41 protein-coding genes and 2 pseudogenes (2 of these 43 cut by a window edge) are annotated in these 57,671 nt (G+C 63.4%); 23 read left to right on the forward strand and 20 right to left on the reverse strand.

What is annotated here, in order from left to right; translation table 11 throughout:
- The 7 genes from ACVJGD_RS02285 to ACVJGD_RS02315 all read left to right on the forward strand — a co-directional run.
- On the forward strand, positions 1-806 hold the 3' portion of the coding sequence (locus ACVJGD_RS02285; RefSeq protein ID WP_456632835.1) for a methyl-accepting chemotaxis protein. Its footprint begins 538 nt before the window's first position; 806 of the gene's 1,344 nt are visible here — the last part of the coding sequence; its start codon lies off the left edge, out of view; its stop codon occupies positions 804-806.
- A gap of 231 nt (positions 807-1,037) precedes the next feature.
- A complete protein-coding gene (locus tag ACVJGD_RS02290) occupies positions 1,038-2,624 on the forward strand; it encodes a Do family serine endopeptidase (RefSeq protein WP_456632836.1) in 1,587 nt (528 codons plus the stop codon).
- Between the two features lie 324 nt (positions 2,625-2,948).
- A complete protein-coding gene (locus tag ACVJGD_RS02295) occupies positions 2,949-3,629 on the forward strand; it encodes a winged helix-turn-helix domain-containing protein (protein ID WP_456640140.1) in 681 nt (226 codons plus the stop codon).
- A 91-nt stretch (positions 3,630-3,720) separates the two neighbouring features.
- Positions 3,721-4,005, forward strand: a complete 285-nt coding sequence (locus ACVJGD_RS02300) for a type II toxin-antitoxin system RelE/ParE family toxin (RefSeq protein WP_456632837.1) — start codon at positions 3,721-3,723, stop codon at positions 4,003-4,005.
- Between the two features lie 42 nt (positions 4,006-4,047).
- Positions 4,048-4,347: a HigA family addiction module antitoxin gene (locus ACVJGD_RS02305; protein WP_456632838.1), complete on the forward strand. Its 300-nt coding sequence runs from the start codon at positions 4,048-4,050 to the stop codon at positions 4,345-4,347.
- A gap of 154 nt (positions 4,348-4,501) precedes the next feature.
- Positions 4,502-5,962, forward strand: a complete 1,461-nt coding sequence (locus tag ACVJGD_RS02310; RefSeq protein ID WP_456632839.1) for a sensor histidine kinase — start codon at positions 4,502-4,504, stop codon at positions 5,960-5,962.
- Entirely contained in the window at positions 5,959-8,919 is a 2,961-nt protein-coding gene (locus ACVJGD_RS02315; RefSeq protein ID WP_456632840.1) for a bifunctional [glutamine synthetase] adenylyltransferase/[glutamine synthetase]-adenylyl-L-tyrosine phosphorylase, read from the forward strand. The genes ACVJGD_RS02310 and ACVJGD_RS02315 overlap by 4 nt, the downstream gene beginning before the upstream one ends.
- Positions 8,920-9,160: 241 nt before the next feature.
- On the opposite strand, the gene ACVJGD_RS02320 is transcribed toward ACVJGD_RS02315, so the two are convergent.
- The 5 genes from ACVJGD_RS02320 to ACVJGD_RS02340 are packed head-to-tail and all read right to left on the reverse strand — an operon-like array spanning position 9,161 to position 15,112.
- Positions 9,161-9,373, reverse strand: coding sequence for a formate dehydrogenase subunit delta (locus ACVJGD_RS02320; RefSeq protein ID WP_456632841.1), 213 nt, complete (start codon positions 9,371-9,373; stop codon positions 9,161-9,163).
- Positions 9,363-10,193, reverse strand: coding sequence for a formate dehydrogenase accessory sulfurtransferase FdhD (gene fdhD, locus ACVJGD_RS02325; RefSeq protein WP_456632842.1), 831 nt, complete (start codon positions 10,191-10,193; stop codon positions 9,363-9,365). The genes ACVJGD_RS02320 and fdhD overlap by 11 nt, the downstream gene beginning before the upstream one ends.
- 2 nt (positions 10,194-10,195) lie before the next feature.
- Positions 10,196-13,072: a formate dehydrogenase subunit alpha gene (gene fdhF, locus ACVJGD_RS02330; protein WP_456632843.1), complete on the reverse strand. Its 2,877-nt coding sequence runs from the start codon at positions 13,070-13,072 to the stop codon at positions 10,196-10,198.
- A gap of 10 nt (positions 13,073-13,082) precedes the next feature.
- On the reverse strand, positions 13,083-14,639 hold the full coding sequence (locus tag ACVJGD_RS02335) for a formate dehydrogenase beta subunit (protein ID WP_456632844.1): 1,557 nt from the start codon (positions 14,637-14,639) through the stop codon (positions 13,083-13,085).
- Positions 14,636-15,112, reverse strand: a complete 477-nt coding sequence (locus ACVJGD_RS02340; RefSeq protein WP_456632845.1) for a formate dehydrogenase subunit gamma — start codon at positions 15,110-15,112, stop codon at positions 14,636-14,638. Before ACVJGD_RS02340 ends, ACVJGD_RS02335 begins: the two co-directional genes overlap by 4 nt.
- Before the next feature lie 237 nt (positions 15,113-15,349).
- On the opposite strand from ACVJGD_RS02340, the gene ACVJGD_RS02345 reads away from it, so the two are divergent.
- From ACVJGD_RS02345 to mdoH, 3 genes are all read left to right on the forward strand, one after another.
- Entirely contained in the window at positions 15,350-16,246 is an 897-nt protein-coding gene (locus ACVJGD_RS02345) for a LysR family transcriptional regulator (RefSeq protein ID WP_456632846.1), read from the forward strand.
- A gap of 285 nt (positions 16,247-16,531) precedes the next feature.
- The gene (locus ACVJGD_RS02350) at positions 16,532-18,034 is read left to right on the forward strand and encodes a glucan biosynthesis protein G (RefSeq protein ID WP_456632847.1); all 1,503 of its coding nucleotides are present in this window, start codon (positions 16,532-16,534) and stop codon (positions 18,032-18,034) included.
- Entirely contained in the window at positions 18,022-20,145 is a 2,124-nt protein-coding gene (gene mdoH, locus ACVJGD_RS02355) for a glucans biosynthesis glucosyltransferase MdoH (protein WP_456632848.1), read from the forward strand. The genes ACVJGD_RS02350 and mdoH overlap by 13 nt, the downstream gene beginning before the upstream one ends.
- Before the next feature lie 16 nt (positions 20,146-20,161).
- Here mdoH and ACVJGD_RS02360 read toward each other — a convergent pair.
- Together ACVJGD_RS02360 and ACVJGD_RS02365 are read right to left on the reverse strand one after the other, a co-directional pair.
- Positions 20,162-22,479, reverse strand: a pseudogene (locus ACVJGD_RS02360) (ATP-binding protein).
- 192 nt (positions 22,480-22,671) lie between these two features.
- Complete coding sequence (locus ACVJGD_RS02365; protein WP_456632849.1) at positions 22,672-24,045, reverse strand: cation diffusion facilitator family transporter; 1,374 nt, start codon at positions 24,043-24,045, stop codon at positions 22,672-22,674.
- Positions 24,046-25,754: 1,709 nt separating this feature from the next.
- Here ACVJGD_RS02365 and ACVJGD_RS02370 point away from each other — a divergent pair.
- The 6 genes and pseudogenes from ACVJGD_RS02370 to ACVJGD_RS02395 all read left to right on the forward strand — a co-directional run.
- A pseudogene (locus ACVJGD_RS02370) lies at positions 25,755-26,780 on the forward strand (DUF1254 domain-containing protein); the annotation flags it as partial.
- Between the two features lie 118 nt (positions 26,781-26,898).
- A complete protein-coding gene (locus ACVJGD_RS02375; protein WP_456640141.1) occupies positions 26,899-27,057 on the forward strand; it encodes a DUF1214 domain-containing protein in 159 nt (52 codons plus the stop codon).
- A 43-nt stretch (positions 27,058-27,100) separates the two neighbouring features.
- Positions 27,101-28,711 (forward strand): DUF1254 domain-containing protein, encoded by a 1,611-nt coding sequence (locus ACVJGD_RS02380; protein ID WP_456632850.1) that lies wholly within the window; start codon positions 27,101-27,103, stop codon positions 28,709-28,711.
- Between the two features lie 532 nt (positions 28,712-29,243).
- On the forward strand, positions 29,244-30,086 hold the full coding sequence (locus ACVJGD_RS02385; RefSeq protein WP_456632851.1) for a hypothetical protein: 843 nt from the start codon (positions 29,244-29,246) through the stop codon (positions 30,084-30,086).
- 178 nt (positions 30,087-30,264) lie between these two features.
- Positions 30,265-31,710, forward strand: coding sequence for an amidohydrolase (locus ACVJGD_RS02390; RefSeq protein ID WP_456632852.1), 1,446 nt, complete (start codon positions 30,265-30,267; stop codon positions 31,708-31,710).
- Between the two features lie 49 nt (positions 31,711-31,759).
- Positions 31,760-32,758: an aldo/keto reductase gene (locus ACVJGD_RS02395; RefSeq protein WP_456632853.1), complete on the forward strand. Its 999-nt coding sequence runs from the start codon at positions 31,760-31,762 to the stop codon at positions 32,756-32,758.
- 131 nt (positions 32,759-32,889) lie between these two features.
- On the opposite strand, the gene ACVJGD_RS02400 is transcribed toward ACVJGD_RS02395, so the two are convergent.
- From ACVJGD_RS02400 to ACVJGD_RS02460, 13 genes are all read right to left on the reverse strand, one after another.
- Complete coding sequence (locus ACVJGD_RS02400; RefSeq protein WP_456632854.1) at positions 32,890-33,858, reverse strand: zinc-binding dehydrogenase; 969 nt, start codon at positions 33,856-33,858, stop codon at positions 32,890-32,892.
- A gap of 34 nt (positions 33,859-33,892) precedes the next feature.
- Positions 33,893-34,888 carry an NAD(P)H-dependent flavin oxidoreductase gene (locus tag ACVJGD_RS02405; protein WP_456632855.1) on the reverse strand — a complete coding sequence of 332 codons (996 nt, stop codon included), beginning with the start codon at positions 34,886-34,888 and terminating at the stop codon, positions 33,893-33,895.
- 122 nt (positions 34,889-35,010) lie between these two features.
- Positions 35,011-36,036 (reverse strand): 2-dehydropantoate 2-reductase, encoded by a 1,026-nt coding sequence (locus ACVJGD_RS02410; RefSeq protein ID WP_456632856.1) that lies wholly within the window; start codon positions 36,034-36,036, stop codon positions 35,011-35,013.
- 96 nt (positions 36,037-36,132) lie between these two features.
- On the reverse strand, positions 36,133-36,564 hold the full coding sequence (locus ACVJGD_RS02415) for a CBS domain-containing protein (protein ID WP_456632857.1): 432 nt from the start codon (positions 36,562-36,564) through the stop codon (positions 36,133-36,135).
- Positions 36,565-36,805: 241 nt separating this feature from the next.
- Positions 36,806-38,122 (reverse strand): oxalate/formate MFS antiporter, encoded by a 1,317-nt coding sequence (gene oxlT / locus ACVJGD_RS02420; RefSeq protein ID WP_456632858.1) that lies wholly within the window; start codon positions 38,120-38,122, stop codon positions 36,806-36,808.
- Positions 38,123-38,365: 243 nt separating this feature from the next.
- Entirely contained in the window at positions 38,366-39,655 is a 1,290-nt protein-coding gene (oxlT, locus tag ACVJGD_RS02425) for an oxalate/formate MFS antiporter (protein WP_456632859.1), read from the reverse strand.
- Between the two features lie 467 nt (positions 39,656-40,122).
- The gene (locus tag ACVJGD_RS02430) at positions 40,123-41,622 is read right to left on the reverse strand and encodes a tripartite tricarboxylate transporter permease (RefSeq protein WP_456632860.1); all 1,500 of its coding nucleotides are present in this window, start codon (positions 41,620-41,622) and stop codon (positions 40,123-40,125) included.
- A gap of 42 nt (positions 41,623-41,664) precedes the next feature.
- Complete coding sequence (locus tag ACVJGD_RS02435; RefSeq protein WP_456632861.1) at positions 41,665-42,162, reverse strand: tripartite tricarboxylate transporter TctB family protein; 498 nt, start codon at positions 42,160-42,162, stop codon at positions 41,665-41,667.
- Positions 42,163-42,235: 73 nt separating this feature from the next.
- Entirely contained in the window at positions 42,236-43,243 is a 1,008-nt protein-coding gene (locus ACVJGD_RS02440) for a Bug family tripartite tricarboxylate transporter substrate binding protein (RefSeq protein WP_456632862.1), read from the reverse strand.
- A gap of 497 nt (positions 43,244-43,740) precedes the next feature.
- The gene (locus ACVJGD_RS02445; protein ID WP_456640588.1) at positions 43,741-43,881 is read right to left on the reverse strand and encodes a hypothetical protein; all 141 of its coding nucleotides are present in this window, start codon (positions 43,879-43,881) and stop codon (positions 43,741-43,743) included.
- Between the two features lie 204 nt (positions 43,882-44,085).
- Entirely contained in the window at positions 44,086-45,363 is a 1,278-nt protein-coding gene (gene frc / locus ACVJGD_RS02450; protein ID WP_456632863.1) for a formyl-CoA transferase, read from the reverse strand.
- A gap of 158 nt (positions 45,364-45,521) precedes the next feature.
- Positions 45,522-47,252 carry an oxalyl-CoA decarboxylase gene (oxc, locus tag ACVJGD_RS02455; protein WP_456632864.1) on the reverse strand — a complete coding sequence of 577 codons (1,731 nt, stop codon included), beginning with the start codon at positions 47,250-47,252 and terminating at the stop codon, positions 45,522-45,524.
- 61 nt (positions 47,253-47,313) lie between these two features.
- Positions 47,314-48,009 (reverse strand): GntR family transcriptional regulator, encoded by a 696-nt coding sequence (locus tag ACVJGD_RS02460; RefSeq protein ID WP_456640142.1) that lies wholly within the window; start codon positions 48,007-48,009, stop codon positions 47,314-47,316.
- A gap of 217 nt (positions 48,010-48,226) precedes the next feature.
- On the opposite strand from ACVJGD_RS02460, the gene ACVJGD_RS02465 reads away from it, so the two are divergent.
- The 7 genes from ACVJGD_RS02465 to ACVJGD_RS02495 form a co-directional block, all read left to right on the forward strand.
- Positions 48,227-50,356: an acetate--CoA ligase family protein gene (locus ACVJGD_RS02465; RefSeq protein ID WP_456632865.1), complete on the forward strand. Its 2,130-nt coding sequence runs from the start codon at positions 48,227-48,229 to the stop codon at positions 50,354-50,356.
- 116 nt (positions 50,357-50,472) lie between these two features.
- Positions 50,473-51,318, forward strand: a complete 846-nt coding sequence (locus ACVJGD_RS02470) for an IclR family transcriptional regulator (protein ID WP_456632866.1) — start codon at positions 50,473-50,475, stop codon at positions 51,316-51,318.
- 263 nt (positions 51,319-51,581) lie between these two features.
- A complete protein-coding gene (locus ACVJGD_RS02475) occupies positions 51,582-52,643 on the forward strand; it encodes a ketopantoate reductase family protein (protein ID WP_456632867.1) in 1,062 nt (353 codons plus the stop codon).
- Positions 52,644-52,963: 320 nt separating this feature from the next.
- Positions 52,964-55,267 carry a TonB-dependent receptor gene (locus ACVJGD_RS02480; protein WP_456632868.1) on the forward strand — a complete coding sequence of 768 codons (2,304 nt, stop codon included), beginning with the start codon at positions 52,964-52,966 and terminating at the stop codon, positions 55,265-55,267.
- 4 nt (positions 55,268-55,271) lie between these two features.
- Positions 55,272-56,048, forward strand: coding sequence for a cobalt ABC transporter substrate-binding protein (locus ACVJGD_RS02485; protein ID WP_456632869.1), 777 nt, complete (start codon positions 55,272-55,274; stop codon positions 56,046-56,048).
- On the forward strand, positions 56,045-56,326 hold the full coding sequence (locus ACVJGD_RS02490; protein WP_456632870.1) for a DUF3649 domain-containing protein: 282 nt from the start codon (positions 56,045-56,047) through the stop codon (positions 56,324-56,326). Before ACVJGD_RS02485 ends, ACVJGD_RS02490 begins: the two co-directional genes overlap by 4 nt.
- Positions 56,327-56,340: 14 nt before the next feature.
- On the forward strand, positions 56,341-57,671 hold the 5' portion of the coding sequence (locus ACVJGD_RS02495) for a PepSY-associated TM helix domain-containing protein (protein ID WP_456632871.1). It continues 289 nt past the right edge of the window; the window shows 1,331 of its 1,620 coding nt (coding positions 1-1,331); it begins with the start codon at positions 56,341-56,343; its stop codon lies beyond the right edge, outside the window.

Here is a 57,671-nt window from a genome sequence, read left to right on the forward strand (position 1 = left end):
TCGTCGCCAATGTCGTTGGCAGCGTGGCCGCATCGGCGGTTCGCCTGAGGGGCAACGCCGAGACGCTGTCGCGCGCCGCCAATGAGACCAGCGAGAAAGCGAGTGCGGTTGCCAGCGCAGCCGGCCAGGCCAGCACCAGCGTCCAGACGGTGGCGACTTCGGCGGAGCAGATGACGACCTCGATCGCGGCCATCAGCCAGCGCGTCACCGACGCCACCCAGCGCGCCGAGGGCGCGGTGGCGCAGGCACGCCAGAGCGCCGACACCATCCATGCGCTCTCGGACGCGGCCGAGAAGATCGGGGCTGTCGTGCAATTGATCCAGACCGTTGCCTCGCAGACCAACCTCTTGGCGCTCAACGCCACGATCGAGGCCGCACGCGCCGGCGAGGCCGGCAAGGGATTTGCGGTGGTCGCCTCCGAGGTGAAGAACCTCGCGAGCCAAACCAGCAAGGCGACCGAAGAGATCTCGCAGCAGGTCGCGAGCATCCAGGCGATCACGGCGGAAACGCGTGGCGCCATCGACGGGATCTCGAACACGATCGCGGAGATCAGCTCGATCATGTCGGGCATCGACGTCGACACCGCACGCCAGCGCAACGCCACCCAGGACATCTCCAGGAACGTCCAGGACGCGGCGAGGGGAACCATGGACGTCACCAACCACATCGTCCAGATCACCACCACCTCGTCCGACACCGGCCGCATGGCCGGCGAGGCCAAGGATTCCGCAGTCGACCTGTCGCAGCAGGCGGACATCCTCAAGCGCGAGGTCGAAGGCTTTATTGCCAGCGTCAGAGCGGGCTGACCTCTCGCTTTTTTGCGAGCCCGAAACCTCCTGGCGGAACTTGCCGCGAGCCTGCAGCGCTCGCGGCTAACTCATTGGCGAAGCTGCGATATTCTGCCGCACCCGGTTTCATCTCTATTACGAAAGTTTAATTCCGCATCCAGCGCGTCGTAAGGCTGACATCCCCATGTTTAGCCAAGTCCGGTGCTCGCCCTCGCACCCTTCGAATTCTGGCTCTTGGAGATTTTTAGAATGACCGAACGACCCACCGATCTTTCGTCTCTGCCGTCTTACCGCGCGCCACGCCGCTCGCTGTTCTCGGCCCGCAGATTTGCGTTGATGGCTTCGGTCGTCGCCGGGCTTGGCGTCGCCGCTTATGGCTTGAGTCCGCAGCACACGCCGAGCGATCTGTTCGCCAGCCCCGCGCAGGCGCAGGTCAACAACGAGGTCCGCAAGGTTCAGCAGCCGGTCGGCTTCGCCGACATCGTCGAGCGCGTGAAGCCGTCGGTGATTTCGGTGAAGGTCAATATCGGCGAGAAGCTCGCCAAGGACGACAGCAATGACGACTCGCCGTTCCCGCCGGGTTCGCCGATGGAGCGCTTCTTCCGCCGCTTCGGCGGACAGGATGGGTTGCCCCCGGGCATGCGCGGCGGACCGCGTGGCCGTGGCATCGTGACCGGCCAGGGTTCGGGTTTCTTCATTTCGGCTGACGGCTATGCCGTCACCAACAACCACGTGGTCGACGGTGCTGACAAGGTCGAGGTCACGACCGACGACGGCAAGACCCATTCCGCCAAGGTGATCGGCACCGATCCCCGCACCGACCTCGCGCTGATCAAGGTCGAGGGCGGTTCCAACTTCCCGTTCGCCAAGCTGTCCGACACCAAGCCGCGGATCGGCGACTGGGTGCTGGCCGTCGGCAACCCGTTCGGCCTCGGCGGCACAGTTACCGCCGGTATCGTCTCGGCCTCCGGCCGCGACATCGGCAACGGCCCATATGACGATTTCATCCAGATCGACGCGCCCGTGAACAAGGGCAACTCCGGTGGCCCGGCGTTCGACGTGTCCGGTGAGGTGATGGGCGTCAACACTGCGATCTACTCGCCCTCCGGCGGCAGCGTCGGCATCGCCTTCTCGATCCCGGCTGCGACGGTGAAGAACGTGGTCGCCCAACTCAAGGACAAGGGCTCGGTCAGCCGCGGCTGGATCGGCGTCCAGATCCAGCCGGTGACCTCTGATATCGCCGACAGCCTCGGCATGAAGAAGGCCGAAGGCGCGCTGGTGGCGGAGCCCCAGGCCAACGGCCCGGCGGCCAAGGCCGGCATCGAGTCCGGTGACGTCATCACTGCCGTCAACGGCGAGCCGGTGAAGGACGCGCGCGAACTCGCCCGCACCATCGGCGGCCTGCCTCCCGGCAACGCGGTGAAGCTCAACGTCCTGCACAAGGGCACGGAGAAGACCGTCAACCTCACGCTCGGCCAGTTGCCGAACACGGTGGAGGCCAAGGCTGATAACGACAACAGCGATCGCGGCGGCTCTTCCTCCCGCGGCACCGATGTGCCGAAGCTCGGCCTGACGGTGGCCCCCGCCAACAGCGTGGCCGGCGCCGGCAAGGATGGCGTCGTGGTGACCGAGGTCGACCCGAAGAGCGCCGCGGCCGAGCGCGGCTTCAAGGAGGGCGACGTCATTCTCGAAGTCGCCGGCAAGAACGTCACCAGCGCCGGTGATGTGCGCGATGCGATCACCTCCGCACGGAACGACAACAAGAACAGCGTTTTGATGCGCATAAAGAGCGGCGGTTCGTCGCGCTTCGTGGCAGTGCCGCTGGCGAAGGGTTAATTACGAGATGGAAGGCGTCGCCGGCAATCGTCGCCCCCGCCGACGGCCCTTCCTGGGGAGCGAGCCCCAATGCTCGCCCCCTGTTGCTACCTTCCGGTGGAATGCGCCCCCCTCCGTCGGAAGGCCTAGGGCGGTGAAGTCCCCCAGCTTCACCGCCCACTCTTTCCCCTCCAGCATGATCCGGAAAAGCCGAAGCCAGCCTTCCGGAAGGATCATGCAAAACAACGCGAGCGCGCGCGGCCGTCTTGCATGTGCAGGGCGGCCGCGCCATGGTGAGAGGAAGCCAATCCCGTGACCGCCACCGCACCTGCAACCGCACCCCAGATGCGCCTCCTGATTGTCGAAGACGACCGCGAATCCGCCGACTATCTCGTCAAGGCGTTCCGCGAGGTCGGCTATATCGCCGATCTCGCCGACGACGGCGAGGAGGGCCTGTCGATGGCCGAGAGCGGCGACTATGACGTCCTCGTCGTCGACCGCATGCTGCCGAAGCGGGATGGCCTGTCTCTGATCGGCACGCTGCGCGAGAAGGGGAACCGCACGCCGGTCCTGATCCTCTCCGCGCTCGGCCAGGTCGACGACCGCATCAAGGGTCTGCGCGCCGGCGGCGACGACTACCTGCCAAAACCCTATTCATTCGCCGAGCTTTTGGCGCGCGTCGAAGTGCTGTCGCGCCGCAATGTCGGCCCGGCGGAAGAGACGGTCTATCGGGTCGGCGATCTCGAGCTCGACCGCCTGTCGCACCGCGTCGCCCGCGGCAAGGACGAACTGACGCTGCAGCCGCGCGAGTTCCGCCTGCTCGAATATCTGATGAAGCATGCAGGCCAGGTGGTGACCCGCACCATGCTGCTCGAGAACGTCTGGGATTATCACTTCGATCCGCAGACCAACGTCATCGACGTTCACATCTCGCGTCTGCGCTCCAAGATCGACAAGGGCTTTGAGCGGCCGTTGCTGCACACGATCCGCGGTGCCGGGTACATGATCCGCGACGGGATCCGGTAACGGCGGCGCGGTCTAGCATCACTGGGCGATTTGTATCATGGAGTGATACAAATGTCTTCCGTTTTGTATCTCGACGTGATACAAATGTTGGATGATCAGGCGCTTCAAGGACGACCGGACGAGGGCCGCCTTTGAAGGTGAGGCTTCCAAGGGCTTTCCGGCTGATTTGTTGAAGGTCGCACGCCGCAAGCTTCAGTACCTCGATGCTGCGGTTTCGCTCCAAGACCTTCGCTCGCCGCCTGGCAATCGTCTCGAGGCCCTCAAGGGTGACAGGGTCGGGCAGCATTCGATCCGAGTTAACGATCAATTCCGCATCTGCTTTGTCTGGACCGACGAAGGTCCGACCGAGGTCGAGTTTACGGATTACCATCATTAGCCAACCCGGGCGGGGCTCTCCGCCCAGACCAGGAGGTCGCAAATGGCAAAGAAGCTACCGCCGATGCACCCCGGGGAAGTGCTCCGGGAGGAGTTCCTTGTTCCGCTTTCGCTGTCGGCCGGCGCGCTCGCGAAAGTTTGCGGTGTCCCGCGCACCAGAATCGAGCGGATCGCGAATGAGGAAACTGCAATCACGGCGGACACTGCACTCCGGTTGTCGAGGGCATTAAACACCTCTGCTCAGCTCTGGCTCAACCTGCAGAACGCGTATGACGTTCGAGTGGCCGAGCTTGGCATTGGCCGAGAGTTGGACAAGATCAAGTCGATTGTTACAGCAGCTTGAATGCAGGCATCCGCTCCATGGGATTTTCTGGAGCTGCAGATGTCGATGCGCACTTGCTGTATGAACGCATTGTCACTTCTGGCTGTCGGATCGCCCATGTTAAGTTGGGCGCATCAGACAGCAACGCGCAGCAGCAACATCTTGGGCACGATCCGTGACGGCATTCGGTAAACTGATCCGCACCACGGCCTTCCGGCTGACGCTGGTCTATCTGTTTTTGTTCGCGCTGTTTGCCGCCTCGCTGCTCGGCTATTTCGCGTGGAATACGCGCCGCCTGATCACCGAACAGATCACCTCCACGGTCAATGCGGAGGTCGGCGAGGTCACCGAGATCTACAACCGGCGCGGTCTGCGCGGCCTCGTCTTCACCATCGGCAACCGCGCGCTGCGGCCGGGTGCCAACCTCTATCTCGTGACCGCACCGAACGGGCAGGCGATCGCCGGCAATGTCGGCTCGCTGGCGCCGGGGGTGATGGGAATCCAGGGTTGGACCGAGACCGCCTATCGTCGGCTCGACGACAATGACAACACCGATCATCGCGCACTGGTCCGCGTCACCGAGATGACCAACGGCTTTCGATTGCTGATCGGGCGCGACCTGGAGGAGCGGCGGCGGCTGTTCGGCATTGTCGCCAAGGCCGCGCAATGGTCGATCCTGGTTGTGGTCGTGCTCGGCATCGGCGGCGGCATCTTTGTCGCGCGGCGGGTGCTGCAGCGGATCGACGCCATGACCGGCACCACCCAGCGCATCATGGCCGGCGATCTCTCCGGCCGCCTGCCGGTCGGCCGCAGCGGCGACGAGCTCGACCGTCTCGCCGAGAACCTCAACGCCATGCTGGAGCGCATCGAGGCGCTGATGACGGGGCTGAAGGAAGTCTCCGACAACATCGCCCACGACCTCAAGACGCCGCTGACGCGCTTGCGCAACCGCGCCGAGGAGGCATTGGCGCGCGCCCGCCGCGAGGCCGATTACCGCGCCGCGCTGGAGCGCACCATCGAGGAATCCGACGGCCTGATCCGCACCTTCAACGCGCTGTTGATGATTGCGCGCGCGGAGTCCGGGCAGGCGCGCGGCAATATGGACGATTTCGACGCGGCCGAGGTCGCCGCCGGCATCCACGAGCTCTACGAGCCGCTCGCCGAGGATGACGGCATGAGTCTGCACGTGAAGACCGCACCCAGCCCGATCCATGGCAACCGTGAATTGATCAGTCAGGCGCTCGCCAACCTCGTCGAGAACGCGATCAAATATGGCAAGCCGGTGGTGCAGCCGATCGACCCGGAGGCGGCCGCCGCGACCAAGGAAATCCTGATCGAGGCGCGGCGCGAGGGCGACGCTGTGCTGCTCAGCGTCACCGACCATGGTCCCGGCATTCCCGAGGCCGACCGCAAGCATGCGGTGGAACGATTCGTCCGGCTCGAAGCGAGCCGCACGCTGCCCGGTTCCGGCCTCGGGCTGAGCCTCGCCGCGGCGGTCGCGACACTGCACGGTGGCGAGCTCAGGCTCGGCGACGCGCAGCCCGGCCTGGTCGCGACGCTGGTGATCCCGGCGCGCACCGGCGCGGCCGACAGGCTTGCGGCCCAAACGCAGGATGTGCCACAGAAGGCGGCATGAATGCTTCCGCGCCGGGCTCCGCGGGACATCGTCTGGCCGCGCGGTTCGCGGACGGACCGGATGTGTCCGCGCCCATCCAAGCCGAACAGCGTCTGACAGACTGGCTCGCCGAACTCGAGCCGGCGCAATCGGCCGCGCTCAACGAACTGCTTGGCTATCCCTTCGCCAGGCGCATCCTGCTCGGGATTGCGGAATTCTCACCGTATCTGTTCGAACTCGTGCGCGCCGATCCGGCGCGGCTGATCCGGCTGCTCTCCTGCGACCCGGAACCGCATCTCACCTCCCTGATCGAAAAAACCTCGCACGACGTGTTTGCCGCCTCAGGCGAGCCCGAGGTGATGCATCTGCTGCGCCGGATGAAGGCGGAGGCAGCGCTCCTGATCGCGCTCTGCGACATAGGCGGCGTCTGGCCGGTCACGCGGGTCACCGCCGCCCTGACCGACCTTGCGGTCGCCGCCGTGCAGTCGGCGCTGCGCTATCTGCTGCGCCAGGAGATGGCGCGCGGCCGTCTCCATGCGCCTGACCCCGACCATCCCGAAGTGGGCAGCGGGCTGATCGTGCTCGCGATGGGCAAGATGGGGGCAGGCGAACTGAACTATTCCAGCGATATCGACCTCATCGTCTTCTACGATCCCGCTGCGACCTCGCTGGCCGACGACATCGAGCCGCAACCGTTCTTCGTCCGCGTCACCCAGTCGATGGCGCGCATGCTGCAGCAGCGCTCCGGCGAGGGCTATGTGTTCCGCGTCGATCTGCGGCTGCGGCCCGATCCGGCCTCGACGCAGGTCGCGATCTCGACCGATTCGGCGCTGAATTATTACGAGCGGGAAGGGCGGACCTGGGAACGCGCCGCGATGATCAAGGCGCGCCCTTGCGCCGGCGACGGCAAAGCGGGCGAAGTGCTGCTTGCGGAAATCGCGCCGTTCGTCTGGCGCAAGCATCTGGATTTCGCCGCGCTCGCCGATGTCCACGACATGAAGCGGCAGATGCAGACCTATCGCGGCCAGAGCGAGATCTCGGTCGAGGGCCACAACGTCAAGGTCGGCCGCGGCGGCATCCGCGAGATCGAGTTCTTTGCCCAGACCCAGCAGTTGATCGCGGGCGGGCGACATCCGGAATTGCGGGTGCGGCCGACGCTCGAGGCGCTCATGGTACTCGCCTCCAGCAACTGGATCACCTTTGAGGCGCGCGACGAACTCACCGCGGCCTATCAGTTCCTGCGCCGTGTCGAGCACCGCTTGCAGATGATCGCCGACGAGCAGACGCATACCTTGCCGGAGGATCCCGCCGCGATCGAGCGCTTCGCTCATTTCCTCGGCTATACGAGCAGGGCCACGTTTGCGATGGAATTGCTCGCGCATCTCAACATTGTGCAGGGCCACTACGCCAAGCTGTTCGAGGGCGACGAGCCGACCGGCACGGCAAAGCTGCCGAAGCTGGATTACGGCGCCGGTCCCGCAGATCCGAGACTGCTCGCGCATCTCGCCGGTATCGGTTTCAAAAAGCCGATCGCGGTCGCTCAAACCGTGCAGCAATGGATCGAGGGCGACTATCGCGCGCTGCGCGTGGAGGCCACGCGCAACGCCTTCGTCGAGTTCATTCCCGGCCTGATCGACGGCCTCGCGCATGCGGAGGAGCCCGACGCGGCCGTCGTGGCCTTTGATCGCTTCCTGCAGGCGCTGCAGCGGGGCGGGCGGTTGATCACGCTGCTCAGCCAGAACCGCGATCTGGTCGCGCTGGTGGCGCTGATCCTGGGCGCTGCGCCACGGCTCGGCGACATGCTGGCGCGCAAGCCGCAGATCATGGACGGGTTGATCGATCCGCGTTTCTTCGGTGCGATGCCGGACCAGCGCGAATTGTCGGAGCGGCTCGCGACCACGCTCAAGGACGCGGATTCCTACGAGGACTTCCTCGACCGCCTGCGGCTGTTCGGCCAGGAAAGCCTGTTCCTGATCGGCACGCGGATCCTCTCCGGCACGGTGTCGGCGCAGCAGGCGAGCGTCGCCTTTGCCGATGTGGCGGAAGGCATCGTGCACACCGTGCATGGCCTCGTCACCGACCAGTTCGCCGCGCAATACGGCCGCATCAACGACCAGGAGACCGCGATCCTCGCCATGGGCCGGCTCGGCAGCCGCGAGATGACGGCGTCCTCCGACCTCGACCTGATCCTGCTCTATGACTACGACCACGAGCATCCGGACTCCGACGGCGCCCGCGCGCTGCACGGCGCGCAGTATTTTGCCCGCTTCACCCAGCGCCTGATCTCTGCCTTCACGACACGGACCAATTACGGCGTGCTCTACGAGGTCGACATGCGGCTGCGCCCGTCGGGCCGCGCCGGACCGTTGGCGTCGCGGCTCGATTCCTTCGCCGAATACCAGGAGCGCGAGGCCTGGACCTGGGAGCACATGGCGCTGACACGCGCGCGCGTGATCTCGTCGTCGCCTGCGTTCCGCGAGAAGATCGAAGATATCATCCGCCGCGTGCTGACGCGGAAGCGCGATGCGGGCAAGACCGCCAACGACGTCGTCGAAATGCGGCGCGCGATCGCGCTCGAGAAGGGCGAGGACGACGTCTGGGACCTGAAGCTCGCGGCCGGCGGCCTCGTCGATATCGACTTCATCGCGCAGTATCTGCAGCTCGTGCACGCCGCCGAGAAGCCCGACATCCTCAGCGTTTCCACATTGCAGGTGCTGGAGAACGCCGCCAAGCTTGGCGTGCTCGGCCAGTCGGAGGCCGAAGTGCTGCGCTCTGCCGCGCGGCTCTATCATGATCTCACGCAGATCCTGCGGCTTTGCGTCACCGGCAAATTCAACCCTGAGACCGCGGGTGAGGATCTGCTGCGCGTGATGGCGCGGGCAGGGGACACGCCGGATTTCTCCGCCCTCGAAGCCCGCGTGCGCGAGACCCAAAGCGAGGTCCGGCGCGTGTTCAACGCGATCGTGGGTGGACGTTAGGCGCGGCCCCGATCACCGCAAACTCGCTGTCTTCCCGGGCTTGACCCGGGACCCATAACCAGAAGCGCTTGTGGCGTACTCCGCCGTAACCGCTTGCTCACGTTACAACGGAATCCTGTGGTTATGGGTCCCTGCTTTCGCAGCGACGACAGAAACGTAGGGTGGGCAAAGCGAAGCGTGCCCACCATCGAGAGCACAGACGTTAATGGTGGGCACGCTACGCTTTGCCCACCCTACAACGCTACGCCTTCTTCAATGTCTCGAGCGCGTCGCGGACATACGGATCGAGCCCCGCGCCGCCGGTGTCGAGATGGGCGAAGATCGCCTTCCGCATTCGCGGGTCCCAGAACTTCTTGATGTGCTCGGCGATGCCCGGCACCGCGCGATCATGCCCCTGGTTCTGGAAGAACTTGCCGATCTGGTTGGCCATGTAGATCAGTCTGTCAGGCGACATGGATGGCTTCCCTGCTATCGGCGTGGGCCGTGATGCGCTCCGCATGCGTGAACACTTCGAATCCGTCGGCGCGCGCGATCGCCGCAAGCGTGATGCCGGCGGCATCGGCCATGCGCACTGCCATTGCCGTCGGCGCCGAAACCGCAACCATCAGTGGCGCGCCGATAGTCGCCGTCTTCTGCACCATCTCGACCGAGATGCGGCTCGTCAACAGCACCATGCCCTCGCTGGTCGGAACGTTCGCCTGCGCCAGCGCGCCGGCGAGCTTGTCGAGCGCGTTGTGGCGGCCGACATCCTCGCGCAGCGCGACGATGCCGCGCGCCGGCGTCCAGAACGCCGCGGCATGCACCGCGCGTGTCTCGATATTGATCCTCTGCAGCGGCGCAATCGCCGCCATCGCCGTCATGATCTCGCGCGGCGAGAAGCTGCGGCCCTTCTGTACGATCGCCGCAGGACGAACCGCTTCCGCGATCGAGTCGATGCCGCAGAGGCCGCAGCCCGTCGGGCCTGCGATATGCCGTCGCCGTTCGCTGATCAGCGCGGCCTTTTCGGGCGCGAGCCACATCCGCAGCTCGATGCCGTCGTCGAGCTCGATGACGTCGAGCGTCTCGATTTCCTCGGGCGATTGTACGACGCCCTCGCTGAGGCTGAAGCCGACGGCAAAGTCGCGTAGGTCCTGCGGCGTGCCCATCATCACGGCGTAGGTGCCGCCATTATAGGTCAGCGCCAGCGGCGTCTCCTCCGGGATCTGGCGCGTGCCCTCGCTCAGGCTGCCGTCGCGCCAGACCTGCCGCTCCGCGCTGGTGACGGGATCGTGCATCGTCACTCCGCGGCTTCCACGACCGGCGCGATCCGGCGCGAATGCTTCGCCTGCGCCTCGTAGGCCTTCTGCCAGTCGGACGGTCCGTTGGACGGCGAGATCTGGACTGCGGTGACCTTGTATTCCGGGCAGTTGGTCGCCCAGTCCGAATAGTCCGTCGTGATCACATTGGCCTGCGTATCCGGGTGGTGGAACGTGGTGTAGACCACGCCCGGCGCGACGCGGTCGGTGATGAGCGCGCGCAGCGTGGTCTCGCCGGCGCGGCTCTTGAGCCGCACCCAATCGCCGTCGCGCACGCCGCGCTGCTCGGCATCGTGCGAATGGATCTCCAGCCGATCCTCGCTATGCCAGACCACATTCTCGGTGCGGCGGGTCTGCGCCCCGACATTGTACTGGCTGAGGATGCGACCGGTGGTGAGCAGCAGCGGAAAGCGCGGGCCGGTGCGTTCATCGGTCGCGACATATTCGGTGACGACGAACTTGCCCTTGCCGCGCACGAAGCCGCCGATATGCATCACCGGCGTGCCCTCGGGCGCCTTCTCGTTGCACGGCCACTGCACCGAGCCGAGCTCATCGAGCTTGGCATAGGAGACGCCGGCGAAGGTCGGGGTCAGCGCCGCGATCTCGTCCATGATCTCGGAGGGATGGTTGTAACGCATCTCGAAGCCCATCGCCTTGGCGAGCCCGATTGTCACTTCCCAATCGGCCAGGCCATTCTTCGGCGTCATCACCTTGCGCACGCGTTGGATACGACGCTCGGCATTGGTGAAGGTGCCGTCCTTTTCCAGGAAGGTCGAGCCGGGCAGGAACACATGCGCGTAATTCGCGGTCTCGTTCAGGAAGAGGTCGTGAACGATGACGCATTCCATCGCCGACAGCGCCGCCACCACGTGGCTGGTGTTGGGATCGGACTGCAGGATGTCCTCGCCCTGCACATAGAGGCCCATGAAGGTGCCTTCGATCGCGGCGTCGAACATGTTGGGGATGCGCAGGCCCGGCTCCGGGTTGAGCTGCACCTTCCACATCGCCTCGAACTGGTCGCGCACCGCGTCCGTCGAGATGTGGCGGTAGCCCGGCAGCTCGTGCGGGAACGAGCCCATGTCGCAGGAGCCCTGCACGTTGTTCTGGCCGCGCAGCGGGTTCACGCCGACGCCGGGGCGGCCGATATTGCCGGTCGCCATCGCCAGGTTGGCGATCGCGATCACCGTCGTGGAGCCCTGGCTGTGCTCGGTGACCCCAAGTCCGTAATAGATCGCGCCGTTGCCGCCGGTGGCGTAGATGCGCGCCGCCTCGCGCAGATCCTTCGGATCGACGCCGGTCAGGATCGCGGTGGCTTCCGGGCTGTTGTTCGGCTGCGCGACGAACGCCGCCCATTCCTCGAACTCGCTCCAGTCGCAGCGCTCGCGCACGAAGGCTTCGTTGACGAGGCCCTCGGTGACGATGACATGCGCAAGCGCGGTCATGACCGCGACGTTGGTGCCCGGCGTCAGCGGCAGATGCAGCGCCTTCAGGTGCGGGGCTTCCACCATCTCGGTGCGCCGCGGATCGATCACGATCAGTTTTGCCCCTTGCCGCAGCCGCTTCTTCAGCCGCGAGGCGAACACCGGATGGGCGGAGGCCGGATTGGCGCCGATCACGACCACGACGTCGGTCTCTTCGACCGAATCGAAATCCTGCGTGCCGGCCGAGGTGCCGAAGGTCTGAGACAGGCCATAGCCGGTCGGCGAGTGGCAGACGCGGGCGCAGGTATCGACATTGTTGTTGCCGAAGCCGGCGCGGATCAGTTTCTGCACCAGATAGGTCTCTTCATTGGTGCAGCGGGAAGAGGTGATGCCGCCGACCGCGTCGCGGCCATACTTCTGCTGGATGCCCTTGAACTTCGCGGCGGCAAACGAGAACGCCTCGTCCCACGACACTTCGCGCCAGGGATCCTCGATCCGCTCGCGGATCATCGGTTTCAGGATGCGTTCTTTGTGGTTGGTATAGCCCCAGGCGAAGCGGCCCTTGACGCAGGAATGGCCGCGATTGGCCTTGCCGTCCTTGTACGGCACCATGCGCACCACTTCCTCGCCGCGCATCTCGGCCTTGAAGGCGCAGCCGACGCCGCAATAGGCGCAGGTCGTCACCACGGAATGTTCGGGCTGGCCGATCTCGATCACCGATTTTTCCGTCAGCGTCGCGGTCGGGCAGGCCTGTACGCAGGCGCCGCAGGAGACGCATTCGGAGCCGAGGAAGCTCTCGCTCATGCCCGGCGAGACGCGGCTGTCGAAGCCGCGGCCAGCGATCGTCAGCGCAAACGTGCCTTGCACCTCCTCGCAGGCGCGGACGCAGCGCGAGCAGACGATGCATTTGGAAGGGTCGTAGGTGAAGTAGGGATTGGACTCGTCCTTCGGCATCCAGGCCGGATTGACCGCGCCATCGGACTTGGCGAACACGTGGTTGTCGCCCTCATAGCCGTAGCGCACGTCGCGCAGGCCGACCGCGCCCGCCATGTCCTGCAATTCGCAATCGCCATTGGCTGCGCAGGTCAGGCAGTCCAGCGGATGGTCGGAGATGTAGAGCTCCATCACGCCCTTGCGCAGCTTCTTCAGCCGTTCGCTCTGGGTGTGGACGACCAGGCCCGGCGCCACCGGCGTGGTGCAGGAAGCCGGCGTGCCCGCGCGTCCCTCGATCTCGACCAGGCACAGGCGGCAGGAGCCGAAGGCGTCGACCATGTCGGTCGCACAGAGTTTTGGGATCTGCGTGCCGGCGTCCATTGCCGCGCGCATGATGGAGGTGCCCTCGGGCACGGTGATGCTCTGGCCGTCGATGGTCAGCGTGACCATGGTCTCCGATTTGGAGCGCGGCGTGCCGAAGTCGATTTCCTGGATCAATGACATGGCGATCTTCCTATTCCGCGGCCTGCAGACGGGCCGGTGCCGGGCCAAAATCTTCCCGGAAATGCTTGAGGGCGCTCAGCACGGGGTAGGGCGTGAAGCCGCCGAGCGCGCAGAGCGAGCCGAACTTCATGGTGTTGCAGAGGTTTTCGACGAGGGCGAGGTTTTCGGCCACGCGCTCGCCGCGGATGACCTTCTCGATGGTCTCCACGCCGCGGGTCGAGCCGATCCGGCATGGCGTGCACTTGCCGCAGGATTCGATCGCGCAGAATTCCATCGCAAAGCGGGCCTGCTTCGCCATATCGACGCTGTCGTCGAACACGACGATGCCGCCATGGCCGATCAATCCATCGCGCGCGGCGAAGGCCTCATAGTCGAACGGCGTATCAAAGAGAGCGCGCGGGAAGTAGGCGCCCAGGGGGCCGCCCACTTGCACCGCGCGCACCGGACGGCCGGTGAAGGAGCCGCCGCCGATCTCGTCAACGAGTTCGCCGAGCGTGATGCCGAACGCGGTCTCGAACAGGCCGCCATGCTTCACGTTGCCGGCAAGCTGGATCGGCATCGTGCCGCGCGAGCGGCCTATGCCGAAATCCGCGTAAGCTTTCGCGCCGTTGTCCAGGATGAACGGGATCGCGGCGAACGACAGCACGTTGTTGATCACCGTTGGCCTTCCGAACAGGCCCTTGTGTGCGGGCAGCGGCGGCTTGGCGCGCACGATGCCGCGGCGGCCTTCGAGGCTTTCGAGCAGCGAGGTCTCCTCGCCGCAGACATAGGCGCCGGCGCCGACCCGCACCTCGAGATCGAAACTGTGTGGGGAGCCGCCGATGCGCGCGCCGAGACAGCCGGCGCGCTTCGCCGCCGCGATCGCGGCATTCATCGCCTCGACCGCATGCGGATATTCGGAGCGGATGTAGATGTAGCCTTTGCTGGCGCCGACCGTGATGCCGGCGATCGTCATACCCTCGATCACGACAAAGGGATCGCCTTCCATGATCATGCGGTCGGCGAAGGTGCCGCTGTCGCCTTCGTCGGCATTGCAGACGATATATTTCCGGTCGGCGCTGGCCTGCGCGACCGTCTTCCACTTGATGCCGGTCGGAAAGCCGGCGCCGCCGCGGCCGCGCAGGCCGGAGGCGGTGACATCGGCAAGGATCTCGTCGGAGGAAAGCGTCAGCGCCCGTTCCAGGCCCTTGTAACCACCATGGGCGCGATAATCCTCGACCGAGCGCGGATCGACCACGCCGCAGCGCGCGAAGGTCAGGCGGGTCTGGCGCTTGAGCCAGGGGATGTCGTCGGCGATGCCGAGCCGCAACGGATGTGGCCCGTTCGCGGCCATCGCATCGAGCAGGGAGGCCGCGTCCGTGGCGCTCACCGGTCCGAACGCGACCCGGCCCGCTGCCGTTACGACCTCGACCATCGGCTCCAGCCAATAGAGCCCGCGCGAGCCAGTCCTGACGATCTCGACCGGCAGGCCGCGCGTCTCAGCGGCGAGTTGCAGCGCCGCCACGACTTCATCGGCGCCAACGGCGACGGCGCCGGCATCGCAGGGGACAAAGAGTCGCATCGTCATCGCTGCGCCTCCTTGACCAGCGCATCGAGGCGAGCTTCATCGAGCCGGCCGACCACGCGGCCATCCAGCATCGCTGATGGCGCGGTCGCGCAGAGGCCGAGGCAGTAGATCGGCTCCAGCGTCACGCGCTCATCGGCCGTGGTGTTGCCGAGCGTAATGCCGAGCCTCGCTTCCGCGCGCGCGGCCAGGGCATCGCCGCCGGCGGCCTGGCAGGCCTCCGCGCGACACAGCTTCAGCACGTGCCGGCCGGCCGGTTCTTTGCGGAAATCATGGTAGAAGGTGAATACGCCGTGCACCTCGGCGCGCGAGAGGTTGAGCGCGGAAGCGACCATCGGGATCGCGGGCTCGGGCACGTAGCCGAAGGCTTCCTGCAGGGCGTGCAGGATGACCAGCGTCGCGCCTTCGAGCTTGGTGTGCTCGGCGATGATCTCGGCGCCGCGCGCTTCGTTCCAGGGTTCGTAGGCTGACGTCATCCATACCTCTCAAATCGGAGGGTTCTTCACTCGCTCCTATGAGAGTTGGAATCGATCTAGATATCAATAAAGCTGTCTCATGCTGCGATCGTGAAAGGCGATTGATTTGGATATGAAATAGATCGATATGGAATTAGAATTGGTAGCGAAACACCTTGTCTCGCACAGCTTTTTGCGTGTTCGTGCGCGTTGTGATCGTTATATTTGCAGTGGCATGCCAGAACTGATGAGGCCTTCTTGATCGACAAGCTTGAACTCCTGTTGGCGCTCGCAAAGGAGCGGCATTTCGGCCGCGCGGCGGAGGCGTGCGGCGTCACCCAGCCGACGATGTCGACCAGCCTCAAGCAGCTTGAGGACCTCCTCGGCGTGATGCTGGTGCAGCGCGGCTCCCGCTTCCAGGGTTTTACGCCCGAAGGCGAGCGCGCGCTGGATTGGGCGCGGCGTATCGTCGGCGATGCCCGCGCGATGCGGGAGGAGATCAACGGGCTGAAGCACAAGCTCTCCGGCGAGATCCGGATCGCGGCGATCCCGACCGTGCTCGGCATGGTCGCTTCGCTGACGACGCCATTTCGCGCCCGTCATCCCGACGTGCGCTTTCGCATTCAGTCCTGCACCTCGTCCGACGTGCTCGGCCTGTTGGAGAACCTCGAGGTCGATGCCGGGCTGACCTATATCGAGAACGAACCGATCGGCAAGGTGCGCACCATCCGCCTCTATGGCGAGAGTTACCGGTTGCTGACCTCGCCCGACGCCATGTTCGGCGATCGCGACAGCGTCACGTGGAAAGAGGTCGGCCAGGTGCCGCTCTGTCTGTTGACGCCCGACATGCAGAACCGCCGCATCATCGATCGCGCGCTTCGCTCGGTCGGCGCGGAAGCAACGCCGACGCTGACCTCGAACTCGCTGCTCGTGCTCTACACCCACGTGAAGACCGGGCGCTGGGCGAGCGTGATGCCGGCAAAACTCGCAGAGACGCTCGGCCTCGCCGACGCCGTGCGCAGCATTCCGATCGTCGACCCCGTCGTCAACTACAGCATCGGCCTTGTGATCCCGCAGCGCGATCCGATGACGCCTTTGATCGCCGCGCTCGTGCAGGTCGCCCGCGAAGTCGCGCCCACGCTGGAGTCGAAGTAACGGGCCGGAGCTCTCTCCTCTCCGTCATTCCGGGGCGCGCGGAGCGCGAGCCCGGAATCCATCGATCCGCATGCGCAAGCGGCGAAATGGATTCCGGGCTCGATGCTTCGCATCGCCCCGGAATGACGGCGTCTCGCGGGATGAGCATAACCATGGATTTGGCGCAGCGCGTGGTGGGAGATTGTCTGAACAAAGATCTTTTCTCGCTCATGCCGCATGTGCGGGAACTTGCCGACATGTTCGCTGTTTCACTGTCGGGTATGTTCGTATTGCAGAGGAGTTCCCGTGAATCGTCGTCAGCTACTGCAAGGCTCGGCAGTGCTGCCGACACTCGTGCTGTTTCCGGGAACCGAAACGGTCGCGGCTGTTCCGTTCGGCCCATCCACTGTTCGGGAGCTCGCGCGCAGCCTCGCGAGCAAGTCGTTCGAGGCGCCCGACGAAAAGCTGCCCGCGGAGCTGAACGATCTGAACTACGACCAATACCGCTCGATCCGCTTTATGCCGGAGCGCGCGCTCTGGCGCGCCGAAAAGTTGCCGTTCCAGGCGCAGTTCTTTCACCGCGGCTTCTTCTACAAGAACAAGGTCAGCATCTTCGAGGTCGTCGACGGCCAGGCCAACGAAATCGCCTATCGCAAGGAAGACTTCTCGTTCGGCGACAAGGTGCCGGCTTTCAAGGAAGCCGATCTCGGCTTTGCCGGCTTTCGCGTCCACACCTCGATCAACAAGCCCGACTATTTCGATGAGGTCTGCGTTTTCCTCGGCGCGAGCTATTTCCGTGCCGTCGCCAAGGGTGAAACCTACGGATTGTCGGCGCGGGGATTATCGATCGATACCGGCGAGCCGAAGGGGGAGGAATTTCCCACCTTCAAGGCGTTCTGGCTGGAGCGTCCCGCAGCCAACGCGACCTCGCTCGTCATCCATGCGCTGCTCGACAGCAAGAGCTGCGCCGCGAGCTACCGCTTCACCGTGCGGCCTGGCGAAACCACCGTGTTCGACGTCGAGATGTCGCTTTATCCGCGGGTCGATCTCGAGCACGCGGGGCTGGCGCCGATGACCAGCATGTTCTTCTTCGGTCCCAATGACCATAACGATGTCGACGATTTTCGCCCCTCGGTGCACGATTCCGACGGGCTCGCAATTTTCAACGGCAAGGGCGAAAGCCTGTGGCGCCCCCTGAGCAACCCGCGGGATCTTCAGGTCAGCACCTTCCAGGACCTCAATCCACACGGCTTCGGTCTGATGCAGCGCGAGAAGCGATTCGCCGCTTATGAGGATATCGAATCGCGTTTCGAAGCCCGCCCGAGCCTCTGGGTCGAACCGATCGGCGATTGGGGCGAGGGCGGCGTCGTGCTGATCGAGATTCCGACCAAGGAAGAGATCCACGACAATATTGCTGCCTTCTGGCGGCCCAAGGCGCCGCTGAAGGCCAAGAGCGAAAACAATTTCACCTATCGCCTGCATTGGGGTCCGGATGCGCCGAAACCTCACTCGCTCGCCCGCTTTGTGCGCACCGGCATCGGAGCGCGTGGCGAGGACAGCAAACTGTTCGTGCTGGACCTGATCGGCGACAATCTGAAAGGCGTCGATCCCAACAGCATCAAGGGCGTCGTCAGCGCCGAAAAGTCCGAGATCACCAACATCGTCACGCAACCGAATCCCGACGCGGGCGGATGGCGGCTCAGCTTCCAATGCGCGGTGAAAAAGGACACGCCCGTGGAGCTTCGGGCCTTGTTGATGCAAGACGATAAGCCTCTTTCCGAAGTGTGGGTCTATCGATGGGCTCCGTAGCGACGTCGTCGCCGCTGACGCCGGACGCGCCGACCGACGGGTTCCTGCCACGCGAAGATCCGCTCGAGATGATGACATCGGACTTCGCCCGCGCGCCGCAGGCGACGCGGCGGCCTGTGCCGGTGGCGTCAAGCATGTGGCTGCGGCGGACATTTGTCTTTGCGGCGACCATCGCGCTCACCGGCGCCGGCGCCTACGAGATGTACAGGGTGCTCGAAGTCGGGGGCGTGACCCTCCTGGAATGGATGGTGCTGGCGCTGTTCGTGGCGCTGCTCGCCTGGATCGGCTTCTCGTTCGCCTCCGCGCTTGCGGGCTTTTTCGTCCTGCTCGGCCGAAGAGGGAACGCACTGCCAGTCGCCACCGGCGGAGCCTTGCCTGAGATCACGAGCCGGACGGCGGTGTTGCTGCCGACCTACAATGAAAACGAAAATCAGTTGATGGCCCGGCTGCGCGCGATCTACGAGTCCGTTGAGGCGACCGGGCATGGTGCGCACTTCGACTGGTTTGTGCTGAGCGACACCACCGATCCCGACATCTGGATCGCCGAGGAGCGCGCTTTCCTGCAACTGCGGCAAGCCTGCGGTTCCGATCGGCTCTACTACCGCCACCGCGCCAACAATGTCGCGCGCAAGTCCGGCAATATCGCCGAGTGGATCTCGCGCTTCGGCAGCGGCTATCAGTTCATGATCGTCCTCGATGCCGACAGCCTGATGACGGGCGAGGCGATGGTGCGGATGGTTCATGCGATGGAGGCGAACCCGGCGGCCGCGTTGCTGCAGACGCTGCCGATCATCGTCAATGCGCGAAGCCTGTTCAGCCGCTTGCAGCAATTTGCAGGCCGGCTTTACGGGCCGATGATCGCCGCGGGGGTGGCCTGGTGGCACGGCTCCGAAGGCAATTACTGGGGGCACAATGCCATCATCAGGGTGCGGGCATTCGCCGAAACTGCCGGGCTGCCGGAGTTGCACGGGCGAAAGCCTTTCGGCGGACATATTCTGAGCCACGACTTTGTCGAGGCCGCGCTGATGCGGCGCTCCGGCTGGGGCATCTATATGGCGCCGACGCTCGGCGGCAGCTTCGAGGAAGTGCCGCCGTCGCTCTTGGATTTCGCGGCGCGCGACCGCCGATGGTGCCAGGGAAACCTGCAGCATCTCGCCGTGTTGCCGACCCGCGGACTGCACTGGATTTCGCGGCTGCATTTCATGACCGGGATCGGCTCGTATATCACGGCGCCGCTCTGGTTCACGTTCCTGCTGCTCGGCATCCTGATCTCGTTGCAGGCGCGCTTTGTCCGCCCGGAATATTTTCCGAAGGGGTTCTCGCTGTTTCCGAACTGGCCGGCGCAGGACCCCGTCCTCGCGGCCTGGGTGTTTGGCGCCACCATGGCGCTTCTGATCGTGCCGAAGCTGCTCGGCTTCCTGTTGCTGTTGACGCAGCGGGAAACGCGACGGCGTTTCGGCGGCGCAATTCGCGCGTTCCTCGGCGTCATCGTCGAAGTGCTGATCTCCGCCATGATCGCGCCTGCGATGATGGTGTTCCAGTCGATCGCGGTGATCGAGATACTGATTGGCCGTGACGCCGGATGGCAGACGCAGCGCCGCGACGACGGCTCGGTCGAGCGCCGCGAGCTCTATCGCAAATACGGCGTGCCCACGGCCTTCGGCGTGCTGATGGCCGCGAGCGCCTATGCCGTCTCTCTGCCGCTGCTGTTGTGGATGTCGCCGGTCATCGTCGGGCTGTTGTTTGCAATTCCGATTGGCGCCTATACGGCGAAGCCGCGGATGAATGCGCTGTTTGCGACACCGGAGGAGGTCGCGCCGCCTTCCGTGCTGGCCCGCGCCAACGAATTGGCAGCATCGCTTCCACCCGGCCGCGGCAGCGCGCTGACCGAACTGCGACGCGATGCGCCATTCCTGACGCAACATCTCCGCTCGCTTCCTCCGCCGAAGCGCCGGCGACCGGAGGATATCGACCCGCATCTGGCAACCGCCCGCGCCCGCGTTGAGGCGAGCGACACCTTCGAGCAGGTGGTCGCCTCCCTCAGTAGCCGCGAGACGCTGGCGGTGTTGAATGACCAGGCCTTGCTGGAAAGCGTCCTGAAGCTGGCGTGAAGCGAGTGCAACATCGCTACGCCGCCGCCCGCATCCTCGCCACGCAGGCGTCGCGCGGGAGGGCGATGCGGACCACGGTGCCGACGCCGAGCTTCGAGCGCAGCCTCATCGAGCCGCCGTGCAGGCTGGTCAGCGAGCGCGCGATCGCAAGGCCGAGGCCCGAGCCCTGATAGGTCTTGGTGAGCTGGCTCTCGACCTGCTCGAACGGGTTGCCGAGGCGCTGCAGCGAGTCCTGTGCGATGCCGATGCCGGTGTCGGCGATCAGCATCACGATGCGATCGTCCAGCACCTGGCTGCGCACGATCACCCGGCCATTGTCGGGCGTGAACTTCACCGCATTGGAGAGCAGGTTGACGATGATCTGCTTGATGGCGCGGCGATCGGCCACCACGGGGATTGTGCTTTCGATGTCGGCATCGAGCGTCAGCTTCTTGACCTGCGCGCGTCCGGATACCACGCGGAGCGATTCCGCGAGCGTCCTCGACAGATCGAGCGGCTCAAGGTCGAGCTTCATGCGTCCGGCCTCGATCTTCGACATGTCGAGGATGTCGTTGATGACGTCGAGCAGATATTTGCCGCTGGTGAGGATGTCGTGACAATATTCCTGGTACTTGTCCGAGCCGAGCGCGCCGAACATGCCGCTGCCCATGATCTCGGAGAAGCCGATGATCGCGTTCAGCGGCGTGTGCGCAGCTCGTGGCTCATATTGGCGAGGAATTTCGATTTGGCGGCGTTGGCCTCCTCGGCGCGGTTCTTCTCCTGCGAATATTTCTCCGCAAGGTCGGCGAGCTCGATCGCCTGCCGCTCGAGCTCGGCCTGCGAGCGCTTCAGGTCGACGACAGTGGCGCGCAGCCGCAAATCGTTGTCGACAAGCTTCTGCTCGTGCGCCTTGATGCGGGTGATGTCGGTGCCGACGGAAACGTAGCCGCCGTCCTTGGTGCGGCGTTCGGAGATGTGCAGCCACTTCCCGTCGTCGAGCTGCGCCTCGAAGGTGCGCGCGCCCGGCATCGGCGCGCCGGCCTCGTGCAGGCGGGTACGCACCTCCGGCATGCTGCCGACCTCGATCACGGTCTCGTAGGAGGTGCCGGGAGCGACCGCCGAGTCCGGCAATTTGTGCAGGCGCTGGAAGTGCGAGTTGCAGAGCACGAGGCGATCCTCGGCGTCCCAGAGCACGAAGGCTTCCGGAATGGTCTCGATGGCGTCGCGCAGCCGCAGGTCCGCTTCGACAGTCTTTTCGGCGAGGCTCTTCTGCTCGGTGATGTCGACCGCGATTCCGATCAGGTGCAAGCCGCCGTCGGCCGACGTGTGGCTGAGCTCGCAGCGCACGCGCAGCCAGATCCAGTGGCCCTCGGTGTGCTGCATGCGGAACGACTGGTCGATGTGGTCGATCTTGCCGGAGATGAGCTGGTCGGCGATGTCGAACAGATTGATGTCGTCGGATTTCACCAGCGCGTTGACCTCGCCGAACGTCAGGAGGTCGTTGCGGGACTCAAGGCCGAGCAGCGTGAACATCGACTGCGACCAGAAGATGCGGCCGCGCGAGAGGTCCCAGTCCCACAGCCCGCAGCGGCCGCGATTGAGCGCGGTATCGATCCGGCCGCGGACCGCGTCATTGATGAGATCGCCCTCGCGGGCGCGGGTCGACTGCCAGTGGAAGGCGAAGCCGAGGATGAGCACGACAAAGCCCGTGGTCGCCGAGAGCGTGACCGAGAGCGCGGCGTCCGATCCCCAGATCGGCTCGTTCATCTCCTGGATCACGATCACCTGGCCGGGCAGCGATTTCACCGGGACCGAGATTGCCAGCGCGCCGTTGCCGTCCGGCAGGATCATGTCGGTGAGGACGCCCTGCTGGCTGGGCGCGGCGAGCAGTTGCGCGGTGGAGACGATGTCGAGCACCCGGTCGTTCTCGCCGAGCCCGTCGATCGGCGCGCGGGCGAGCACGCGATGATCGGCGCCGGTGACGATGACATGGCGGCCCCTGGCAATGCCCCAGGACGGAATGAGATCGGGCAACGAGCTCTGCAACTGCTCGATATTGCCGGGGCGTTCGCGGCGGCTGGAGGTCAGGCGATCGAGCCGCTCGGCGAGGATATCGGAGAGGGCGGCAAGATCGCGCTTCAGGGCGGCGCGCTTCTGCCGGCTCTGGTCGACCACCTGGACGAAGGCGCCGAGGCAGATCGTGATCAGGAAGGCGATGATGAGCGTGGGCACAGCCCGGCGCAGCGCAGGCTCAGCGGTCAAGAGCCTGTGGTAGTCTGGTTTCGCGATCGATTGCGCCAATCCCTTGATCGAATCGGATTGGACGCACGCGTTCGCCGCATGCGCACGCGCCATGCCCTAGACCCCCACCGCAGTCTGATTTGCACACCGTCGGAAGCCACCCCACGTCGCTCCCGAATCAATGTGATTTGAATCCAGTTTTTCCGGCGTGTCGAGAGTCAACGATTCGTTAATGCGAAATAATTCTTGTCCAAGAGAGAATCGAAGCTCTCAAATCGAGTCCGAAACGAGAACGTCGGCGCATTCCTATGTGCGCGCCGGCTCGGCGTGGCTGATGACGCGCTTGATGGTGGGGAAGGCGCGGCGCAGGGCGCGCTCGATCGCGTCTACGCCCTCATGCACCTTGATGACGCTCATCGACGGTGCGGCACGGCAGTGGAAGTTGACGATCTCGCCGGCGTCGGAATCGCGGACGCGCACATTGTGGATGTCATGGATCGGGCCATCAGCGGCAAAGCGCATCAAGGCTTCCCTGATGGCCGCGAGGCGATCCGGCGCGGCGTCGCTGCCCCACGGCAGTTCCGGTTCGAGCGGCTCGATATGGGTGTCGACCTCAACGTCCTCGCCGAAGTCCTCGCGGATCGCGCGTTCGAGATCGTGGGCGACGGCGTGGGCGGCGGTGAGCTCCATCTCGCCGTCGACCTCGAGGTCGATGCTGACGATCAGCTTCTCGCCGAGCGCGTGGACAGTGACGTGATGGATGGCAAGCCCCGAGTTGCGCGCGATCACCATGATGCGCTCGCGCACGCTCTCATTGTCGCGCGCGACCGGCACCGCGGTGAAGGTGAGGTCGGCATCGCCAAGCGCGCCGGCGACCGCGGCCTGGGCCCTGCGCTTGATGTCCTCGACGCGGTCGATGGGATAGGTGCGCGGCACCTTGGCGATCGCGTCGATGAAATAGGTCGGGCCGACCATGCGCACGCGCAGCCGCTCGACGTCGAGGACGCCGGGCAGGTTCCGGATCGCCGCGGTCGCCTTCTCCCGCGCGCCCTCCGGCGCCCGGTCGGTCAGCGTCTCCACGGTCGCGCGGGCCATCCGCAGTCCGAGCAGCGCGATCATGACGGCGACGGCGATGGCGGCCGCCGCGTCGCCCCACCAGAAGCCGAGGCCGGTCAGCACGAGGCCGATGATGACGGCGAAGGAGTCCAACACGTCGGAGGCGAAATGCAGCGCATCGGCGGCGAGCGCCTGGCTCTTGGTGTCGCGCGCCGCGCGATGCAGTGCCCGCGCCCGCCAGAGATTGACGAGGATGTCGATGATGAGGACGACGAAGGGGATCGCCGAGATCGAGGGCGGCGGGGCGCCTTCGGTGAGCCGGCTATAGGCCTCCACCAGGATGCCGCCGGCCAGCACGTAAAGCAGGGCGATGACGCCGAGCGCGGAGATGCTTTCGAGCTTGCCATGGCCGTAGTGATGCTCCCTGTCCGCCGGCCGGTCGGACACCCGCACCACCGCCCAGGTGATGATGGTGGCGATCAAATCGATCGAGGAGTGCAGCGCCTCCGAGATCAGCGCCAGCGAGCCGATCGCGATCCCGACGGCGAATTTCGCCACCGCCAGCGCGCCGCTGGCGAGAACCGAGATCGCCGCGACCGAGGATTTGACGTTGTGAGCGCTCATGGGCTGCGGTGTAGCAGGGCGTTGGTGAACATCAAGTGTCGTTCACGACACGCAATCGCCACTCACTCGCAAGAGCAGGCGTGTTGCGAATTATTCCAAATCCAGAAAATGCTTTGCGTAAGTTCACCAGACACATTTCAGATGCAGCTCCACATTCTCGCGGCGCGTTTCACCCGAGCTTTGCAAAATCATCCGCCCCGGAAGCAAGAGGGCGCAGGGAACGCCGGGCGCGCGCTGCACCCGCGGTCTCGTGTGCATAAGTGCACAAAGAAGCGCACACGAGCATACAGGTTCAGCGGAGGCACTCCGGCATTCCCTGCGCAATGGTTTTGCGGCTTATATCGTGCTCTCCCCGGTGAGACCGGGCTTCTTGCCACCGTCGCCCGCCAGAAGCGTTAGCTTCTCACGGACTTGACGCCAGCGTCGGGGCGTCAGGACCACACGACTTCACCGTCCGCCTCATGCGCACTCGTCCTTTGCGCAATCCGCGTCCACCGCATCCCACCGCAACACTCGTGACGATCGCGAAGCGCCCCTCAATCGGGTGAGACGGGCGAATTAATAGACTGATTTGCATTTCGGAAAAACAGAAATATTTTTTCCGCGACGGCTGGACAGGTTTTTGCTGATTTGCCCGTCGGCAGTTTTGTTGCGCCCAAAGCATCCACACCGTCATTGCGAGCGCAGCGAAGCAATCCATGCCGCCACGCATGGAGGCATGGATTGCTTCGTCGCTACGCTCCTCGCAATGACGGGGGTTGTCATTCCGGGGCGATGCGAAGCATCGAGCCCGGAATCCATCTTGCTAGATCGACACACCCAACTGATGCTTGAAATACATGCGATGATCCGGCACTGATTAGATGCACTGTCACCGTAATTGGAGCGGCTAAAAGGCCGTGCCGACAGGCTTGCACGTCAAGCTTGATTGCGGCCCATTCATAGTCGCGAGTTCGTAGCGCAGGGTTCGACGCCCCAGGTTGTGAACTTGAATCACAACCGTCTGGCCAGACACAATGCGCGGCCCGGCAACCGTTTTTGGAGCAAAGCCGACATCACATGACGGGCAGAGCCGGCGGATTCGGTCGAAAATGACCCTATGCAGCCATTCTGATCTCCGGCTCTTACGCCATTTAAGACAAATTCTCGCGGAACTCGGACGCGCTGCTTTTACTTGCCGCCGCGCGGCGGGCGCGGCATTCTATGAGCTAGGACAACCAGAGCGCGTGCCATTGCCATGTGCGGGCGCGCCGCATTGGATACTACGCAAACTCACCTGGAAAGCGCCTCTTAAGAATAATCGAGACCGTTTTGAAGCAGGATGATGTCACGGCGCCAACCGGGCAATCATCGCGCGTGTTGCGGTATCGAGCATCTCTGTGGAACGGAGGAGGAAGCCAATGCTACGAGCGGTTTTCGCGATGCTCGCGTCAACAGCGATATCATTGTCTGCTTTCGCGCAGGACTACGCGCCGACTCCATCGCAGATCACCACACCGGACAGCGTCGACAGCCGACTTGGACTCCTTAAGTTCCATGACGGCATGCCCAGTGCGGAAACGGCGGAGAAGATCTACGACTATCTCGACTTTTCCCGCGGCGTGGAAACCTACCTCAACTCCCTGCCCGCGGTCTCCATGTATGCGATCCGCAAGGGCTTCCGCGACGCGGGCATCAAGGACAACGACGTCATTCTCTTTTCCGGCCTGATGGATGCAAGGTCGCTCTTCCTCACCGCCAATGCCGACACCGTCTACTTCTGGACTTACCTCGACCTGAGCAAGGGGCCGGTCGTCGTCGAGGCGCCCAGTGATGTTCTCGCGTTAGGCGACGACATGTGGTTTCGGTGGATCATCGACGTTGGCCTAGCCGGGCCCGATCGCGGGCTCGGTGGCAAATACCTGTTCGTGCCTCCGGGCTACACCGGGACCTTGCCCGAGGGCGGCTATTTCATCGCTCGGTCGCGAACGAATTCGGTCGGTCTTCTGGGGCGCGCCTTCCTCGACAACAACGATCCGGCGCCGCCCGCGGCGCGCATCAAGAGCGGCCTGAAGATCTACCCCTACGCGCCGGGCGGCTATGGAACCAGCATCGGTTCGTTCCTGGCGGGCAAGGTGCGGCTCGGGCAACTCGCAACGCCCGAGTCTCCGCGATTCGTCGAAGGCACCGGCCTCGCGATGAATACCATCCCGCCCAACGACTTCTCCTTTTACGAGATGCTCAACGCGCTTGTGCAGGAGGAGCCGGCCGAAGCGCTCAACCCGGAAATCGCCGGGCAGTTTGCAGCGATCGGCATCGTCAAGGGCAAGCCGTTCAATCCCGACCAGCGCATGCGCAAGGTTCTCACCGACGCGATCGCCGTCGGGAACGCCGCCGGACGTGTCGTCAGCTATCGCCCACGCATCTCCGAAGGGTTCCGCTACTACCCGGATTCGAACTCGACATGGTCGAACCAGCTCTTCGTCGGCGGCTACGAATTCACCAACCCGCCGCCGGAGATCACCAGGGAGGGCGTCAAGCCCTATCCGGACACTGGCGCCCGCGCCCTCGATTCGCGCTTGGCGATGTTCTACGTCGCCACCGGAATCACACCCGCAATGGTGATGCGGCTCACCAATATCGGCTCGCAATATCTCGGCAACTACTATGACAGCTCGGGCAATCCCCTCGACGGCGCCAAGACCTACAAGTTAACGCTACCGCCGAACATCCCGGCAGCCAAATTCTGGTCGCTGACGCTCTACGACAACCAGACTCGATCAATGCTGCAGACCGGTCAGCGTTTTCCCACGTGCCGGAAGCCAGAGCTTTCCTTCGCCCGCCGCGGTCGCCAATGCCGATGGCTCGACGACCATCTATTTCGGGCCGACCAAGCCCGCCGCAGTGAAGGAAGGCAACTGGATTCAAACGGACCCGAAGAAAGGCTGGTGGGTTATCTTGCGCCTCTACAGCCCGCTGGAACCGTTTTTTGATAAGAGCTGGCGGCCCGGGGAGATCGAGGAGGTCCACTAGCGCCCACTTCGATACTTCCGTTTTTCAGTCAGGGAGGACTGCCATGAGAAAGACTTGGCCAGCGGGTTTGACGCTTGCGGTCTGTTTGGTAGCACAGGCTTCCGCTACGGAATTCCAGCCCCCGCCGCCGGAGATCACTACGCCCGACCGAGTGGAAACACGGATAGGGACGCTCGAATTCAAGAATGGAGCGCCGACCGCCGACACCATCCAGAAGGCGTATGACAACCTGGACTTCACGCACGCTCTCGACGTGTTCCTCAACAGCTACAAGGGCGCATCGACGCAAGCTGCGGTCGAAGGGATCAAGAGCATCGGTGCGGACACCCAGACGGTCGTCATCTTCTCCAAGCTGATGGACAGCAATTCGCTGTTTCTGACTGCAAACTGCGACACGATCTATGCGCTGAGCTATCTCGACCTGACCAAGGGCCCGATGGTCTACGAGGTGCCGCCGGGGGCGCTCGGGGCGATCGACGACATGTGGTTTCAGTGGGTCATCGACCTCGGCATTCCGGGCCCGGATCGCGGGCAGGGCGGCAAATACCTGGTTCTGCCGCCGGGCTATGATGGGGTGGTGCCGGACAGCGGCTACAGCGTTGCGCGCGCAAAGACCACACGTGTAATGGCCTTCGCTCGTTATTTTCTTGAGAACAATGATCCGACCCCCGTCGTCGAGCGGATCAAGAAGTTCACCAGGATCTATCCCTATGTGCCGGGAGGCTACGGCACGCCGGTTGCCGAAATCCTCGGTGGAAAGGTTCCGCTGTCGGTCCTCGCTGCGCCTTCCGCACCACCCGAGACGAAGTTCATCGATGCGAGCGGCATGTCGTTCAACACGATTCCGGCCAACGACTATCACTTCTTCGAGCAGGTCAATGCGGTCGTCCAGGCCGAGCCGGCGACCTCCTTCGATCCGGAACTCCTGGGTCAGATGGCTGCGATCGGCATTGTCAAGGGCAGGCCCTTCAATCCCGACGAGCGGATGAAGAAGATCCTCACTGAGGCCGCTGCCGTCGGCAACGCGACCGGCCGCGCGCTCGCCTTCCGTCCTCGCGAGCAGTGGATCTACTATCCCGAATCGTCCTGGCAGAACATGCTCTTCGAAGGCGGGTTCACCTTCGAGACGCCGCCTCCAATGGTGACCAAGGAGGGCGTGGAGCCATTTCCGCCGACTGGGGCTCGCACGCTCGATTCACGTACGGCATTCTTCTACGCCTACACGGGCGTCAGCCCGGGCATGATCATGCGCTTGACCGGCCTTGGCTCACAGTACCTGTTCACTTTCACCGACGCCAAGAAGTCTCCTTTCGACGGCAGCAAAACCTACAAGGTCACGCTGCCGCCGAACATTCCCGCAAAGGCGTTCTGGTCCTTGACCCTCTACGACAACCAGACGCGCTCGATGCTGCAGACGCCGCAGAAATTCCCGCGTGCCGGTAGCCAGAGCTATCCATCTCCGGCTGCGGTCGCCGACGCTGACGGCTCAACGGTCGTCTATATCGGACCAAAAAAGCCCGCAGGCGCTGCTGATGGCAATTGGATCGAGACCGATCCGAAAAAGGGCTGGTTCGCAATCCTCCGGCTCTATAGCCCGTTACAATCATTCTTCGACAAGACGTGGCGGGCGAGCGAAATCGAAGTGACCCCGTAAGACCATCCGCCGGTGGCGCTCCGTAGGGGAATCGAACTGTCGACGGATCAATGACGACCTACAAGGTCGGAGAGAGCTTCGCCGCTGACCGGCGACCGCCACTGCGTCAGCGCCAATGCCAGCGAGACCGAGCCGGACAACTCCTCGCGGTGTTCGTGGTGGACACGGACGGCACGGACCTGACGATCCCATTCGAGAACTGAGGTTTAATACCTTCCGTGCCGAGATATTGGCGAGGTAATCCGGCTGCGGTTTTCTGCAAGAAGAGGCGACAGCGCTCGGGAACCGTCGCAGTTACGGGTAGAGCGGAGGTCGCTCGGCGCGACCTTCAACGGCGGAAGAGTAAGGGTTTCTTCCGTAGTTCTCCGGCCGTGAACATAGTTCCGCCCCGTCGGCTGCGTTAAAAACGCAGGGACAGTTCAGGTGAGCTTTCTGCGAAAAGCATCTGCCTCCCGTTGATGTTAGCTCGCCGCAGCGCAGATGTGCGGATCGCTCTCAGGCGGGTGATATTGCGTTTGATAGGGAGCACCAAATGGATTCCACGCTGGGCGACAAACTCGCGGAAGGGCAGTTCGCGAGCTTGAAGGAGCAGATTTCGAACCTGTTGGCGCGCGAAGCGGGAGTCAATCGCTCGGACCCGCCGACCAGCATTAGTCCTCCGGCCCCGCCGACAAGCATGAAGCCGTCGCGCGCGCCCCTGGCAACGATTCATCGCGTGGCGGATTGGCGCTATGTGGCTTTGGTCGGTTCTCTGTCGGCAGCATCCATTGGTGTCGCTACCTGGTGGTGGTCGTCCTCCGTTCATACGGAGACGATGGCGCCCTCAGATCCGGCGCCTCTGACACAGGCAGCGCCGAAAGACGCTGCGCCGACTAATGTCGCGCCGAGTCCGGTCGTCCAGTCGTCCGACTTGGCGCAGCAGCTCCAACCGATGGCGCGCGATCTCGCTGCCTTGAGGCAAGCGGTCGAACAGCTCCAGGTGAGGCAAGAAGAATTGGTCCGCGACCGTGAAAATATCGCGAGCGAACTCAAGGCGAGCCAGGAGGAAATGGCACGTCGCAACAGCATCATCGACGAGATCAAGGCGACCCAGACCCAGATTGCGCGCGAAAGCCAGACGCTCACCGAGCGCCTCAACGCGACCCAGGAACAACTCGCCCGCGTCAACGCCAACGCTTCAGCGCCAAAGGTGATGCCTGAAGAGCCAAAGGTGAGCCCCGAGGAGCCAAAGGTTATGCCCGAAATACCACTGCCGCGTCCGCGGCAGTCGGCCAATGTCGCCCAGGCGGCAAAGCCAAAGCCGGTGCCAACCCCGGCCCAGGCGCAAGCCAAAAAACCGCAACCGTCGTTGGTATGGCCATGGTCAGTGCGCTAGAGCATGATCCGGAAAAGTGTGAAGCGGTCCCTCGCGACAAACGCGAAGCGTTTGCGCGGAGATCATGCTCAAACAATAACCTACCGTCCCGCTAGTTCAGACGTCGAGCTATTGCGAGCGCGTCGTCGCCTTCAATCCCGAGGCATTGCCATCGGCACGTGCGGCATGGGAGTTGTGCTTGCCAAGGTTCGGGCCGCTGCTGCATGATGCTTTCGTGCCGTTCTTCCATTTCTACGGCGGCCGGATGCACCGCGATATCCGGGTGAGGAAAAAAGCCAAGGGAGGTCCGACCATGCGGTTTGCAAAGCCCCTGCTCGCCGCATTTGCCTTGGGCAGCATGGTTGCGCTGCCGGCGCATGCGGAGATCGACGTCGCAAGCCTGAAGCAATCGATCGAGACCTCCTTCGAGAGCGAATATCCAAAACTCGATGCGCTCTACAAGGACATCCACGCCCATCCCGAGATCGCCTTCCAGGAGGAGAAGACCGCCGCAAAGCTCGCCGCCGAGATGCGCGCGATAGGCTTCGAGGTTACAGAGAAGGTCGGCAAGACCGGGCTGGTTGCGCTCTACAAGAATGGCGACGGTCCGACCATCATGGTGCGCACCGAGCTTGATGCGCTGCCGATGGAGGAGAAGACCGGCCTGCCCTATGCAAGCCGCGACAAGACCATCTGGCAGGGGCGCGAAACCTTTGTCGCCCATAGCTGCGGCCACGACATCCACATGGCGAGCTGGGTCGGAACGGCGAAGACGCTGGTCGGGCTGAAGGACCGGTGGAAAGGCACGCTGATGTTCATCGCCCAGCCCGCCGAGGAAGTGGTTGCGGGTGCCAGAGCCATGCTGGCCGACGGCCTGTTCACGCGCTTTCCCAAGCCCGATGCCGGCTTTGCCCTGCATGGCGGGGCCTTTCCCTACGGCTACGTCAGCTACACCGTCGGGGTCCGCTCTTCCAATGCCGACGGCCTCTACATCAAATTCAAAGGCCGCGGCGGCCATGGCGCGGCGCCACAGACGACCATCGATCCCGTGATGATGGCGTCGCGTTTTGTGGTCGATGTGCAGAGCGTCATCAGCCGCGAAAAGGAACCGACCGAATTCGGCGTGGTCTCCATCGGTTCGCTCCATGCCGGCACCACGGGCAACATCATTCCCGACGAGGCCGTCCTGCTCGGCACCATTAGAACCTTCAAACCGGACGTGCGCGCCACGATGCATGATGGAATCGAACGTACCGCCAAAGCGGTCGCCGCCATGGCGAATGCGCCAGCACCGGATATCAGGATCACCGAGGGTACCAAGGCGGTGGTCAACGACGCCGCTGTTGTCGCGACCGCCGAGAAGGTGCTGAACGCGGCCTTCGGCGACAAGTTCAGGACCGCGCCGCCGGTCACCGCGAGCGAGGATTTTTCCGAGTACATCAATGCCGGCGTGCCCTCGATGTTCTTCAATATCGGTGTCTACGATCCCGAGCACGTCGCCGCCGCGCGCAATGGCGGCCCGCCGCTTCCCGGCAACCATTCCCCGCTGTTCGCGCCGGTGCCGAAGCCTACCATTCAGGCGGGCGTCACCGCGATGACGCTGGCAGTCCTGAGCGCTTTCGACCAGAGGGCCAAGGGGCAGTAACGGGGCAGTAACGGCCAGGCATAATCCTCAATCGGCCGGAGGAACGGCGATGCAAATGCGGGTCTTTGGACGCACGGGGATGCGGCTCTCGGTGCTGGGCTTTGGCTGCGGCGCGGTGGGCGGGTTTATGGTGCGCGGCGATCCCGTCGAGCAGGAGCGGACCATCGCGCGGGCGATCGCCGCCGGCGTCAACTACTTCGACACCGCGGTGCAGTACGGCGATGGCGAATCGGAAAAGAACCTTGGCCGCGTCCTGCAAAAGCTGAAACCGGCCGATGTGGCGGTCGGCACCAAGGTCCGGTTGCCGCCCGGCGAGTTCGGGCGGATTGCGGACGCGGTCAGGATATCGCTCGAAGGCAGCCTGGCGCGACTGCGTCTTGAGCGGGTCGACATCTTTCATCTGCACAATGCGATTACCGAGAACGGAGGCGGCTCGGCGCTGAGCGTCCGGCAGGTGCTCGACGACGTGGTGCCGGCGTTCGAGCGGCTGCGTCAGCAGGGGAAGATTCGTTACCTCGGGATGACGGCCGTCGGCGACACGGCGGCGCTGCAGCAAGCGATCGATGCCGGCGTCTTCGACAGCGCTCAAATCGTCTACAACATGCTCAATCCATCTGCCGCCGACGATTTGCCGCCGAGCTATCCGGCGCAAGATTACGGACGATTGTTCGATCACACCAGGGACGCCGGCGTTGGCGTCGTCGGCATTCGCGTGCTGGCCGGCGGTGCGCTGTCGGGTTCGGCCGAGCGTCATCCGATTGCGGGTCCGGCGCCCGAGCCGATCGGTTCGGCGATGAGCTACGATGCCGATATCGATCGCGCTCGCCGTCTCATCGCGCTGGTCACGGAGGGGTTCGCCGCGAGCCTGACCGAAGCCGCCACGCGATTTGCAATATCCCACCCGGCGATGGGCACGATCCTTGTCGGCATGGCGACGCCGCAGCAGTTCGAGGACGCACTCGCCGCGGTCGAGAAAGGCCCGTTGCCGCAAGCTGCGCTGGACAGGCTGACAGCACTGCAGCAGGCATTTTCCGGCGAACCACGATGATCGTTGCGCTCGGACAACGATTTGCGGCGCGTAGGGTCGGCAAAGCGAAGCGTGCCCACCATCAAGCACTCTACTCGGAATGGTGGGCACGCTGCGCTTTGCCCACCCTACGGGTCTACAATCGGAGCGACTTACAGCGTCACCACGATCTTGCCGAGGTGCTTGTTGGCTTCCATGTGCGCGAACGCCTTGCCGATCTCGTCGAACTTGTAGACGCGATCGATCGGCAGTTGCAGCTTGCGCGATTCCACGGCGCCCCAGATGTCCTTGCGGACCTCGTCGAAGATCTCGCGGATCTCCTCGATGGTGCGGGTGCGGAACGTGACACCGACATAGGTGATGCGGCGCGCCGCGTGCAGGTCGAAGTTGAAATCGGCATGGGTGCCGCCGAGCCTGCCGACATTGACGATGCGGCCCTTGACCTTGGTCGCGGCGAGATTCTGGTTGGCGACCTTGCCGGAGACCTGGTCGACAATGAGGTCGACGCCTTCGCCGCCGGTTGCCTTCAGCACCTGCTCGACCCAGCCGGGGTCGCTGGAATCGATTGCGAGATCGGCGCCGAAATCCTTCAGCCGGCCGCGCCGCATCGCATCGGTCGAGGAACCGATCACGAGCTTGGCGCCCTTGAGTTTCGCGATCTGCATCGCCATCAGGCCGACGCCGGAACTGGCGCCCTGGATCAGCACGGTCTGCCCCGCCTGCAGCGCGCCATTGGTGACGACGGCGTTGTGCATGGTCGCGAGCGCGACGGGCAGGGTGGCGGCCTCCTCGAAATTCATGTTGGAGGGCGCGCGGAACAGCCGGCCGTGATCGGCAAGCGTATATTCGGCAAAGGCGGCGCCGCCGGAGCCCATGATCTTGTCGCCGACCTTGACGCCTTTCGCGTCGGGCCCGAGCTCGGCGACCTCGCCGGCCCATTCCATGCCGAGCACGGTGCCGACGCCGCCCGCTGAGCCGTGGGCATGGCCCTTGGTCATGCCGAGGTCGGCGCGATTGAGGCCGCAGGCGTGAACCTTGACCAGCACCTGCGTGCCCTTCGGTGATGGCTTTGCGACGTCGGTAATCTCAGCGCCATTGGCGCCATAGACATAGGCTTTCATCGGCTCTTCTCTTTGGTTGGCGCTAAAGCGCGCTTTATTCGGCGGCCTGGCGCTGCGCCCCCGAAATCATGCCCTCGAGGCGGCCGCGGATGATCGCCTCTGCATCGCGGACGATGCGCGATACCAGTTCGGCGCAGCTCGGGATGTCGTGGATCAGGCCCTGCACCTGGCCGGCCGACCAGATGCCTTCATCGGCATCGCCTGATGCATAGACCATCTTGCCGCGTGCGCCGGCGACGAGCTCGCGGACATCATCGAATTTCGCGCCTTCCTTCTCCATCGCAACCACCTTGGTCGAGATCGCGTTCCTGGCGACGCGGGACGTGTTGCGCATGGTGCGGAAGATCAGCTCGGTCTCGCGTTCGTCATTGGCGACGATGCGTTCCTTGACGAGCTGATGGATCGGGCTCTCTTTCGTGCACATGAAGCGCGTGCCCATGTTGATGCCGTCGGCGCCGAGCGCGAGCGCAGCGGCGAGGCCGCGGCCGTCGCCGAAGCCGCCGGAGGCGATCATCGGGATCTTCACCTTGTCGGCGGCGCAGGGGATCAGAATCAGGCCGGGAGTATCATCCTCGCCCGGATGGCCGGCGCATTCGAAGCCGTCGATCGAGATCGCGTCCACGCCCATGCGCTCCGCCGACAGCGCGTGGCGGACGCTGGTGCATTTATGCACGACCTTGATGCCGTGCTTCTTGAACTCGTCGACATGCTCCTGGGGCTTGTTGCCCGCGGTCTCGACGATCCTGATGCCGCTCTCGATGATGACCTGGCGGTATTCCGCGTAAGGCGGCGGCTTGATCGCCGGCAGGATGGTCAGGTTCACGCCAAACGGCTTGTCGGTCAGCTCGCGGCAGCGCGCGATCTCCTTGCGGAGATCGTCCGGCGTCGGCTGGGTCAGCGCCGTGATCATGCCGAGCGCGCCGGCATTGGCGACGGCCGCGACGAGTTCCGCGCGTCCGACCCATTGCATGCCGCCCTGCACGATCGGGTGCTCGACGCCGAAAAGCTCGGTGAAGCGTGTCTTGATCATTGCTGCCCTCTGTTTCCCCGGCGCAATTGGTGCGCGCGTCGTTATCGAGAATTCGGGCAGCAGGATGCCGTCGCCCCCTGCAAAAGTCCACGGGGCGCGCGGCAGGGCTCAGGGCAAACCGCTTATGCAAAAGCGGGGGCGGCGGCTCTTGTTTCCGCAGGACGGATTATTCCGTCATAGAGGCCGGCGATCTTGGCGCGTTGGGCGACCAGCGCCAGCACGGTGTCGAGGGCAGGGGTCGGGATACCGGTCAAGCGGCCCATCTCCTGCACCACGGTGACCAGGGGATCGATCTCCATCGGCCGGCTGCGCTCGAGGTCCTGCAGCATCGAGGTCTTGTGTGCGCCGACCTTGCGCGCGCCTTCGATGCGGCGTTCGACGTCGACGCGAAACTTGACGCCGAAGGTTTCGGCGATCGTCTGCGCCTCCAGCATGATCGCCTTCGACAGCGCGCGTGTGGCGGGATCTGAGCAGATCACATCCAGCGTCGCATGCGTCAGCGCGCTGATCGGGTTGAGACAGACATTGCCCCACAGCTTCAGCCAGATCTCGTCGCGGATGCGCTCGAGGATCGGGGCCTGCATGCCGGCGCTGGCGAACACGTCGGAGAGGCGCTGCACGTCTGCGGTGATTTCGCCGGAGGGTTCGCCGAGCGGAAAGCGGTCGCCATAGACGTGGCGGATGACGCCGGGCGCCTCGATCTCGGTGGCGGGATAGACGATGCAGCCGATCGCGCGCTCAGGCCCGAGCTCGCGCCACTGCCGGCCGCCGGGATCGATGCTCTCCAGCGTCGAGCCCTGCTGGGCGCCGCCGTGCTTATGGAAATACCAATAGGGGATGCCGTTGACCGCGGTGACGACACGCGTGTGCGGCCCGAGCAGCGGCTGCATCCGGTCGAGCACGCCGGTGATCGAATGCGCCTTCAGGCAGATGATGACGAAATCCTGCGCCCCGAGTTCGGCCGGATCGTCGGTGCAACGGGGATGCACGATGCGCTCCTCATCGCCGATCAGGAGCTTCAGCCCGTTGGCTTTCATGGCCGCAAGATGCGCGCCGCGCGCCACCAGGCTGACGTCCGCGCCCGCGTGCGCAAGCTGCACGCCGAGATAGCCGCCGATCGCGCCGGCGCCGTAAATGCAAATCTTCATGGGATGTTTCGAAAAGAGATGGGGTTAATGTTGCAGCGCTGGTCATGCGCCGGTGCCGAGTATGTCTCAGACCGGCGCGCTGACGGTGAGGTGCTTTCAGGCCGGAACGGCTTCCCGCGCGGCCATCGCCTGCTCGTCGAATGCGGCCGCGATGTCGCGGATGCTGATGACGCCGATCAGGCTGTAATCGTCGATGACCGGGACGTGGCGGATGTTGTGCCTGTTCATGAGATGACGGATATGCTCGAGCGAATCGCGCGAGGTGCAGGACACGAGCTGCTGCACCGAGATGAAGTGCGACACGCGCATGTTGGCGCCCGCTGCGCCATGCTCTGCGATGGCGCGCACCACGTCGTGCTCGGTGAACATGCCCACCGCCGTGTTGCCTTCGGTGCGGACGACATCCTTGACCACCAGCGCGCTGATATTGCCCGAACGCATCAATTGCGCGGCGATCGCCACCGTCTCGTTCATGCGAACCGTTGCGACACGGGCGGCTTTCTTGCGCAGAATATCCCCGACTTGCATGGCAACCTCCTTGGGTTCGTTAATGGCCTCAAGTCTGGTATACAAAATGCCAATTGTCAACGCGGCAGAGGCTTGGCGCTAAACAAAAAATGTAATAAAAACAGTAAGTAACGCTGACGCTTTTGGTGTGACCAGCGGCGGCAGCTCATTCATCTATGTCGTTGTATTTTGTATTCCTTTCATTCCGCGCAAAAAGAAAAGGCGCACCGGAGTGCGCCTTCGCTCGTCACAATGGCTGCGATCACGCTGTGGTGACGCTGCGCGCGGTTGCCTGTGCGGCCGCTGTCTCGTTGCCCAGGATGAAGGCGCGTCGCATCGGCTTGATCACGAACAGCGCCATCAGCGCCGCCGTCGCGTTGAGGGCTACTCCGATCACGAACACCGCGTGCCAGCCGAAATTCTTGGCGACGATGCTGGCAAGCGGCACCAGCAGCGAGGCGGTGCCTTTTGCCGTGTACAGCATGCCGTTGTTGGTGGCGGCGTATTTCACACCGAAGGTGTCGCCGCTGGTGGCCGGAAACAGACTGTAGATCTCGCCGAACACGCCGAAATAGACCGCGGTCGCGAGCACGAACACGATCGGATGGGCGCCATAGGTCGAGAGCGTCAGCAGCATCAGCGCCGCCGTGCCGAAAGCGATGAACATCGTGTACTCGCGGCCGATATTGTCGGAAATCCAGCCGAACATCGGCCGACCGAATCCGTCGAAGATGCGATCGAGCGAGATCGCAAAGGTCAGCGCCGCCATCTGGATGCCGGCGAGCGAGACCGGTGTCTTGGCGATCTGGAAGTCATCGGCGATCGGCGCGATCTGCGCGGCGGTCATCAGGCCGCCGGCGGCGACCATCACGAACACCAGATACATCACCCAGAAGATCGGGCTGCGCAGCACCTGCGGCGGGGTGAAATCAATCTTGGTCTGCGGCAGGTTGAGCTGCTTCTTCTTCGCGGGGACCGCAGCGGACGGCGGGCGAATGAAGAAGGCGAGCGCGAACACGATCAGGCCTTGCCCGATGCCAAAATCGAAGAAGGCTGTCTGGTAGCCGCTTGCGGCGATCATGCTCGCGATCGGCACCACGGTGATCGCGGCGCCGGCGCCGAAGCCGGCGGCGGTCGCGCCGGCAGCAAGTCCCCGGCGGTCCGGAAACCATTTCAGCGCATTGCCGACGCAGGTGCCGTAGACCGCGCCGGCGCCCATGCCGCCGATCACGGCAGCGGTATAGAGCACCACCAGCGAATCCGCGTAGGAATTGAGAACCCACGACAGCGCGATCATCACACCGCCGAACATGATCACGAGGCTCGGGCCGTATTTGTCGACGAACCAGGCTTCGACGGGGACGAGCCAGGTCTCGGTCACTACGAAGATCGTGAAGGCGAGCTGGATGCCCGCGCGGCCCCAATGGTGCTTCGCGTCGATGGGATCGACGAACAGCGTCCAGCCATATTGCAGGTTGGCGATCATCGCCATGCAGACGATGCCGATGACGAGCTGAAGCCAGCGGAAGCCGCTGGACGAAGGTGCTGAGGGTGCGGTGGCAGCGTTGCTCAAAACCATCAAAGTCCTCCCGAGCGCGTGCCTGCGATTGCGACCTTCTGTCGCGAGTTTGTGACTTATCGTCGCAAGCATCGGGCGGATGTTGGTATACTATATCCCACAATGCAAGGCCGATCTTGTGCTGCGCTGCAGTACACGGCCATGCGGCAGCCCGGCGGTCACGGCTATTTCGGAAAATCGGAAGCACAACAAAAAGCGCCCGGCCGCGGGCCGGGCGCTTGATATCAACTGCGTCGCGCGAAGCTACGTCGCGCTCGATTTCTCCACCACGACCTTGCGCCACGGCTTCAACACGATGATGGCGAGCAGCGATGCCAGGATGTTGGCGCCCGCGGCGATGAGGAAGACACTGTCCCAATTGCCTGCGGTCTGCTGCACGTAGTTCGCAAGCGGCACCAGCAGCGCGGCCGTGCCCTTGGCTGTGTAGAGCAGACCGGCATTGGTGGTCGCGAATTTCGTGCCGAAGGTGTCGGTGCAGGTGGAGGGGAACAGCGAGTAGATCTCACCCCATGCGAAGAACACGAAGCCCGACAGGATCACGAACCAGATCGGATCGTGGCCGAACATGTAGAGCGCCCAGATGCCGACGCCCTCCATTCCGAAGGCGATGAACATCGTGTTCTCACGGCCGATCATGTCGGAGATCCAGCCGAAGAACGGACGCGTCAGGCCGTTGAGGACACGATCGATGGTCGCGGCGAAGGTCACGGCGGTCATCGTCACGCCGATCAGGGTCACCGGGACACTGTCGATCTTCCAGTCCACCGCGATCGGCTTCAGGTTTGCTGTCACCATCAGGCCGCCGGCGCCGACGATCACGAACATGAAGTACATCAGCCAGAAAATCGGCTGCCGCAGCACTTCCGTCGGCTGATAGTTGCGCCGGCTCTGAACCAGATTGGCGTTCTGCGTGACCATCGGAACCTGTCCGACCTTCGGCGCGAACAGAAAGAAGGAGAGCAGCACGATGATGATGCCCTGGCCGAGACCGAAATAAAGGAAGGTGGTCTGGAAGCCGGAGTCCTTGATCATCGCCTGGATCGGCGCGACCGTCAGCGCCGAGCCTGCGCCGAAGCCGGCCGCAGTGATGCCGGCCGCGAGACCGCGCTTGTCGGGAAACCATTTGAGCGCGTTGCCGACGCAGGTGCCGTACACGCCGCCGGCGCCGATGCCCGCGATGATCATGCCGAGATAGTAACCGTTGAGCGAGGTCGCCTGGGCATTGATGGCCCAGCCGATGGCGCAGAGGATGCCGCCGATGAGCACCACGACGCGCGGGCCGTATTTGTCGACGAACCAGCCTTCGACCGGCACCAGCCACGTCTCGAACAAGACGAACAGGGTGAATGCCCACTGGATCGAGGCGCGATCCCAACCGAATTTTTTCTGGATGTCGGGGACGAAGAACGTCCAGCCGTATTGGTAGTTGGCGATCATCACCATCGCCGCGACGCCGATCGCAAGTTGTGTCCAGCGAAAGGTATCGCTGACACGGGCGGCTGCCGGGGCCGTAGCCTGCACCATCTCTGTCATAGGTCCTCCCAAGGCGCGCCTCTGTTATCTTATGTCCCGAACGCGCGCGCGGGCATCTTGGTATCTAATATGCCAACATTCAAGCGCCGCTGCGCCCCGCGCGCAAATGTCGCAGGAGAGCATCCGGTACGCAGCATGAGGAGCTTAGTTCAACTCAAAGGAATCCGGTCAAACATAACGCGTGGTCCACAGCGCAATTTCGACCGGCGCCAAATGACTGGATTCATGCAAGAATCAGTACCAGCGATCTGAGGTTGCCTTTTGAAAAGCGAGTTCGGCGCGCTCCGCATCGGGGCACTCGCTCCAGGAGGCTGCGAGCAGGGGGCTGGAGAAGCAAAGGCGCGATCGCAGCCATCAGCCAACCGTTTTGAGTTCTGGTATTTTATATCCCAGACTCGACAGGCGCCCCGGAGCTCCCGCTGCGAGCCACTGCATCGAAGGGACATCTCGGCCGGCGAAGCTGCGCGTCAGGCGACCGCTGTTCGCAGCCGGCTGTAGCCTTCCTGAATCGCGGACCAGAACAGGGCGACAAGCCCCAGGATCATGATCGTGCTGACCAACCCATTCGAGAAGAACACCGCGAGCGAGCCTTGTGACCCGAGCAGCGATTGCCGGAATGCCTCCTCCGCCTTGTCGCCGAGCACAATGGCCAGCACCAGAGGGGCGAGAGGATAATTGCACTTCTTGAGCAGATAGCCGAGCACGCCGAAGACCAGCATCAGCATCACGTCGAACGTACTGTTGTGAACCGAGTAGGCGCCGATCGCGCAGAGCACCAGGATAAGGGGTGCGATGATGCTGAACGGCACGCGGAGTATCGCGGCGAAGATGGGCACGCAGGTGAGCACGACAAGGAGGCCTGCGAGATTGCCGAGATACATCGAGGCGATCAGACCCCAGACGAATTCCTTTTGCTCGACGAACAGCATCGGTCCGGGCTGCAGGCCCCAGATCAACAGGCCGCCGAGAAGAACGGCGGCCGTCGGCGAGCCGGGCACTCCGAGCGACAACATTGGCAGCAATGCCGAGGTGCCGGCGGCATGAGCTGCCGTCTCCGGTGCGATCACGCCTTCGATTTCTCCCTTGCCGAAATTCTTGCCATTCCTCGCGAGCCGCTTGGCTATGCCGTAACTCATGAAGGATGCCGGCGTTGCTCCGGCCGGCGTGACTCCCATCCAGCATCCGATCAGACAAGAGCGCAATGAGGTGACCCAGTACGCGGGCAGTTCTTTCCAGGTTTGCAGCACCACGCGCAGGTTGATTTTCGCGTTGCCGCCGCGGAAGCTCAATCCTTCCTCCATGGTCAGAAGAATCTCGCCGATGCCGAAAAGACCGATCACGGCGATGAGAAAGTCGAAACCGTTGAGCAATTCGGTGATCCCGAACGTCAATCGCAACTGCCCCGTGATTGAATCGAGTCCGACGGCTGCAAGCGCAAAACCGATCATCATCGCGGCGACCGTCTTGAAGGGCGGCTCCTTGCTCAGGCCGACGAAACTGCAAAACGCGAGAAAGTACACGGCGAATTTTTCCGCAGGACCAAATCGCAGCGCGAAGCTTGCGACCAGCGGCGCAACCAGCGTGATCATGGCGACGGCGAACAGCGCGCCCACGAACGAGGAGGTGAAGGCTGCCGTCAGCGCTTCGCCAGGCTTGCCCTGCTGCGCCATCGGATAGCCATCGAACGTCGTCGCCACCGACCAGGGTTCACCCGGTATGTTGAACAGGATCGAGGTGATCGCTCCGCCGAACAATGCGCCCCAGTAGATGCAGGACAGCATGATGATCGCCGAAGTCGGCGGCATGCTGAAGGTCAGCGGCAAGAGGATCGCAACGCCGTTTGCGCCGCCGAGCCCTGGAAGCACGCCAATGATCACCCCGAGCATGATGCCCACGACCATCAGCATCATGTTGTAGGGCTGCAGGGCTACCGCAAAGCCGTGAAAAAGATTGGCTAGTTCTTCCATTTCGATACGTCCTGCAACAGCGAACCGACCGCCGTACGGTTTCTATAGGCCGAGCCAATCCTCGATGGGCCCTTTGGGAAGGGGGACCAGGAACCAGCGTTCGAAGACAAGATAGGTGACGATGGGCATGCCGAACGCAACGGCGACGGTCGGGAGCCATCGGTATCCGCCCAGCCACCGCATGAACCAGCCGATGAAAATGATCGAGGCGACGTAGAGCCCGACAAAGGGCATCGAACCGACATAAATCGCGGTGGGGACAACGACGCTCATCACCTGGCGAAGTTGTCCCCACTCCGCGAACAATCGGTCGTCATTGTCGTGCAGCGCGCTCCAGAGATTAATGGCGCTCGCGGCGACGATGGAGATTCCAATGTAGAAGGGAAAGAAACCCGCACGCGGGCCTTCTGCGCCCCAATTGATTCCGGCTTTCAAACTGCCGATGATCACGATAATGCCGAAGGCTGCAATCAGCAGCGCGACACCGGTTTCCACTGCCTTGTGTGCCGGGCCGGCAGCGTCTGATCTACGCGCAGTCATAAGGCCTCCAGGCTGAATCGTAATCTCGGGACTCGGGGCGAACGCTCGTCCGTGGTTGGTTGATCGCGCCGGATCAATTTCCCGGGGCGAGGAAGCCAGCCTCTTTCATCAATACCTCGTGGCGCTTTTGCTCCGCCTCGACCCACTTGGCGTAGTCGGCCCCGGTCAGGAAGGTGGTGTTGAATGCGCCGCTCTTCATGAAATCCTGCCACTCAGGGGTGGCGCGCACCTTCTTGAACAGTTCGACGTAATATTCGACCTGATCCTTGGTGGCTTTCGGCGACATGAAGATGCCGCGCAGCATCAGATACTCCATATCGAGCCCCTGCGATTTGCAGGTTGGAATATCCTTCCAGCTCTTGCCGTCGGCGATCGGCTCGTCATAGGCCATGGGCTGGGCGTCGAAGACGCAGAGCGGACGGAGCTTGCCGCCGCGCCATTGCGCTACGGCTTCGATCGGATTGTTGACGGTCGAATCGACGTGGTTGCCGACCAGTTGAACGGCGACTTCGCCGCCGCCCTTGTAGGGGATGTAGGTGAACTTGGTATCGATCGCCTTCTCAACGGCGACCGTGATGATCTGGTCCTCCTGCTTCGAGCCGGTGCCTCCCATTTTGAACGTGCCGGCCGGCGCTTTTTTTACGGCGTCGACGTAGTCGCTGACCTTGTTGTACGGTTTCTCGGCATTCACCCAGAGCACGAATTCATCGAGCGCCAGCATTGCGACGGGGGTCAGATCCTTCCAGTTGAAGGGAATCCCCGTTGCCAATGGCGTCGTGAAAAGGTTCGACAGTGTAATGACGATCTTGTGGGGATTGTTCGACGATGCCTTCACATCGAGAAAGCCTTCGCCTCCGGCGCCACCAGCCTTGTTGATGACGACCATCGGCTGTTTCATCAGATTGTGCTTGGTGACGATGCCCTGGATCGTGCGTGCCATCTGATCCGCACCGCCGCCTGTGCCGGCGGGTACGATGAACTCGACCGGACGAACCGGCTCCCAGGCGGCGGAGGCTTCAGTACCGCTCGCGCACAACGCTGCGACGGCCGCCAATGCAACATGCAGAATGGAATGCTTCATCTCGTGTCCTCCCTGTCGAACTTTGAACGCGCCGTTCTTTGCCGGCTTGCGATCGACCCGTCCCGATCACGTGCTTCGGGTCATGCGGCACCTTTCCGGTGATCGATCACCCGTTGCTATCGTGCTGCCGATTGGAACTGTATGAGGGTTGTTCAGTTGCGGCATCCGCTTCTTTCGAACAATGCTCGACTCTCGAGAGGGGCCGCGGGAAGGATGAAACCGCCCCCCGGGCCTCTCGCGCCGGACTGACCGCCCCCACGGTGCACCGCTCTTGAAGCGGTGGCTGTCGGCGAGCGTACTACCCTAAGGTATGCGACATACCAGCTTGCAAACAATCGGCGCTGTGGACCACTTTCCGAGCCACTTTGTCGCAGTTGCGCCGTTACCGGTCATTAAAAAAAGAATGGCCCCGGAGCAGGGGCCATTCTTTCAACATATCGATTTCGTCGGCGCCGTCTCGGCGGCATTCGCGCCAGAATCCCTGTTGCCACAGGGCCTTAGAGGCCGAAGCGCGGCAGATCGCCGTTGCGGAGGGAAATCTCGGCGCTCTTCATCAGCAGCCGGTCGATCGTGGCCAGCAAACGCCCCCACAGCGAGGTCGGGGCCGAAATGGCGATGGAAGCAGTCTTGGACATCATGTCCCCTCTTTGAAGTTGCAGCGGAATTCCGCTTCGTGATCTGGGGACTATTTATGTATACCAGATGCCAGGAGCAATGCATTTGTTTGCATAGCAGCATCCGTGTTTTGCAGTGCAGCATAGATCGCTTATTTGGCATTCCAAATAGCAAAACGGCCGCCCGGGGGTCCCCGGCGGCCGTTCCTTTTAAAGCCGATAGCTCCCTTACTCGGCCGCCTGCTTCTGCGGCGGGTCGAGCGCGCCGGAATCGTGGATTTCGGCGACCTGGTGATCGCTGAAGCCGAGCACCTGGCGCAGCACTTCGTCGGTGTGTTCGCCGAGCAGCGGGGAGCGAAGTACCTCGCTCGGGCTGTCCGACAGCTTGATCGGGTTGCCGACCGACAGATATTTGCCGCGGGTGGGGTGATCGACCTCAACCACGGTGCCGGTCGCGCGCAGCGACTGGTCTTCCGCGATCTCCTTCATCGACAGGATGGGTCCGCAAGGGATGTCGTCCTTGTTGAGGATTTCCATCGCCTCGAACTTGGTCTTCGTCATCGTCCACTGCTCGATGCGTGCGAAGATTTCATTCAGCCGCGACAGCCGGGCAGGCGGTTTGGCGTAATCGGGGTGGGTCTTCCAGCCGGGTTCGCCGATCACGTCGCAGATCTTTTCCCACACCGGCGCCTGGGTAATGAAGTAGATGTAGGCGTTGGGATCGGTCTCCCAGCCCTTGCATTTGAGGATGCGGCCGGGCTGGCCGCCGCCGGAATCATTGCCGGCGCGCGGTACCGCGTCGCCGAATGGAATGCCTTCACCATACTGGCTGTATTCTTTGAGCGGGCCGTGGGCGAGGCGCTGCTGGTCGCGCAGCTTGACGCGCGCGAGGTTGAGCACGCCGTCCTGCATTGCGGCGGTGACCTTTTGGCCGCGGCCAGTCATCGTGCGCTGGTAAAGCGCGGCGACAATGCCGAGCGCGAGATGCAGGCCGGTGCCGCTGTCGCCGATCTGCGCGCCGGTGACGAGCGGCAGGCCGTCGCGGAAGCCGGTGGTCGAGGCCGCGCCGCCGGTGCACTGCGCGACGTTCTCATAGACCTTGCAGTCTTCGTACGGGCCGGGACCAAAACCCTTGATCGAGGCCACGATCATCTTCGGGTTGATGCTGTTGATCTTCTCCCAGGGGAAACCCATGCGGTCGAGCACGCCGGGGCCGAAATTCTCCACCAGCACGTCGCATTTCTTGATCAGCGCGGTCAGGACTTCCTTGCCCTTCGGGTTCTTGGTGTCGAGCGTGATCGAGCGCTTGTTGTGGTTGAGCATGGTGAAATACAGGCTGTCCACGTTCGGGATGTCCTGCAACTGGCCACGCGTGATGTCGCCGACGCCGGGACGCTCGACCTTGATCACGTCGGCGCCGAACCAGGCCAGGAGCTGGGTGCAGGTCGGCCCCGACTGGACATGGGTGAAATCGAGAATACGAACGCCCGTAAGCGCCTTAGTCATCTGTCCTCTCCTTGTTACTACCTGTTGCTGTCATGCCCGCGAAGGCGGGCATCCAGTAATCACCGTCGATTCAGTCGGGCTCAGCGTTCGCCTCACGATAGCTCGGCGGCTACTGGATTCCCCGCATTCGCGGGGAATGACGCCGTCCGGTTGATCCGTCACTTCTTCTTCAGAACGCTCTGCGGATTGAGATTGCCGATGCGGCCGCTCTCCGAGCCCGCCGCCGGATCGATCACCGCGTTGATCAGGGTCGGCTTGCCGGAGTCCATCGCCGCATTGACGGCGCGCTTCAGTTCATCCGGCGAGGTCGCGTTGACGCCGACGCCGCCGAACGCCTCGATCATCTTGTCGTAGCGTGCGCCCTTCACGAACACCGTGGTTGCGGGATCGGCGCCGGCGGAATTCAGATCGGTGCCGCGATAGATGCCGTCATTGTTGAAAACGACGACGCAGACCGGCAGGTTGTAGCGGCAGATGGTCTCGATCTCCATGCCCGAGAAACCGAAGGCGCTGTCGCCTTCGACCGCGAGCACCGGCTTGCCGGTCTCGACCGCGGCGGCGATGGCGTAGCCCATGCCGATGCCCATCACGCCCCAGGTGCCGACATCGAGCCGCTTGCGCGGCTGGTACATGTCGATGACGCCGCGGGCGAGGTCGAGCGTGTTGGCGCCTTCGTTGACGAGGATGGCGTCGGGGCGCTCCTTGATGACGGTGCGGAGCACGCCGAGCGCGCCGTGATAATCCATCGGCGAGGCATTGCTCATCAGCTTCGGCGCCATCTTGGCGACGTTCTCGTCGCGCTTGGCGTTGACCTTGCCGGTCCAGTCGGAGGGCGCCGCCGGCCAGTTGCCGCCCATGCCCTCGAGCAGAGCAGTGACGCAGGAGCCGACATCGCCGACCACGGGGGCCGCGATCTCGACGTTGGAATCCATCTCCTTCGGCTCGATATCGACCTGGATGAATTTCTTCGGCGCTTCGCCCCAAGTCTTGCCCTTGCCATGCGAGAGCAGCCAGTTGAGACGGGCGCCGATCAGCATCACCACGTCGGCGTCCTTCAGCACGGTCGAGCGCGCGGCTCCGGCGGATTGCGGATGCGTGTCGGGCAGGAGGCCTTTGGCCATGCTCATCTGCAGGAACGGCACGCCGCTCTTTTCGACGAAGCTGCGGATCGCCTCATCGGCCTGCGCGTAGGCCGCGCCCTTGCCGAGGATGATCAGCGGACGCTTCGCGCCCTTGAGCACGTCGAGCGCGCGTTTGATCGCCGGCGGGGCAGGGATCTGCGCCGGCGCCGCGTCGATCACCTTCACCAGCGACCTCTGGCCGGCTTCGGCGTTCATCACCTGCGAGAACAGTTTTGCCGGCAGGTCGAGATAGACGCCGCCCGGACGGCCGGACACGGCGGCGCGGATCGCGCGCGCGAAGCCGATGCCGATATCCTGGGCGTGCAGCACGCGGAATGCCGCCTTGCAGAGCGGTTTCGCAATCGCGAGCTGATCCATCTCCTCATAGTCGCCCTGCTGCAGGTCGACGATCTCGCGTTCCGAGGAACCAGAGACGAGAATCATCGGGAAGCAGTTGGTGGTGGCGTGCGCGAGCGCGGTGAGGCCGTTGAGGAAACCGGGCGCCGACACCGTAAGACAGACGCCGGGCTTCTTGGTCAGGAAGCCCGCGATCGCCGCCGCGTAGCCTGCGTTCTGCTCATGGCGGAACGACAAGACGCGAATGCCCGCCGCCTGCGCCATGCGGCCGAGATCCGTGATCGGAATGCCCGGCACGCCATAGATGGTGTCGATGCCGTTCAGCTTGAGCGCGTCGATGACGAGGTGAAAGCCGTCCGTCAGCTCTTGTTCCGTGGCCGGTGCTTCGGTCTTGGCGGCGGTATTTAGCATTGGCCTGGTCTCCCTCTGGCTTTTTTGGTTCGCACGAGTTCGTCGTCTTCTGAGTGACGCCTTAAGTGAAAAGTTCCTGGCCGTGCGCTTCGACGTAAGCGGCAAGGCCAAGCGTGTGGTCGCGCGCGCGCTTTTCCGCGAGCTCAGTGTCGCGCGCTTCCAGCGCCTCGATGATGCCGAGATGCTCGGGTAGCGATGTCGCCGTGCGATCCTTCCGCCCGATCGTGAGCTGCCGGTAGCCGCGCACATGCAACAGGATGTCGTTGGTCATATCGACCAGGACCTGATTCTCGGACAGCGAGATCAGCGCCTGATGGAAGGCGATGTTGGCCTTGGAATATTCCTCGATATGATCTTCCGGCCGGCGATCGTTGTTGAAATCCTTGAAGAAGTCGCGCAGCGCGGTGATGTCCTTCTTGCGCGCGGTGGTCGTGATTAACCGTGCGGCCATGCTCTCGAGCGCGGCCCAGGCGCGGATCATGTCGACGATCTCCGCCTTGGTGCGGCGGACCACGACGATGCCGCGGCGCGGCACGGTTTTGACGAAACCGTCCTGCTCGAGCATGGCGATCGCTTCGCGGATCGGGGTGCGGCTGACGCCGAGGCGCTCGGACAGCGCGCGCTCGTCGAGCATCACCGGCTCGGGCGTCGCATAGATGTCCATCTTGAGAATAGCTTCCTTCAAGGCTTCATAAGCCTTGTTCTTGAAGCTCGTCTCTGGTGCGATGCGGACGATCGCAATATCTGCCTCAGCCATAACAGGCGATGCCTTGGTTTCCTTCGGTGTTGGCACGACTCGTCTCCTCCGTTTGGGAGACGCCTTCTTAGCAGAAGAAATGCCGTCAGGTTTTTGGCATGCCAAATACCAGAATGTCAAGTTGCCCTTGTTTTCTGCATCCGGCCAGAGAAGACCGGCTTGACTTTTTGGCTTCTGGCATACCAAATGCCATGAAATTTGTCCCAGGAGGAAGCCCATGTCAAATTCAAAAGATGCAGTCCGCAAAGTTCTCGACGCGGTCAAAGCGGACAAGCGCACGAGCCTGACGGCGCCGGAGGGCAAATTGGTCTGCGATGCCTACGGGATCCCGGTCCCGAAGGAGGACGTCGCCAAGTCCGCGGCGGAGGCGGCGCGAATCGCGTCCGGCATGGGTTTTCCGGTGGTGATGAAGATCGTCTCGCCGGACATCCTCCACAAGACCGAGGCCGGCGGCGTCGTGGTCGGCGTCAAGACCGCCGCCGACGCCGAGAAGACCTTTGAGACGATCCTCGCCAACGCCAAGAAGTACAAGGCTGACGCCAAGATCGAGGGCGTGCAGGTCCAGCAGATGCTGGGCGGCGGCACCGAGGTGATCATCGGCTCGATCACCGACGGCTCATTCGGCAAGCTGGTCGCCTTCGGCCTCGGCGGCGTGCTGGTGGAAGTGCTGAAGGACATCACCTTCCGCCTGGCGCCCGCGACCAAGGAAGATGCGCTGTCGATGCTCGACGGCATCCAGGCGCATGAGATGTTGAAGGGCGTGCGCGGCGGCGATCCCGTCAATCGCGAGGCGCTCGCTGATGTCATCGTCAAGGTCTCGCGGCTGGTCAGCGATTTCCCTGAGATCGTCGAGCTCGACCTCAATCCCGTGTTCGCCACCAAGAAGGACGCGATCGCCGCCGACGTGCGCATCGTCGTCGATTTCAATTACAAGCCGCGCCCGGCGCCGCGCCCGACCGAGGAAATCGTCGCCGCGATGAACCGCATCATGCAGCCGAAGGCGGTCGCCGTGATCGGCGCCTCCGCCGAGGACGGCAAGATCGGCAACTCCGTGATGAAGAACCTCATCAACGGCGGCTACAAGGGCGAGATCTATCCGATCCACCCGAAGGCGCCCGAGATCCTCGGCTACAAGGCCTATAAGAGCGTCAAGGATGTGCCGGGGGTGATCGACGTCGCGGTGTTCGCGATCCCTGCGAAATTCGTCGCGGCTGCGCTTGCCGAATGCGGCGAGAAGAAAATCCCCGGCGCCGTGCTGATCCCGTCCGGCTTCGCCGAAGCCGGCGCGCCCGAATTGCAGGCCGAGATCGTCGAGGTCGGCAAGAAGTACGACATCCGCCTGATGGGGCCGAACATCTACGGCTTCTATTACACGCCGGCCAATCTCTGCGCGACGTTCTGCACGGCCTACGACGTCAAGGGCCACGCGGCGCTGTCGTCGCAATCGGGCGGCATCGGCATGGCGATCATCGGCTTCTCGCGCTCGGCGAAGATGGGCGTTTCCGCGATCGTCGGCCTCGGCAACAAGTCCGATATCGACGAGGACGATCTGCTCGCCTTCTTCGAGCAGGACCCGAACACCAATTTGATCGCTCAGCACTGCGAAGACCTGAAGGACGGCCGCGCCTTTGCGGAGGCCGCCAAGCGGGTCTCGAAGAAGAAGCCGGTGATCGTGCTGAAGGCCGGCCGCACTTCCGCGGGTGCGAAGGCGGCGTCCTCGCACACCGGCGCGCTCGCCGGCAACGACAAGATCTATGAGGACGTGTTCAAGCAGTCCGGCGTGATCCGCGCCCGCAGCCTGCGGCAACTGCTCGAATTCGCCCGCGGCGTGCCGGTGCTGCCGACGCCGAAGGGCGAGAACGTGCTGATCATCACCGGCGCCGGCGGCTCCGGTGTGCTGCTGTCCGACTCCGTCGTCGACAACGGCCTGTCGCTGATGTCGATGCCGCCGGATCTCGATGCGGCCTTCCGCAAGTTCATCCCGCCATTCGGCGCCGCCGGCAATCCCGTCGACATCACCGGCGGCGAGCCGCCGATCACCTATGTCAACACGGTGAAGCTCGGCCTGTCGGATGAGCGCATCCACGCGCTGATCCTCGGCTACTGGCACACCATCGTGACGCCGCCGATGGTGTTCGCGCGCAACATGGTCGAGGTGAAGAAGGAGATGGAGGCCAAGGGCTTCGTAAAGCCGATGGTGGCCTCGCTTGCCGGCGACGTCGAGGTCGAGGAGGCGGCCGAGTATCTCTACCAGAACGGCATCCCGGCCTATGCCTATTCGACCGAACTGCCGGTCGAGGTGCTCGGCGCCAAGTACAAATGGGCGCGCGGCGCGGGCCTGCTGTAACGAACGTGAAAATGCCGCTTCGGAGCGACCCGGAGCGGCATTCTCGGTCCAGGGGCCGAACAAACCGGCCAATTCGATAGCGAACGCGTCTTCCGTAACGGCTGAAGCAGGTCGCGATGAAGAGGGACGTGATCCGGCGCAAAGCGCTTGCGCCGAAATCCACCACCGACGATCAGGAAGGGCGCGACGGCGGCGTGCAGTCCGTCGACCGCGCGCTCTCGATCATCGAGACGCTCGCCGAAGACGACGAAGGCTATCGCCTGAGCGATCTCGCGATCCGCACGGGGCTGTCGACCTCGACCGTGCACCGTCTGCTGGCGACGCTCGAGAGCCGCCGCTTCGTGCAATTCGACCGTATCGAATCGAAATGGCACGTCGGCGCCCGCAGCTTCACGGTCGGCGCCACCTTTGCCAGGCGCCGCAACTTCACCGCCCAGGCGGTGCCGTACTTGCGGAAATTGCGCGACCTTACGCGCGAGACCGCCAACCTCGCCGTGGTCGACGACGAGTTCATCGTCGTGCTGACCCGCATGGAGAGCCGCGAGATCATGCGTTCGCTGACCAAGGTCGGCGGCCGCGTGGCGATGGTGGCATCCGGCGTCGGCAAGGCGGTGCTGGCGACCTATTCGGATGAGGACGTCGGCGCGATCATCCGCCACCACGGCATGCCGCGCCTGACCGAGAAGACCATCACGCGGCCGAGCGACCTGTTCCGGGAACTCGAACGTGTCCGCCGCCAGGGCTACGCCGTCGACGACGAGGAAGCCTGCATGGGGCTGCGCTGCATCGCCGCCGTCGTCTACAACGATTGCAGCGAGCCCTTGGCGGCCATCTCGGTATCCGGCATGACCAGCCGCCTGACCGACGACCGCCTGGCCGCGCTCGGCCAGACCGTGCGCGACGTGGCGGCTGAGCTCACAGTTGCGCTCGGTGGCGCGATGCCTGCGATGAAGCCTGACTGATCAGGTTGAATCGGCTGCGGATTGCTTTCACCTCTCCCACCTGCGGGAGAGGTCGGCGCGTAGCGCCGGGTGAGGGCTCTCTCCACTTTGGGGAGTCCCAATGCGGAGACACCCCTCACCCCGACCCTCTCCCGCAAGCGGGAGAGGGAGCGCAGCCTTGCCGGTTCTGCGTTTCAACCTGATCGCCGATTGCTCTAAAGTGCCTAGCAACGGGCCAGCGGACCGGTTGTTCCCTGGCCGCAAGAAAATGCCGGGGAGAAAGCATGGGTCGGAAGATCGCTATCGTCGGAGCTGGTGCCGTCGGCGGATATGTGGGTGCTCATATGGTGCAGGCGGGTGAGGACGTCACGTTCATCGATCCCTGGCCCGAGCACATCGAGCACATGAGGAAGCACGGACTGCGCGTCACCCACGCGAGGGACATCGCGGAGTTCTCGGTTGCCGTGCGCGTGCTGCACATCACGGACGCGCAGCAACTCGCCAGGGAAAAGCCGGTCGACATCGCCTTCGTCTGCATGAAATCCTACGACACTGCCTGGGCGACCATGCTGATCCAGCAGTATCTGGCGCCGGACGGCTATGTCGTATCGCTGCAGAACTGCATGAACGAAGAGACGATTGCCGGCATCGTCGGCTGGGGCAAGACGCTTGGATGCATTGCCAGCAGCATCACCGTCAACCTGCCTGAGCCCGGCCATATCCACCGGGGCGCCGGCAAGGGCGGGGCGGCGCACACGGTATTTCGCGCCGGTGAAGTGCACGGTCGTCTCACGGCGCGGGCGGAGGAAATTTGCCGTCTGGTGGGCTACTCCGACAGCGCGAAAGTAACCGGCAATCTGTGGGGCGAGCGCTGGTCGAAACTGGTCGCCAACGTCATGGGCAATGGGCTCTCGGCCTGCACGGGCCTCTCGGGCGGTGACATGCTGCAGAGCGGGCCGATCCGCCGTTTCTCCACCCGGCTCGGCAGCGAAGCGATCCGCGTCGGCCAGGCGCTCGGCTATCAATTGGAGGAGATCCTGCATTTGCCGCCCGAGACGATCGCACGTGCCGGAGAAGGCGACGAGGCGGCGATGCACATCTGCGACGAGCAGCGCTTCAAGGACGGCAAGCGCACCTCTTCCGAGCAGCGTCCCTCGATGGGCCAGGACATGCAGAAGGGCCGCCGCACCGAGATCGAATTCCTCAACGGTTTGGTGGTGCGCGAGGGCGAGAAGATTGGCGTGACCTGCACGGCCAATGCTGTACTGACTGATATCGTCAAGCGCGTGGAGCGTCATGAGCTGAGCCCGGATCCGCGGCACATCACGGAGCTGCGATTGAACTGATCTGCCTTGCTCGCTTTGATGCGCGCGGCCAGACCACTCCTCATCACAACCAACAATCGAGTCCAAGAAAATAGCGAGCTGCTGATGCCGCAAAGCGCATATCAAGCGGAGTCACGTGTGAGCTAGCACAACCTTCACTCCTCACCGCGTCAAAGCGCCGCAATGCTGCACGATGAGTTGTCAGTATTGGCTTACTGGAGAGGTTGGAGACTGGACGCAGAAACTCTTACGCGAATGCATCAATAGATTCTAAATCGCTCTCGTTGCCTTCGCACCTCCGATTTCCTAGTCGGATATCGACTAAGTGAACTGGGGGCGTTGTGAGCAGTTTCAAGAACTATAAGAGCCGCGTGTATGCTGGCGTGGCGACGAGCGTTGTTTCGTTGTGCCTGACAAGTATGGAAGCTTCCGAGAGCAGGGCGCAGAGCGCAGCGCCGCACGCGTTGCCTCCGGTTGCCGTCGATGCGCCTCAACAGAGGTCGCGGGTGATGTCCACCGCGCGGCCTCGTGGCACGATTCAGCGCTCTTCGCGAGTCGCACCTCGGCAGCGGACCGAACAGCCTCCTGCGCCGGTCACCACGATGGGATCGACCCGGACGATCGGAGCTCCGGCGCCAGCCTATGCTGGCGGCCAAGTGGCGCAGGGTGGAACGCTCGGCCTGCTCGGAAGCACGAACGTCATGAATGTGCCGTTCAGCACAGTCAATTTTACCTCTCAACTGATTGAGAATCAGCAGGCGCGGACAGCGGCGGATACGCTGATCAACGACGCTTCGGTCCGACTCACCACGGGCAGCAACGGGTTCGACGACACGTTCCAGATCCGCGGCTTTCCCGTGCCTGCCGGTGACGTTGGTTTCAACGGTCTCTACGGTCTGGTGTCCTCCAGTCGCGTGCCGGCCCAGATCATCGAGCGGATCGAGCTGCTCAAGGGGCCCGGTGCGCTGATCAACGGCATGGCCCCCGGCGGCAGCGTCGGCGGCGGCATCAACATCGTCAGCAAACGCGCGCTCGAGGTGCCTTTCACGCGCGTGACGCCGATCTTCATGAGCGCCGGCAACTACGGTGTCTATCTGGACACCAGCCGCCGCTTCGGTGAAAACAAGGAGTGGGGCGTTCGGTTCAACGGAGTGGGGCGCAATGGCGAAGCCTCGATCGACGATGGAAACTGGCGGACCGGTCTCGGTGCGTTGTCGCTCGACTATCGCGGGGAGCGCCTGCGCTGGACGCTCGATGCGATTTCGCAGAACGACGACACCAAGAATTTCCGTCCGCAGATGACCATTCAGGGCACGGTGCCCTTCATTCCTGCTCCGCCCGACGCGCGCAGCAACTGGTACCCAGGGACGATGCTCCGTCAGAGAGACAATACCATCGCCTCGGGCATCGAATACGATCTGACCGAATCGCTGACGGCCTATGCGGGCCTCGGCTATCGTGAGGGTGAGAACGCACAGACGTTCCCTGATTCCCGTGTCACCGGTTTCCCCGGCGGTATAGACGCTCTCGGCAATTTCAGGCTCATCAACGCCTATTATGACTCCTACACCAAGACGACGAGCGGCAACGCAGGCATACGGTCGCGTTTCGAAGTAGGCCCCGTCAGTCATGCGGTCAATTTCGCATTTACCGGCTATTATCAGGAGAACGGCAATGCATATGTTGCCAATACGCCGGCGCAATCGGTCCCATCGAATATCTACAATCCGTCCCCCCTTCCGGTGGTCACCGGCGCGCGCCTGCCGCCGCGATTGGCTAACGAGATAACGCTCAGGAGCGTCGCGCTCGCCGACACGATGTCATTTCTGAATGATGCGATCTTGGTGACTGTTGGTGCTCGTCACCAGAGGGTGGAACAGGATGCCTTCAGCACCACCACCGGTCTCAGGACAAGCAGCTACGGGGCGGAAGCGCTGACACCGCTTGCCGGCGTGGTCGTCAAGCCCTGGCATAATGTTTCACTCTACGCGAACTACGCTGAAGGACTGAGTCAAGGCACCATCGTCGGTCCCGGCTACAGCAACACCGGTACTGTGCTTGCCCCATTCAAGTCGAAGCAGCAGGAAGCGGGCGTCAAGGTGGACTGGGGCACCATTATGACGACTGCGGCGGTATTCCAGATTACGCGACCCAGCCAGATCCGGACAGCATCCAACGCACTGGCCTATGACGGCGAACAGCGTAATCGCGGCGTGGAGCTGTCCGCTTACGGCCTGTTGCTGCCCGGCCTGCGCGGTATGGCCAGCGCAACCTTCCTGCAGCCGGAGCTGACAAACCCGACCAACCCCTTGGAGCGCGGCAACGACGCACCGGGCGTGCCGGACAGGACGTTCTCCGCCGGTCTCGACTGGGACACTCCCTGGGTCACGGGCCTCGCTCTCAACGGACGGGTGATCTATACGTCAGGCTCCTATCTCACCAGCGCCAATCTCCTGCGATTCCCCGACTGGACCCGTGTCGACATCGGCGCGCGCTATACGACGACGGCGCTCAACGGCCGGCCCGTCACGATACGCGCCAACATCGAAAACGTGACCGGCGAGAACTACTGGCTCACGACCGGCACATTCGTGACGGTGGGGTCGCCTCGAACCTACATCGTATCCGCGGCATTCGATTTCTAATGGAATGCGTGCGCAACCCGCTCACTCCGGGCGCTGTCCCAAGGTGTTTGTCATGACAAAGCTCTTCATCGCCGTAGTTGCCCTGCTTGGCGTGACCACGCCCGTTCAGGCCCACCAGATCTGGATCGAGCAGCCCGAAGGGCAGAATGCCGTCGTTCGCTTTGGCGAATTCGGCGAGAACCTTCGCGAAGTGTCACCGGGGTTGCTCGACAAGTTTGCAAAAGTGGCCGGCACGCTCATCTCCACCAAGGGTGAGCAGAAGTCCGATGCCACAAAGACCGCAAACGGCTTCACGCTGCCATTCAAGGTTGCGCCCGGTGACGGCATCGTGGCGGAAGACGCGAGCTACCCGCTCTACGTCTGGAAGCAACAAGGCAAAGACGTCACGAACTGGTTCTATCCTGCTGCGCGCTTCATCACCAACTTTGCCGCGCAGCAGCCCAAGCTCGTCTTGGACCTCGTGCCTACCGGTCAGGAAGGCCAATTCAAGCTCACCTTCAAGGACCAACCCAAGGCCAAGACCAAGGTGACGCTGGTAACGGAATCGGGCTGGTCCAAGGAAGGTCACACCGACGATCAGGGCCTCGTAAAGTTTGATATGCCTTGGAAAGGCGTCTACGTCGCTGAAGTCAGCTTCAACGACCGCAGCGTAGGCGAACGTGCGGGGACGAACGGCGCTGAGAGGTATGATGCCGTGAGCTATGTCACCACCGTGACCTATGTGAATGTCAACGGCCTTGCACCAATTCCCGCGGGCCCGCCGGCAACTCCGGGGAAATGAATGTCCTGATGCATCGGCTTCGCTCCACGGGCCCGCTCATTTCGCGCATCGTCGCCGCCCTGCTTGGCGGCTATGCGCTGGCCGCGCTCAGCAGCGTCGCCGTGCTCGCTTTGCCCATGAGCAAGCCTCAGGCCGTGCTCACCGGCATGCTGGCGAGCTTCGCCATCTACGCCGGTGCCGTCATCTGGGTCTTTGCAGTGCGCAGCGCACTGAAGGCCTGGGCGGGCCTGATCGTCATGGCCCTGCCGCTGTCGCTGGCGGCGTGGTCTGTTTCCTGACGAAGGGCCGACGCATGAAGACCGATGTGCGAGTTGCTAGCCCCGGCATCCGGCAAAGCATGTCCAGCTTGCATACGTGGGCTGGCCTTCTGCTCGGCTGGATTCTGTATGCGATGTTTCTCACGGGCACAGTGTCCTATTTCAAGGACGAACTGTCGCAATGGATGCGGCCGGAGCTGTCGCGTCTGGCCCAGATTCCTGACAAGGCGGTGGTGGCACAGCGAATTGCAGACGAGCTTGGCAACATCGCTGCCGGAACCTCGCAGTGGAGCATGCGCCTGCCCGACGCGCGCAATAACAGTGTCTATGCCTTCTGGCGCACACCCATACCCAGTCCGGGCGAGCGCGGTTTCGCCGAAGCCAATTTCGATCCCGCCACCGGCCAGAGAGTTACCTCACGCGGCACGCTGGGCGGCGAGTTTTTCTACCGTTTCCACTTCCAATTCCACTACATGCCGGTGATATGGGGCAGGTGGCTCGCGGGTGCGGCCGCAATGTTCATGCTCGTGGCCATTGTGAGTGGCGTCATCACCCATAAGAAGATCTTCGTTGATTTCTTCACCTTCCGCTGGGGCAAAGGACAGCGCTCCTGGCTGGACGCTCACAACGCCTTTTCGGTGTTCGGGCTGCCGTTCCATTTCATGATCACTTACACTGGATTGGTGACCTTGATGGCGCTCTACATGCCCTGGGGCGAGCGCGTGGCATTCAAGAGCCCGGCAGAGCGGCAGCAACTTAACGCCGAACTCAGTGCCTTCATCCAGCCGGGCAGACCCAGCGGGCAGAAAGTGCCACTGGCATCGGTCGAGGATATGGTGCGGCAGGCCCAGGAACGCTGGGGCCGGGATAATGTGGGGCGCGTCAATGCCGTTCATCCCGGAGATGCGGCAGCGCGTGTGGCTGTGACGCGAGGAGAAGCGGGCCGCGTTTCCATGAGTCCGCAATATATAGAGTTCGACGGCGCCACCGGCAGACTGCTGGCGGTCCACGAGCATGTGGGGGCTGCGGCCGAAACCCGAGGCGTATTTTATGCGCTCCACTTGGGACGCTTCAGCGACACCGTCACGCGGTGCCTGTACTTTCTGGTGAGCTTCATGGGTACGGCGATGGTCGGTACCGGCCTGGTGATGTGGACCGTAAAGCGGCGACAGAAGCTGCCAGATCCGGATCGCCCTTATTTTGGCTTCCGCCTTGTGGAGCGGCTGAACATCGCGTGCATCGCCGGCCTGTCGATCGCAATGACTTCATTCTTGTGGGCCAACCGCCTGCTGCCACACCCGTTGGAGGGCCGCGCAGACTGGGAGATTCATTCGTTCTTCCTCGTCTGGGCCCTGACACTGCTGCA

The organism is Bradyrhizobium sp. USDA 10063, from assembly GCF_054063735.1.

Bases quoted from the DNA above. Each gene is read 5' to 3' on its own strand.
- ACVJGD_RS02400 (WP_456632854.1), bottom strand. From the start codon at position 33,858: ATGAAAGCCTATGTCTATGGCGCCAATGGCGCTGAGATTACCGACGTC.
- ACVJGD_RS02440 (WP_456632862.1), bottom strand. From the start codon at position 43,243: ATGAAGCATTCCATTCTGCATGTTGCATTGGCGGCCGTCGCAGCGTTG.
- ACVJGD_RS02430 (WP_456632860.1), bottom strand. From the start codon at position 41,622: ATGGAAGAACTAGCCAATCTTTTTCACGGCTTTGCGGTAGCCCTGCAG.
- oxlT (WP_456632859.1), bottom strand. From the start codon at position 39,655: ATGACAGAGATGGTGCAGGCTACGGCCCCGGCAGCCGCCCGTGTCAGC.
- ACVJGD_RS02485 (WP_456632869.1), top strand. From the start codon at position 55,272: ATGCGTGCGCAACCCGCTCACTCCGGGCGCTGTCCCAAGGTGTTTGTC.
- ACVJGD_RS02445 (WP_456640588.1), bottom strand. From the start codon at position 43,881: ATGATGTCCAAGACTGCTTCCATCGCCATTTCGGCCCCGACCTCGCTG.
- ACVJGD_RS02395 (WP_456632853.1), top strand. From the start codon at position 31,760: ATGCAAATGCGGGTCTTTGGACGCACGGGGATGCGGCTCTCGGTGCTG.
- ACVJGD_RS02300 (WP_456632837.1), top strand. From the start codon at position 3,721: ATGATCAGGCGCTTCAAGGACGACCGGACGAGGGCCGCCTTTGAAGGT.
- ACVJGD_RS02340 (WP_456632845.1), bottom strand. From the start codon at position 15,112: ATGACGTCAGCCTACGAACCCTGGAACGAAGCGCGCGGCGCCGAGATC.
- oxlT (WP_456632858.1), bottom strand. From the start codon at position 38,122: ATGGTTTTGAGCAACGCTGCCACCGCACCCTCAGCACCTTCGTCCAGC.
- ACVJGD_RS02305 (WP_456632838.1), top strand. From the start codon at position 4,048: ATGGCAAAGAAGCTACCGCCGATGCACCCCGGGGAAGTGCTCCGGGAG.
- ACVJGD_RS02290 (WP_456632836.1), top strand. From the start codon at position 1,038: ATGACCGAACGACCCACCGATCTTTCGTCTCTGCCGTCTTACCGCGCG.
- mdoH (WP_456632848.1), top strand. From the start codon at position 18,022: ATGGGCTCCGTAGCGACGTCGTCGCCGCTGACGCCGGACGCGCCGACC.
- ACVJGD_RS02365 (WP_456632849.1), bottom strand. From the start codon at position 24,045: ATGAGCGCTCACAACGTCAAATCCTCGGTCGCGGCGATCTCGGTTCTC.
- ACVJGD_RS02435 (WP_456632861.1), bottom strand. From the start codon at position 42,162: ATGACTGCGCGTAGATCAGACGCTGCCGGCCCGGCACACAAGGCAGTG.
- ACVJGD_RS02465 (WP_456632865.1), top strand. From the start codon at position 48,227: ATGTCAAATTCAAAAGATGCAGTCCGCAAAGTTCTCGACGCGGTCAAA.
- ACVJGD_RS02415 (WP_456632857.1), bottom strand. From the start codon at position 36,564: ATGCAAGTCGGGGATATTCTGCGCAAGAAAGCCGCCCGTGTCGCAACG.
- oxc (WP_456632864.1), bottom strand. From the start codon at position 47,252: ATGCTAAATACCGCCGCCAAGACCGAAGCACCGGCCACGGAACAAGAG.
- ACVJGD_RS02385 (WP_456632851.1), top strand. From the start codon at position 29,244: ATGGATTCCACGCTGGGCGACAAACTCGCGGAAGGGCAGTTCGCGAGC.
- ACVJGD_RS02295 (WP_456640140.1), top strand. From the start codon at position 2,949: ATGCGCCTCCTGATTGTCGAAGACGACCGCGAATCCGCCGACTATCTC.
- ACVJGD_RS02315 (WP_456632840.1), top strand. From the start codon at position 5,959: ATGAATGCTTCCGCGCCGGGCTCCGCGGGACATCGTCTGGCCGCGCGG.
- ACVJGD_RS02335 (WP_456632844.1), bottom strand. From the start codon at position 14,639: ATGACGATGCGACTCTTTGTCCCCTGCGATGCCGGCGCCGTCGCCGTT.
- fdhD (WP_456632842.1), bottom strand. From the start codon at position 10,193: ATGCACGATCCCGTCACCAGCGCGGAGCGGCAGGTCTGGCGCGACGGC.
- fdhF (WP_456632843.1), bottom strand. From the start codon at position 13,072: ATGTCATTGATCCAGGAAATCGACTTCGGCACGCCGCGCTCCAAATCG.
- ACVJGD_RS02380 (WP_456632850.1), top strand. From the start codon at position 27,101: ATGAGAAAGACTTGGCCAGCGGGTTTGACGCTTGCGGTCTGTTTGGTA.
- ACVJGD_RS02475 (WP_456632867.1), top strand. From the start codon at position 51,582: ATGGGTCGGAAGATCGCTATCGTCGGAGCTGGTGCCGTCGGCGGATAT.
- ACVJGD_RS02320 (WP_456632841.1), bottom strand. From the start codon at position 9,373: ATGTCGCCTGACAGACTGATCTACATGGCCAACCAGATCGGCAAGTTC.
- frc (WP_456632863.1), bottom strand. From the start codon at position 45,363: ATGACTAAGGCGCTTACGGGCGTTCGTATTCTCGATTTCACCCATGTC.
- ACVJGD_RS02410 (WP_456632856.1), bottom strand. From the start codon at position 36,036: ATGAAGATTTGCATTTACGGCGCCGGCGCGATCGGCGGCTATCTCGGC.
- ACVJGD_RS02470 (WP_456632866.1), top strand. From the start codon at position 50,473: ATGAAGAGGGACGTGATCCGGCGCAAAGCGCTTGCGCCGAAATCCACC.
- ACVJGD_RS02460 (WP_456640142.1), bottom strand. From the start codon at position 48,009: ATGGCTGAGGCAGATATTGCGATCGTCCGCATCGCACCAGAGACGAGC.
- ACVJGD_RS02405 (WP_456632855.1), bottom strand. From the start codon at position 34,888: ATGATCAAGACACGCTTCACCGAGCTTTTCGGCGTCGAGCACCCGATC.
- ACVJGD_RS02490 (WP_456632870.1), top strand. From the start codon at position 56,045: ATGAATGTCCTGATGCATCGGCTTCGCTCCACGGGCCCGCTCATTTCG.